The sequence below is a fragment of the Streptomyces sp. NPDC058758 genome (assembly GCF_042746075.1).
Taxonomy (GTDB): domain Bacteria; phylum Actinomycetota; class Actinomycetes; order Streptomycetales; family Streptomycetaceae; genus Streptomyces.
In genome coordinates, this window is record NZ_JBHYPS010000034.1 from 1 (window position 1) to 56212 (window position 56212).

General features: G+C 73.5%; 53 protein-coding genes (1 of these 53 cut by a window edge). 34 read left to right on the forward strand and 19 right to left on the reverse strand.

Features of this window, described 5'->3' with window-relative positions; all coding sequences use genetic code 11:
• Positions 1 to 136: 136 nt before the first annotated feature.
• Positions 137 to 634 (reverse strand): ATP-binding protein, encoded by a 498-nt coding sequence (locus tag ACFW6A_RS30085; protein ID WP_351851484.1) that lies wholly within the window; start codon positions 632 to 634, stop codon positions 137 to 139.
• Positions 635 to 973: 339 nt separating this feature from the next.
• Here ACFW6A_RS30085 and ACFW6A_RS30090 point away from each other — a divergent pair, with 339 nt between their 5' ends.
• From ACFW6A_RS30090 to ACFW6A_RS30110, 5 genes are all read left to right on the forward strand, one after another.
• The gene (locus tag ACFW6A_RS30090) at positions 974 to 1846 is read left to right on the forward strand and encodes a helix-turn-helix transcriptional regulator (protein ID WP_351851487.1); all 873 of its coding nucleotides are present in this window, start codon (positions 974 to 976) and stop codon (positions 1844 to 1846) included.
• A gap of 93 nt (positions 1847 to 1939) precedes the next feature.
• Positions 1940 to 3397, forward strand: coding sequence for an aldehyde dehydrogenase family protein (locus ACFW6A_RS30095; RefSeq protein WP_386477353.1), 1458 nt, complete (start codon positions 1940 to 1942; stop codon positions 3395 to 3397).
• A 71-nt stretch (positions 3398 to 3468) separates the two neighbouring features.
• Positions 3469 to 4020 carry a DinB family protein gene (locus ACFW6A_RS30100; RefSeq protein ID WP_351851492.1) on the forward strand — a complete coding sequence of 184 codons (552 nt, stop codon included), beginning with the start codon at positions 3469 to 3471 and terminating at the stop codon, positions 4018 to 4020.
• 42 nt (positions 4021 to 4062) lie between these two features.
• A complete protein-coding gene (locus tag ACFW6A_RS30105; RefSeq protein WP_351851495.1) occupies positions 4063 to 4686 on the forward strand; it encodes a PadR family transcriptional regulator in 624 nt (207 codons plus the stop codon).
• Positions 4687 to 4956: 270 nt separating this feature from the next.
• Complete coding sequence (locus tag ACFW6A_RS30110) at positions 4957 to 6195, forward strand: WD40/YVTN/BNR-like repeat-containing protein (RefSeq protein WP_386644344.1); 1239 nt, start codon at positions 4957 to 4959, stop codon at positions 6193 to 6195.
• 23 nt (positions 6196 to 6218) lie between these two features.
• Here the strand turns inward: ACFW6A_RS30110 and ACFW6A_RS30115 are convergent, their stop codons facing one another.
• The 3 genes from ACFW6A_RS30115 to ACFW6A_RS30125 form a co-directional block, all read right to left on the reverse strand.
• Positions 6219 to 7640: a glutamate decarboxylase gene (locus tag ACFW6A_RS30115; RefSeq protein ID WP_351851500.1), complete on the reverse strand. Its 1422-nt coding sequence runs from the start codon at positions 7638 to 7640 to the stop codon at positions 6219 to 6221.
• Positions 7641 to 7681: 41 nt separating this feature from the next.
• On the reverse strand, positions 7682 to 8959 hold the full coding sequence (locus ACFW6A_RS30120; protein ID WP_351851502.1) for an ion channel protein: 1278 nt from the start codon (positions 8957 to 8959) through the stop codon (positions 7682 to 7684).
• A 206-nt stretch (positions 8960 to 9165) separates the two neighbouring features.
• On the reverse strand, positions 9166 to 9534 hold the full coding sequence (locus ACFW6A_RS30125; protein ID WP_351851505.1) for a YbjQ family protein: 369 nt from the start codon (positions 9532 to 9534) through the stop codon (positions 9166 to 9168).
• Positions 9535 to 9699: 165 nt separating this feature from the next.
• Between ACFW6A_RS30125 and ACFW6A_RS30130 the strand changes: the two genes are divergently transcribed.
• Positions 9700 to 11013, forward strand: coding sequence for a DedA family protein (locus tag ACFW6A_RS30130; protein WP_386644348.1), 1314 nt, complete (start codon positions 9700 to 9702; stop codon positions 11011 to 11013).
• Positions 11014 to 11112: 99 nt separating this feature from the next.
• Here ACFW6A_RS30130 and ACFW6A_RS30135 read toward each other — a convergent pair whose 3' ends face one another.
• Together ACFW6A_RS30135 and ACFW6A_RS30140 are read right to left on the reverse strand one after the other, a co-directional pair.
• Entirely contained in the window at positions 11113 to 12765 is a 1653-nt protein-coding gene (locus ACFW6A_RS30135) for a threonine/serine exporter ThrE family protein (protein WP_386477335.1), read from the reverse strand.
• Positions 12766 to 12933: 168 nt separating this feature from the next.
• A complete protein-coding gene (locus ACFW6A_RS30140; protein ID WP_043226556.1) occupies positions 12934 to 13425 on the reverse strand; it encodes an inorganic diphosphatase in 492 nt (163 codons plus the stop codon).
• A 102-nt stretch (positions 13426 to 13527) separates the two neighbouring features.
• Here ACFW6A_RS30140 and dacB point away from each other — a divergent pair, with 102 nt between their 5' ends.
• The 7 genes from dacB to ACFW6A_RS30175 all read left to right on the forward strand — a co-directional run bounded on the left by dacB (position 13528) and on the right by ACFW6A_RS30175 (position 21923).
• Positions 13528 to 14940 carry a D-alanyl-D-alanine carboxypeptidase/D-alanyl-D-alanine-endopeptidase gene (gene dacB / locus ACFW6A_RS30145; protein WP_386644351.1) on the forward strand — a complete coding sequence of 471 codons (1413 nt, stop codon included), beginning with the start codon at positions 13528 to 13530 and terminating at the stop codon, positions 14938 to 14940.
• Between the two features lie 58 nt (positions 14941 to 14998).
• Positions 14999 to 16138, forward strand: coding sequence for a zinc-dependent metalloprotease (locus ACFW6A_RS30150; protein WP_351855791.1), 1140 nt, complete (start codon positions 14999 to 15001; stop codon positions 16136 to 16138).
• 264 nt (positions 16139 to 16402) lie between these two features.
• Positions 16403 to 17419: a tRNA lysidine(34) synthetase TilS gene (gene tilS / locus ACFW6A_RS30155; protein ID WP_351855788.1), complete on the forward strand. Its 1017-nt coding sequence runs from the start codon at positions 16403 to 16405 to the stop codon at positions 17417 to 17419.
• A 41-nt stretch (positions 17420 to 17460) separates the two neighbouring features.
• Positions 17461 to 18000: a hypoxanthine phosphoribosyltransferase gene (gene hpt, locus ACFW6A_RS30160; protein WP_043226634.1), complete on the forward strand. Its 540-nt coding sequence runs from the start codon at positions 17461 to 17463 to the stop codon at positions 17998 to 18000.
• Positions 18001 to 18164: 164 nt separating this feature from the next.
• Positions 18165 to 20183, forward strand: a complete 2019-nt coding sequence (gene ftsH / locus ACFW6A_RS30165) for an ATP-dependent zinc metalloprotease FtsH (RefSeq protein WP_351855786.1) — start codon at positions 18165 to 18167, stop codon at positions 20181 to 20183.
• Between the two features lie 101 nt (positions 20184 to 20284).
• Complete coding sequence (gene folE, locus ACFW6A_RS30170) at positions 20285 to 20890, forward strand: GTP cyclohydrolase I FolE (RefSeq protein ID WP_386477325.1); 606 nt, start codon at positions 20285 to 20287, stop codon at positions 20888 to 20890.
• 37 nt (positions 20891 to 20927) lie between these two features.
• Positions 20928 to 21923, forward strand: coding sequence for a hypothetical protein (locus ACFW6A_RS30175; RefSeq protein ID WP_351855781.1), 996 nt, complete (start codon positions 20928 to 20930; stop codon positions 21921 to 21923).
• Between the two features lie 3 nt (positions 21924 to 21926).
• On the opposite strand, the gene ACFW6A_RS30180 is transcribed toward ACFW6A_RS30175, so the two are convergent.
• The 6 genes from ACFW6A_RS30180 to ACFW6A_RS30205 form a co-directional block, all read right to left on the reverse strand.
• Entirely contained in the window at positions 21927 to 22406 is a 480-nt protein-coding gene (locus tag ACFW6A_RS30180; RefSeq protein ID WP_351855778.1) for a DUF3180 domain-containing protein, read from the reverse strand.
• Positions 22407 to 22454: 48 nt separating this feature from the next.
• Entirely contained in the window at positions 22455 to 23054 is a 600-nt protein-coding gene (gene folK, locus ACFW6A_RS30185; RefSeq protein WP_351855776.1) for a 2-amino-4-hydroxy-6-hydroxymethyldihydropteridine diphosphokinase, read from the reverse strand.
• Positions 23051 to 23410: a dihydroneopterin aldolase gene (gene folB / locus ACFW6A_RS30190; RefSeq protein WP_030495863.1), complete on the reverse strand. Its 360-nt coding sequence runs from the start codon at positions 23408 to 23410 to the stop codon at positions 23051 to 23053. The genes folK and folB overlap by 4 nt, the downstream gene beginning before the upstream one ends.
• A gap of 111 nt (positions 23411 to 23521) precedes the next feature.
• Complete coding sequence (locus ACFW6A_RS30195; protein WP_351855772.1) at positions 23522 to 24046, reverse strand: nuclear transport factor 2 family protein; 525 nt, start codon at positions 24044 to 24046, stop codon at positions 23522 to 23524.
• Complete coding sequence (folP, locus tag ACFW6A_RS30200; RefSeq protein ID WP_351855769.1) at positions 24043 to 24906, reverse strand: dihydropteroate synthase; 864 nt, start codon at positions 24904 to 24906, stop codon at positions 24043 to 24045. The genes ACFW6A_RS30195 and folP overlap by 4 nt, the downstream gene beginning before the upstream one ends.
• Positions 24907 to 24943: 37 nt before the next feature.
• Entirely contained in the window at positions 24944 to 26791 is a 1848-nt protein-coding gene (locus ACFW6A_RS30205; protein WP_351855767.1) for a phosphatidylglycerol lysyltransferase domain-containing protein, read from the reverse strand.
• A 161-nt stretch (positions 26792 to 26952) separates the two neighbouring features.
• Between ACFW6A_RS30205 and ACFW6A_RS30210 the strand changes: the two genes are divergently transcribed.
• Positions 26953 to 28065: an alpha/beta hydrolase-fold protein gene (locus tag ACFW6A_RS30210; RefSeq protein WP_351855764.1), complete on the forward strand. Its 1113-nt coding sequence runs from the start codon at positions 26953 to 26955 to the stop codon at positions 28063 to 28065.
• A gap of 1 nt (position 28066) precedes the next feature.
• Here the strand turns inward: ACFW6A_RS30210 and ACFW6A_RS30215 are convergent, their stop codons facing one another.
• Positions 28067 to 29026 carry an ATP-binding cassette domain-containing protein gene (locus ACFW6A_RS30215; RefSeq protein ID WP_351855762.1) on the reverse strand — a complete coding sequence of 320 codons (960 nt, stop codon included), beginning with the start codon at positions 29024 to 29026 and terminating at the stop codon, positions 28067 to 28069.
• A gap of 160 nt (positions 29027 to 29186) precedes the next feature.
• Here ACFW6A_RS30215 and ACFW6A_RS30220 point away from each other — a divergent pair, with 160 nt between their 5' ends.
• The 5 genes from ACFW6A_RS30220 (at position 29187) to ACFW6A_RS30240 (ending at position 33322) form a co-directional block, all read left to right on the forward strand.
• Positions 29187 to 29873 carry an ABC transporter permease gene (locus tag ACFW6A_RS30220; protein WP_351855760.1) on the forward strand — a complete coding sequence of 229 codons (687 nt, stop codon included), beginning with the start codon at positions 29187 to 29189 and terminating at the stop codon, positions 29871 to 29873.
• A gap of 1 nt (position 29874) precedes the next feature.
• Entirely contained in the window at positions 29875 to 30543 is a 669-nt protein-coding gene (locus ACFW6A_RS30225) for an ABC transporter permease (protein WP_351855757.1), read from the forward strand.
• Positions 30544 to 30577: 34 nt separating this feature from the next.
• Positions 30578 to 31552, forward strand: a complete 975-nt coding sequence (locus tag ACFW6A_RS30230) for an ABC transporter substrate-binding protein (protein WP_351855756.1) — start codon at positions 30578 to 30580, stop codon at positions 31550 to 31552.
• A 130-nt stretch (positions 31553 to 31682) separates the two neighbouring features.
• Positions 31683 to 32840 carry a hypothetical protein gene (locus ACFW6A_RS30235; protein WP_386644357.1) on the forward strand — a complete coding sequence of 386 codons (1158 nt, stop codon included), beginning with the start codon at positions 31683 to 31685 and terminating at the stop codon, positions 32838 to 32840.
• A complete protein-coding gene (locus ACFW6A_RS30240; RefSeq protein WP_351851688.1) occupies positions 32837 to 33322 on the forward strand; it encodes a GNAT family N-acetyltransferase in 486 nt (161 codons plus the stop codon). Before ACFW6A_RS30235 ends, ACFW6A_RS30240 begins: the two co-directional genes overlap by 4 nt.
• Before the next feature lie 30 nt (positions 33323 to 33352).
• Here ACFW6A_RS30240 and ACFW6A_RS30245 read toward each other — a convergent pair whose 3' ends face one another.
• Together ACFW6A_RS30245 and ACFW6A_RS30250 are read right to left on the reverse strand one after the other, a co-directional pair.
• Positions 33353 to 34495, reverse strand: coding sequence for an NADH-quinone oxidoreductase subunit D (locus ACFW6A_RS30245; protein WP_351851685.1), 1143 nt, complete (start codon positions 34493 to 34495; stop codon positions 33353 to 33355).
• A gap of 73 nt (positions 34496 to 34568) precedes the next feature.
• Positions 34569 to 35570 carry an SAM-dependent methyltransferase gene (locus ACFW6A_RS30250; RefSeq protein WP_386477298.1) on the reverse strand — a complete coding sequence of 334 codons (1002 nt, stop codon included), beginning with the start codon at positions 35568 to 35570 and terminating at the stop codon, positions 34569 to 34571.
• Between the two features lie 96 nt (positions 35571 to 35666).
• Here ACFW6A_RS30250 and ACFW6A_RS30255 point away from each other — a divergent pair, with 96 nt between their 5' ends.
• Together ACFW6A_RS30255 and ACFW6A_RS30260 are read left to right on the forward strand one after the other, a co-directional pair.
• The gene (locus ACFW6A_RS30255) at positions 35667 to 36866 is read left to right on the forward strand and encodes a sensor histidine kinase (protein ID WP_351851683.1); all 1200 of its coding nucleotides are present in this window, start codon (positions 35667 to 35669) and stop codon (positions 36864 to 36866) included.
• A 37-nt stretch (positions 36867 to 36903) separates the two neighbouring features.
• Positions 36904 to 37578: a response regulator gene (locus ACFW6A_RS30260; protein ID WP_386644361.1), complete on the forward strand. Its 675-nt coding sequence runs from the start codon at positions 36904 to 36906 to the stop codon at positions 37576 to 37578.
• Between the two features lie 17 nt (positions 37579 to 37595).
• Here ACFW6A_RS30260 and ACFW6A_RS30265 read toward each other — a convergent pair whose 3' ends face one another.
• Positions 37596 to 38696, reverse strand: a complete 1101-nt coding sequence (locus tag ACFW6A_RS30265; protein WP_351851678.1) for a DUF5937 family protein — start codon at positions 38694 to 38696, stop codon at positions 37596 to 37598.
• A gap of 92 nt (positions 38697 to 38788) precedes the next feature.
• Between ACFW6A_RS30265 and ACFW6A_RS30270 the strand changes: the two genes are divergently transcribed.
• Complete coding sequence (locus ACFW6A_RS30270) at positions 38789 to 39028, forward strand: hypothetical protein (protein ID WP_351851676.1); 240 nt, start codon at positions 38789 to 38791, stop codon at positions 39026 to 39028.
• A gap of 325 nt (positions 39029 to 39353) precedes the next feature.
• On the opposite strand, the gene ACFW6A_RS30275 is transcribed toward ACFW6A_RS30270, so the two are convergent.
• On the reverse strand, positions 39354 to 40577 hold the full coding sequence (locus ACFW6A_RS30275; RefSeq protein ID WP_386644365.1) for a threonine aldolase family protein: 1224 nt from the start codon (positions 40575 to 40577) through the stop codon (positions 39354 to 39356).
• 137 nt (positions 40578 to 40714) lie between these two features.
• Between ACFW6A_RS30275 and ACFW6A_RS30280 the strand changes: the two genes are divergently transcribed.
• From ACFW6A_RS30280 to ACFW6A_RS30325, 10 genes are all read left to right on the forward strand, one after another.
• On the forward strand, positions 40715 to 41692 hold the full coding sequence (locus tag ACFW6A_RS30280) for a DUF2520 domain-containing protein (protein WP_351851671.1): 978 nt from the start codon (positions 40715 to 40717) through the stop codon (positions 41690 to 41692).
• Positions 41689 to 42759, forward strand: coding sequence for a pantoate--beta-alanine ligase (panC, locus tag ACFW6A_RS30285; RefSeq protein WP_351851669.1), 1071 nt, complete (start codon positions 41689 to 41691; stop codon positions 42757 to 42759). The genes ACFW6A_RS30280 and panC overlap by 4 nt, the downstream gene beginning before the upstream one ends.
• Positions 42756 to 44447, forward strand: a complete 1692-nt coding sequence (locus ACFW6A_RS30290; RefSeq protein ID WP_351851667.1) for an L-aspartate oxidase — start codon at positions 42756 to 42758, stop codon at positions 44445 to 44447. Before panC ends, ACFW6A_RS30290 begins: the two co-directional genes overlap by 4 nt.
• The gene (gene nadC / locus ACFW6A_RS30295; RefSeq protein WP_351851664.1) at positions 44444 to 45457 is read left to right on the forward strand and encodes a carboxylating nicotinate-nucleotide diphosphorylase; all 1014 of its coding nucleotides are present in this window, start codon (positions 44444 to 44446) and stop codon (positions 45455 to 45457) included. Before ACFW6A_RS30290 ends, nadC begins: the two co-directional genes overlap by 4 nt.
• On the forward strand, positions 45457 to 46263 hold the full coding sequence (locus ACFW6A_RS30300; RefSeq protein WP_351851661.1) for a type III pantothenate kinase: 807 nt from the start codon (positions 45457 to 45459) through the stop codon (positions 46261 to 46263). The genes nadC and ACFW6A_RS30300 overlap by 1 nt, the downstream gene beginning before the upstream one ends.
• A 296-nt stretch (positions 46264 to 46559) precedes the next feature.
• Entirely contained in the window at positions 46560 to 47135 is a 576-nt protein-coding gene (locus tag ACFW6A_RS30305; RefSeq protein WP_351851692.1) for a hypothetical protein, read from the forward strand.
• A gap of 14 nt (positions 47136 to 47149) precedes the next feature.
• Positions 47150 to 47332 (forward strand): hypothetical protein, encoded by a 183-nt coding sequence (locus ACFW6A_RS30310; protein WP_351851658.1) that lies wholly within the window; start codon positions 47150 to 47152, stop codon positions 47330 to 47332.
• 119 nt (positions 47333 to 47451) lie between these two features.
• Positions 47452 to 47865, forward strand: coding sequence for a BlaI/MecI/CopY family transcriptional regulator (locus tag ACFW6A_RS30315; RefSeq protein WP_351851655.1), 414 nt, complete (start codon positions 47452 to 47454; stop codon positions 47863 to 47865).
• A gap of 15 nt (positions 47866 to 47880) precedes the next feature.
• On the forward strand, positions 47881 to 48390 hold the full coding sequence (locus ACFW6A_RS30320; protein WP_150229043.1) for an amino-acid N-acetyltransferase: 510 nt from the start codon (positions 47881 to 47883) through the stop codon (positions 48388 to 48390).
• 153 nt (positions 48391 to 48543) lie between these two features.
• On the forward strand, positions 48544 to 48879 hold the full coding sequence (locus ACFW6A_RS30325; protein ID WP_200429334.1) for an Lsr2 family protein: 336 nt from the start codon (positions 48544 to 48546) through the stop codon (positions 48877 to 48879).
• On the opposite strand, the gene ACFW6A_RS30330 is transcribed toward ACFW6A_RS30325, so the two are convergent.
• Positions 48858 to 49454, reverse strand: coding sequence for an SCO3374 family protein (locus ACFW6A_RS30330; RefSeq protein WP_351851652.1), 597 nt, complete (start codon positions 49452 to 49454; stop codon positions 48858 to 48860). The genes ACFW6A_RS30325 and ACFW6A_RS30330 overlap by 22 nt on opposite strands.
• A gap of 472 nt (positions 49455 to 49926) precedes the next feature.
• Here ACFW6A_RS30330 and ACFW6A_RS30335 point away from each other — a divergent pair, with 472 nt between their 5' ends.
• Positions 49927 to 52446, forward strand: coding sequence for an ATP-dependent Clp protease ATP-binding subunit (locus ACFW6A_RS30335; protein ID WP_351851650.1), 2520 nt, complete (start codon positions 49927 to 49929; stop codon positions 52444 to 52446).
• Positions 52447 to 52516: 70 nt separating this feature from the next.
• Here ACFW6A_RS30335 and ACFW6A_RS30340 read toward each other — a convergent pair whose 3' ends face one another.
• Positions 52517 to 55447: an NACHT domain-containing protein gene (locus tag ACFW6A_RS30340; RefSeq protein WP_386644370.1), complete on the reverse strand. Its 2931-nt coding sequence runs from the start codon at positions 55445 to 55447 to the stop codon at positions 52517 to 52519.
• A gap of 476 nt (positions 55448 to 55923) precedes the next feature.
• Between ACFW6A_RS30340 and ACFW6A_RS30345 the strand changes: the two genes are divergently transcribed.
• Positions 55924 to 56212, forward strand: partial view of a M23 family metallopeptidase gene (locus ACFW6A_RS30345; RefSeq protein ID WP_351851644.1) — the 5' portion only. 428 nt of this gene lie beyond the right edge of the window; the window shows 289 of its 717 coding nt (coding positions 1-289); it begins with the start codon at positions 55924 to 55926; the stop codon falls past the right edge of the window.

Sequence of the window (56212 nt, forward strand, 5' to 3'; positions counted from 1 at the left end):
TGCAGCTTTTTTTGTTTAAACTCGACTGCCCCGGCCCCGCCCCCCCAACCCCGCCGGCGCAACGCGCGACGGGGGGGGGCCCCGGGGGGTCGCCGGCGGGGGCCCCACCCCGTTCGCCTCCGTGCTCAGGAGTCGGCTACTCCTCCGGGCCCACCCGGAACAGCGCCCACACCACCTTGCCCTGGAGGGTCCCGGCGAGCGGGTGCCAGCCCCAGCTGTCGCTGAACGACTCCACCAGGAACAGGCCCCGGCCCGACTCGGCCGAGAAGTCCTCCTCGCCGCCGCGCGCCTCCGGGCTCTGCCGGCTGGGGTCGCGCACCGCGCACACCAGGCGGGAGGCCCAGCGCATCAGGTGCAGCCGCACCGGCGGGCCCTGGGGCTCGTCCGGCGAGCCCTCCGGGGCGGCGTGCCGCAGTGCGTTGGTGACGAGTTCGGAGACCACGAGGGCCACGTCGTCGAAGCGGTCGCCGAGGTCCCAGCTGTCCAGCGTCGCACTGGTGAACTTCCGGGCCCCGCGCACGGCTTCGTACCGGGCGGGCAGGGCGCAGGAGGCGGAGGAGGAGACGGCGCCGGGATCGATCGGCGGGAGACCCTGCCGTAAAGGCTCGAGCACGGTCGATCCATTCGTCCCCATGCGAGGCACTCCCGGGAATCGCGGCGGTGGTGCGACAACGGTGCGAAACGGTGCAACAACACGACAACGCGACACGAGACGCGGCTGCGCGGGGTCCATGGTTCCGAATGCGCCCACGGGATGCAAGGGCAGATGCACGTGCACGCGGCGGCAGGTGCCGGACCTGTCCGACCCTGTGGCGATTCTGTGGAAATCTTCTTGACGCCGACGTGTCCGGCCCCGTCCGGATCTCACCCCTGTGCATCCCCTTCCGTAACCAGATGTGTACGGGCTGAAGCGTTTGGTGGCAGAATCCGGGGCTCGACGGGGGCTCGTCACCGTGAAGGGAAGGCTGGAGCCGTGACCGCAGGCGAAACGAACGGAGCGGGCGGGAGCGTCGTCCGGCGCATCCTCCTGGGCTCCCAGCTGAGGCGCCTGCGCGAATCGAGGGGCATCACGCGCGAGGCCGCCGGCTACTCGATCCGCGCCTCCGAATCCAAGATCAGCCGCATGGAGTTGGGAAGGGTGAGCTTCAAGGCCAGGGACATAGAGGATCTGCTCACTCTCTACGGAGTCACCGAGGAGACCGAGCGCGGTGCGCTCCTGGGTCTCGCCCGTGAGGCCAACCTCGCCGGCTGGTGGCACAGCTTCGGCGACGTCCTGCCGGGCTGGTTCCAGACGTACATCGGCCTCGAAGCCGCCGCCTCCCTCATCCGCGTCTACGAAGTGCAGTTCGTGCACGGCCTGCTGCAGACCGAGGAGTACGCCCACGCCGTCGTCTCCCGGGGCATGCCCGGCGCCTCCCGCGCCGAGATCGACCGCCGCGTCGCGCTGCGCCTCGAACGGCAGAAGGTCCTCGTCTCCGAGCGCGCCCCGCACTTCCACGTCATCCTCGACGAGGCCGCCCTCCGCCGTCCGTACGGCGACCGGGCCGTCATGCGGGGGCAGTTGAAGCACCTCATCGAGGTCTCCGAGCACCCCGGCGTCACCCTCCAGGTCATGCCCTTCAGCTTCGGCGGCCACGCCGGCGAGAGCGGCTCCTTCACCATGCTCGGCTTCCCCGAGTCCGACCTCTCCGACGTCGTCTACCTGGAACAGCTCACCGGCGCCCTCTACCTCGACAAGCGCGAGGAGGTCGGCCAGTACGCCGCCGTGATGGAGAAGCTGGCGAAGGACAGTCCGGATCCGGCCGAAAGCCGTGATCTTCTCCGGGGCCTCCTCCAACTCTCCTGAGACATCAGTACGATGACGGCGCATCAGTAGCCCCGGCGACCGGCGCCCGCACGCGCCCGGGCGACCGGCAGCCGGCAGAGGGGTTCTTCGTCCATGTCGCACTTCACCGACCTGGCCCACCAGTTCATCGACGGCGAGTGGAAGCCGGGCAGCGGCTCCTGGGACATCATCGACTTCAACCCGTACACCGGGGAGAAGCTCGCCTCGATCACCGTGGCGACCGTCGAGGAGGTGGACCGCGCCTACCGGGCCGCCGAGCGCGCGCAGACCGCCTGGGCCGAGACCAACCCCTACACCCGGCGGCTGGTCTTCGAGCGCGCGCTGCGCATCGTCGAGGACCGCGAGGCCGAGATAGCCGAGACGATCGTCGCCGAGCTCGGCGGCACCCGCCTCAAGGCCGCCTTCGAGCTGCACCTCGCCAAGGAGTTCCTGCGCGAGGCGGTCCAGCTGGCGCTGCGCCCCGAGGGCCGCATCCTGCCGTCCCCGGTCGACGGCAAGGAGAACCGCGTCTACCGCCTCCCGGTCGGCGTCGTCGGCGTCATCTCCCCCTTCAACTTCCCCTTCCTCCTCTCCCTCAAGTCGGTCGCCCCCGCCCTCGCGCTCGGCAACGCGGTCGTCCTCAAGCCGCACCAGAACACCCCGGTCTGCGGCGGCACCCTGGTCGCGAGCATCCTGGAGGAGGCGGGCCTGCCCGCCGGACTGCTCAACGTCGTCGTCACCGACATCGCCGAGATCGGCGACGCGCTGCTGACCCACCCGGTCCCGAAGGTCATCTCCTTCACCGGCTCCGACAAGGTCGGCCGCCACGTCGCCACCGTCTGCGCCCAGAACTTCAAGCACGCCGTCCTCGAACTCGGCGGCAACAGCGCCCTGATCGTCCTCGACGACGCCGACCTCGACTACGCGGTCGACGCGGCCGTCTTCAGCCGCTTCGTCCACCAGGGCCAGGTCTGCATGGCCGCCAACCGCATCCTGGTCGACCGCCGCCTGGAGGCGGAGTTCACCGAGAAGTTCGTGGCCAAGGTGAAGACCCTGCGGGTCGGCGACCCGGCCGACCCCGCCACCCACATCGGCCCGCTCATCAACACCCAGCAGGCCGAGTCGGTCTCCGGGGCCGTCGAGCAGGCCGTGGCGGCCGGCGCCACCGCGCTGCTGCGCGGCACGGTCGAGGGCAGCCTCGTCTCCCCGTCGGTGCTGACCGGCGTGCCCGCCGACGCCCCCGTCCTCTCCCAGGAGATCTTCGGCCCGGTGGCCCTGATCCTCCCCTTCGACGGCGAGGACGAGGCCGTGCGGATCGCCAACGACACCCCGTACGGGCTCAGCGGCGCCGTCCACACCGCCGACGTCGAGCGCGGCGTCCGGGTGGCGAAGCGGATCCACACCGGCATGATCCACATCAACGACGGCACCGTGCACGACGAGCCGATCGTCCCCTTCGGCGGCGAGAAGCACTCGGGCATCGGGCGGCTCAACGGCGAGGCCATGGTGGAGGCCTTCACCACCCAGAAGTGGATCTCGATCCAGCACGGCCGCAGCCGCTTCCCCTTCTAGGACGGGAACTGTCCTCTTTCTTCCGTACCGTGGGCACCGCCCGAGAAACGCACGGACGGAAGGCGGACATCATGGTGGCTCTTGTTCCCGCGGAGGCCCACGGCGACGAGCGCGGAGCGTTCCTCAACTTCGTGGAGGCCCAGCGCGCCGCGCTCCGCCGCACGCTCCTCGGCCTCACCGAGGAGCAGGCGGCGAGCCGGCCCAGCGCGAGCGAGCTCAGCCTCTCCGGCCTGGTCAAGCACGTGGCCGAGGTCGAGCTGAACTGGCTCCGCCTCGCGCAGGAGCGCGAGAACGAGCGGCAGCGGACCCAGGAGACCTGGGCCGAGGCCTTCCGCCTCGTCGACGGCGAGACGATCCCGGAGGTCCTCGCCTTCTGGAACGGGGTGGCGAAGGAGACCGAGGAGTTCGTCCGGGCGGTGCCGAGCCTGGACGACACCTTCCCGCTGCCGCCCGCGCCCTGGTTCCCGGCCGACGGGCGGGTGTCGGTCCGCTGGATGCTGCTGCACCTGGTGCAGGAGATGGGCCGGCACGCCGGGCACGCGGACGTGATCCGCGAGTCCCTGGACGGCAAGGGCTCCTTCGACCTGATCGCCGAGGAGAGCGGCCGCACCGCCGGGGCCTGACCCGCCTACCCTGGTCGGAATCGACCAGAGAGGTACGTGGGGATGTCGGCGATCCGCCTTCTCGTCCTGGGCGCGGTGAAGCAGCACGGCCGCGCCCACGGCTACCAGGTGCGCAACGACCTGGAGTACTGGGGCGCGCACGAGTGGTCCCACGCCAAACCCGGCTCGATCTACCACGCGCTCAAGCAGATGGCGAAGCAGGGACTCCTGCGCGCCGACGAGAGCGCGCCCAGCACGGCCGGCGGCCCGCCCCGGGTCGAGTACGAGATCACCGAGGCGGGCCGGGCGGAGTACCTCCGGCTGCTGCGGGAGGCGCTGTCCACCTACGACCAGCAGATGGACGTCCTGTCGGCGGCGGTCGGCTTCGTCGTCGACCTGCCGCGGGCGGAGGCGGTGGAGCTCCTGCGGGAGCGGCTGCGCGGGCTGGACGCCTGGCGGACCTCGGTGACCGACTACTACACGCCGGAGGACGGCCCGGGGCAGCTCGGGCACATCGGCGAGATCATGCACCTGTGGACGCACTCGGCGGACGCCGGCCGAGAGTGGACGCTCGGGCTGATCGAGCGGATCGAGAGCGGGGCGTACACCTTCGCGGGCGAGGGCGAGCCGTTCGTCGGCGTCCTCACGGAGGGGCGGGAGAACCCGTACGCCCCCGGCGACGCGTAGGCGCCCGCAGGACGCGGCGCCGACCGGCGGGGCGCGGGGGCCGACCGAGTCCGCCGGCGGCCGGGCCGAAGGCGGGACCGAGGCCGGAGCCGAGGACAGCGCCGAAGCCTAGGGCCGGCGCCGAAATCGAGGAGGCGGGGCCGGCGCCGGGCGTTTCCGGGCCCGCCGGCCGGAGAAGACTCTCCGACGGTCGGGAACCCGGAGGCGGCTAACGGCGTGACGGGGGCAGAGGGTTCACCGCGAACCTCCCCGGCGACAGGGGGAAGACCGATGCGCGTATCCGCTCCACGGACGCCGGCTCCGCTCCGCGCGCTCGTGGCCCTGCTGCTCGCCTGGCCGCTCGCCGCCTGCACGGAAGGACCCGACCCCGCACCCGACCCCCGGCCGAGCGGCGCAAGCGAACGGCCCCACGGCGACGGCGCGTTCGGCGATCCGCCGCCGGTCGCCGACGGCGCGGCACTGCCCGGCCGGGTGGCGGACCTCGGCCTCGCCGCCGACGGCAGCGGCTTCGCGCTGCTCGCCGACTGCGTCGGCGACCCGGCCCGACCGGAGAACGGCTTCTGCCGGCAGCGGGTGGCGGTGCTTGACCGGGGCGCCGGCCGCTGGGAGCTGCGCGCCTCCCCGCTCCCCGAACTGCGCGGTACGGAAGGGGTGTCGGCGCTCCTGTCGGTGCTCGGCCCGGGCCGGGCGCTGATCGAGGAAGGGCGCGCCGAGCGGCCGGGGCGCGGCTGGTTCACCGCCGACGGCGGACGGAGCTGGCGGCAGACCGACCCGCGCCCGGCGGGCCGGACCCCCGAGGTGCCGGAGGGTGCGCTGCTCACCACCGAGTGCGCCGGGGACCCGGGGGCACCGGCCGAACGGTGCGCCCGGGAGGTCCTGGTGGCCCTCTCGCCGCACGACGGGCGGCGCCGGACGCTGGTGCGCCGGCCGTCCCTCGGGGCGCACCCGCGGCCGGAGGCGGTGGCGGAGCCCGACGGGTCCTGGTGGGTGACCGGCGAGGACCCGGCGACCGGCGGGCCCGCGGTCGCGGTCTCCCGGGACGCGGGCCGCGGCTGGACCGTGAGCCGGCTGCCGAGCCCGGCCGGCGGCCCCGTCCGGGCCGTCCGGGTCGTGGTGGGGCCGGACGCGGTGTACGCGGCGGAGCTGGGCGACCCGGCGGACGGCGAGGCCGTGCTGAACCCGCTGCGGGCGCTCCACCGCTCCCGGGACGGCGGCCGGACCTGGCAGCGCACGTGGACCGCGGGCGGGGAGCGGGAACCGCGTTCGCTGGAGGGGCTGCCGGTGCCGGGCCCCGGCGGCCGGGTGGAGATCGCCGCCCAGCTGTCCGGCCACCGCAGCCTGGACGGCGGCCGGACCTTCCGCGAGACGGACGACGGCAGCGCGTACGTCCGCCGGACCCCGGCCGGACTCCTCCGGGAGCGCTCGCGGTGCCGGTACGAGCTGACGCGGGACGGCGTCCGCTGGACGGAGTTCCGCCTGGCCTGCGGGGACGACGCCGCCGCGTCCTAGTGGGGGAAGGAGATCGCGGCGTCCTAGTGGTGGAAGGAGGTGGCCGCGTCCTTGTCGCGCGTCAGGGGCCGGGGCTGGGCGCGGAGTTCGGGCAGCAGGCGGTGCAGGTCCTCGACGAACAGGCCCGCGAGGTCGGCGGAGAAGCCGTTGCGGCAGACGACCCGCAGCACGGACAGGTCCTCGCGGTGCGCGGGGAAGGTGTAGGCGGGGACCAGCCAGCCCTGCTCGCGGAGCCGGCGGGAGACGTCGAAGACGTCGAAGGAGGTGACGTCGGGGGCGGTGGTGAAGGCGAAGACGGGCAGCTGGTCGCCGCGGGTGAGGAGACGGAAGTCGCCCATGGCCTCGATGCGTTCGGCCAGGCCCCGGGCGACGTCCCGGCTGGTCTGCTGGACGGCCCGGTAGCCCTCCCGGCCCAGCCGCAGGAAGGTGTAGTACTGGGCGACGACCTGGGCGCCGGGGCGGGAGAAGTTGAGGGCGAAGGTCGGCATGTCGCCGCCGAGGTAGTTGACCCGGAAGACCAGCTCCTCGGGGAGCTCCTCGGCGCTCCGCCACAGCGCCCACCCGACGCCCGGGTAGACGAGCCCGTACTTGTGGCCGGAGGTGTTGATCGAGGAGACGCGGGGGAGGCGGAAGTCCCACACCAGGTCCTCGTCGAGGAAGGGGGCGACCATGGCGCCCGAGGCGCCGTCGACGTGGACGGGGACGTCGAGGCCGGTGCGGCTCTGGAGCTCGTCGAGGGCGGCGCAGATCTCGGCGACGGGCTCGTAGGAGCCGTCGAAGGTGGAGCCGAGGACGGCGACGACCCCGATGGTGTTCTCGTCGCACAGGGCGGCGGCGGAGGCGGCGTCGAGGTGGAAGCGGTCGCCCTCCATGGGGACGAGGCGGGCCTCGACCTCCCAGAAGTCGCAGAACTTCTCCCAGCAGACCTGCACGTTGACGCCCATCACCAGGTTGGGGCGGGCGGTGGCGGGATAGCGGTCGGCGTTCCGCTTGGCCCAGCGGCGCTTGAGCGCCATGCCGGCGAGCATGCAGGCCTCGCTGGAGCCGGTGGTGGAGCAGCCGACGGCCGCGCCCGGGTCGGGGGCGTGCCAGAGGTCGGCGAGCATGGCGACGCAGCGGCGTTCGAGTTCCGCGGTGCGCGGGTACTCGTCCTTGTCGATCATGTTCTTGTCGCGGCACTCCGCCATGAGGACGCCGGCCTGGGGCTCCATCCAGGTGGTGACGAAGGTGGCGAGGTTGAGCCGGGAGTTCCCGTCCAGCATCAGCTCGTCGTGGACGAGCTGGTAGGCGCTGGACGGCGGCAGCGGCCCGTCGGGCATCCGGTGGCGGGGCGGGGCCTGGGTCATCCCGCCGACGGGGTCGGCCTCGCCGTAGAAGGGGTTGAGGGCGAGCCGGCGGAAGCGCTCGTTGTCGGTGTCGTCGGTTCCCTTGTGGAGGGGGGCCATCGGAGGCTCCTTCTGCGGCGGGTGGTGGGGGGCCGGGCGGTTCAGCGCAGGGCGCGGCCCTGGTGGTCGAGTTCGAGCTGCGGGCGGCCGGTGACGACCAGCCAGGCGGGCAGGGTGGCCAGGCAGAGCAGGGAGAGCATGGCGGGGGAGGCGGCGATGACGGCGGCGACGAAGAGGCTCACCCAGCCCTGCCGGGTGGTGGCGAGGAGGACGCCGAGGACCGCGGCGGAGACGGCGACCGCCGGGTGGACCTCCGGGACGAGGGCCTGGGCGACGAGGCCGAAGGCGGCGCCGATGAAGACCGCGGGGAAGACCCGTCCGCCCCGGAAGCCGCAGGCGGCGGCGACCAGCAGCGCGACGAGCTTCACCACCGCCAGCTTGGCCAGCTCGCCGGAGGAGTACACCCCGATGGAGTCGACGAGCTCCTCGGTCTCGTGCAGGCCCTTGAAGAGGGTCAGGTGCCCGCCGAGGGCACCCAGCAGGCCCAGGAGCAGGCCGCCGGCGGGCAGCATCGCCATCGGGTGCCGCAGCCGGCCGAAGGCCCGGTGGAGCAGGGGGAAGGCCCAGCAGCCGAGCAGGCCGAAGAGGGCGCCGAGGGGGGCGATCACGAGGGCGGCGAGGAGGTCCCCCCAGCCGGGGTCGGTCAGCGTGGGCAGGCCCATGGCGAAGCTGGGGGAGGAGAAGAGCTGGGTGGTCACCGCGCCGGCCCCGGCGGCGACGAGCGGCGCGAAGAGCCGGTCCCAGAGCGAGCCCTGCCCGGGGCGGCCGGCGAGCGCCTCGGAGAGGACGAGGGCGGCGGCGACGGGCGTGCCGAAGAGGGCGCCGAAGGTGCCGGCGGTGGCGAGGGAGACCCAGAAGGCGCCGGGCACGTTCGGCAGGGCCCGCAGCCCCAGCCAGGCCGCCAGGGCGATCGCGGAGGCGATCGTCGGCTGCTCGGGGCCGAGGCTGACGCCGCCCGCGAGGGCGAGGGTGCTGGCGAGGAGCAGCCCCGGCACCACGCCGGGCGCCAGCGGCGGTCCGCCGAGCCCCTCGGACGCCGGGTCGGGCCCGGCGTGGCCGGGCACCTTCCAGACCACCAGTCCGACGGCGATCCCGGTGGCCGTCAGGACGGTGATCATCCACAGGGAGGAGTAGCGGCCGATGTCGAGGGCGTCGGGCACGGTCTCCCAGAGCACCGACTGGAGCTGCTCGGCGAGTTCGCTGATGCCGAGGAAGAGCAGGGCCGATCCGACGCCCACCACGAGGGCGGGCAGCACCTGCGGCAGCAGGATGCGTACCGGGGCTTCGGCGGGGGCGGTCGCGTCATGATCGGTGGCCACCGCCCCACCATAAGTGAGCAAATGCCGCACAACACCTCGAAAACCCCGGTGGTCGGAACCCCGGGAGTCCGGAAGCCGGAACCCCGAAGGCCCGAAGGCCGGAACGCCGGCAGCCCGAAGGGCCGGGAGCCCGGAAGCCCGGAAGCCCCAGGCCCCGGGAGCCCGGCCCCGCGCCTCACGTGTCGTCAGGCCGTCCCCGGCGGGGCTCAGGCGCGCGGCGCGATGATCACCGCCGTCCCGTAGGCGCACACCTCCGTGCCCACGTCCGCTGCTTCCGTCACGTCGAAGCGGAACATCAGCACGGCGTTCGCGCCGCGCGCCCTGGCCTGCTCCACCAGGCGCTCCATCGCCTGGTTCCGGGTCTGCACCAGCGTCTTCGTCAGACCCTTCAGCTCGCCGCCGATCATCGACTTCAGACCGGCGCCGATCTGGCTGCCCAGGTGGCGCGAGCGGACCGTCAGCCCGAAGACCTCGCCGATCACCTGCCGTACCTCGTAGCCGGGGACGTCGTTCGTCGTCACCACCAGCACCTCGGGGTGCGGTCCCTGACCGCCTCCGTACTCCTCGATGCCCATCGGCACTCACCTCCTGGTCACCCAGGGTCGCCGGAAGGGAGCCGCTCTGCATCCCGTGCCGTCCGGGTGGAACCGGGACCCGCCCCCTCACGTTGATAGCTTGGGGCGCGCCGCCGGCATGTCCCGCCCCCCATGCCCCCCACCGATCGCCAGGAGCCCGGAACCGTGAACACGCTTGCCCTCGGACCGAGCTGGCTGGATCCGGACTACCTGATCCAGACCTTCGGCCTGATCGGTGTCCTCACCATCGTCTTCGCCGAGTCCGGCCTGCTCATCGGGTTCTTCCTGCCCGGCGACTCGCTGCTCTTCACGACCGGCCTCCTCGTCACCACCGGCAAGCTCGACTCCCCGCTGTGGCTGGTCTGCACGCTGGTCGTCGCCGCCGCGATCATCGGCGACCAGGTGGGCTACCTCTTCGGCCGGAAGGTCGGACCCGCGCTCTTCCGGCGCCCCGACTCCAAGCTGTTCAAGCAGGAGAACGTCGAGAAGGCCCACGAGTTCTTCGAGAAGCACGGCCCGAAGTCCCTCATCCTGGCCCGCTTCGTGCCGATCATCCGCACCTTCACGCCGATCATCGCCGGCGTCAGCAAGATGAACTACCGCTCGTTCATCACCTTCAACATCATCGGCGGCGTCCTCTGGGGCGCCGGCGTGACCCTGCTCGGCGCCTCCCTCGGCAAGATCGACTTCGTGCACAAGCACATCGAGGCGATCCTCGTCGGCATCGTCCTCGTCTCGGTCGTCCCGATCGTGATCGAGTACCTCCGGGCCCGCTCCCAGTCGAAGAAGGCCGCCGCCGAGCGCACGGCCTCCGCCGACCCGGCGGCCCCCGCTGCCCCCGGCGACCAGGACGCCCCCGACGAGTGGCCCGGCCAGGGCGGCGAGCCCGGCCACGACACCCGCCGTGACCAGGGCGGCTACGGCCACCAGGGCGGTTACGCCGGCCAGGGCGGTTACGGCCACCAGGGCGGTTACGCCGGCCAGGGCGGCTACGGCGACCAGGGCGGTTACGCGGGCCAGGGCGGCTACGGCGGCCAGGCCGGTTACGCCGAGCAGGCCGGCTACGGCGGCCAGGCGGGGCAGACCGGCCAGGCCGGGTACGGCCACCAGGGCGGCTACGCGGAGCAGGGCGGCTACGCGGAGCAGGGCGGCTACGCGGAGCAGGGCGGCTACGCAGGCCAGGGCGGCCAGGGCGCGTACGGCAATCAGGGCGCGTACGGCGGCCAGGGCGGTTACGCGGGCCAGGGCGGCTACGGCGGCCAGGGCGGCTACGGCGACCAGGGCGGGTACGGCGGCCAGCCCGGCTACAACGGCCGACCGGGCTACAGCGAGCAGCCCGGCCAGGGCGGCTACAACGGTCAGGACAGCTACAACGGCCAGGGCGGCTACGACAGCCAGTCCCGCTACGACGGTCAGCCCGGCTACGACGGCCAGAACCCCCCGCCGCACGGCGGGGACGGCCGGCCCGCCCAGCGCTGACCCCGCGCCGGCGACCGCGCCACCCGGCACCACAGAGCCCCGCCCCCGGCCCTCCCGGCCGGGGGCGGGGCTTCTTCGCGGCGCCGTCCGGGCGGCCGCTCAGAAGCCGCGGGTCCGCTTCGCCGCGCTGCGGGCGGAGCCGGCCCCCGGCGCCCGCATGAAGAGCCGGGCCAGCTCGCCTCCCAGGTTCACCCCGATCGCGATCGCCAGGGCCAGGGCCGCAGCCTTCGCCAGCGAGGCGAAGCCCTGGTCCAGGTTGTTCTGGGCGATCGCCAGCACCCCGAAGTACGTCGCCGAACCGGGCAGCAGCGGCCCGATCGCCGCCGTCACGTACGGCAGCGACGACGTGTGGTGGTACCGGGCCATCAGCTGCCCGAAGAGACCCACCAGACCGGCCGCCACCGCCGTCGCCATCACCGCCGACCCCTCCGCGGTCACCGCGATCGACGCGTACACCACCCAGGCCACCCCGCCGTTCAGCGTCGCGAAGAGCACCGTCCCCCGCGACTGCTGCAACAGGATGGCGAAGGTCGCGCACAGCACCATCGACGACACGATCTGCGTCACCGGCCGCTCGGCCGGACTCAGCACCCCCTCCGGATTGAGCTGCGCGTCGAACTGCACCGCCACGTACAGCACCGACAGCACGCCCACCACGATCGCCACGAAGAAGTAGGCGACCTCCAGGAGCCGCGCCGAGGCCGTGATGTAGAAACCGGTCAGGCCGTCCTGCACCGCCGCCACCAGCGCCCGCCCCGGGATCAGCGCGAACAGGCCACCCGTGATCACCGCCGAGGGCCGCAGGTCCGCGTGGAGCAGCGTCAGCAGCACCCCCATCGCGGCCGGCGGCATCGCCGCCACCAGGAACTGGTAGAACTCCGGCAGCCCCCGCCCCGCGCACAGCCACGCCAGCCGGTCGCCCAGCACCGCGCCCAGCGCCGCCACGAAGAACACCCACGCCCCGCCGCCCAGCAGCGTCGAGGCCGCGCCCGCGAGCACGCCCGCCGCCGCCGTCAGCACCCAGCCCGGGTACGGGTGCCGGTTGCGCCGGATCTCCGCCAGCCGCCGGTACGCCTCCTCCGGCGACACCTCGTGCGCCGGCGCGTTGATGTCCGCGAGCAGCTGGTAGACCGCCGCCAGCCGGGTGTAGTCGGTGCCCCGGCGCCGCACCGTCCGGTTCGCCGTCACCGGATCGTCCACCAGCGACGGCTGGTACGTGATCGACAGCAGCGTGAAGGTCACCGTCGGCTCGCACCGGTCGAGGCCGTACGACCGGCAGATCGCGAACATCGCCGCCTCGACGTCCTCCGCGCCCTCCCCGCCCGCCAGCAGCAGCTCTCCGATGCGGAGCGTCAGGTCGAGCACGCGCGGCACCGACGGCCCCGTCTCGTCCTTCGGCGTCCGCTCCGGCACAGGCCGGTCGCCCACCGGCAGCCGCAGCATCGTCCGCATCCGGTCCTGCCACGGCGCGTTGTGCGGCAGCCGCGCCAGGGGGACCCCGTACGCCGGGGTGAAGGCGGGCGGCGAGTCCTTCGCCGAGTACGTCGACGGGGTGGCGAACGCCGAGCCCTCCGGCTCCGGCGGCGGCTCCGGCGCCAGCCCCTCCGGCACCACGAACGCCGAACCCTCCGGTTCCGCCGGCGGCGGCTCCGGCACCAGCCCCTCCGGCAGGGCGAACTCCGAGGTCGCCTCGTCCGACAGGGGCTTCCGGTCCTCCGGAGCCTCCTCGGGACCCGCCGGCTCCGCCACCACTCTCTCTCCGCCTCACACCCAGGGAATCGTGGATTCCAGTATGGGACTCCGACGCCCGTGCGAAAGGCGAAGCACGGAACGCCGAGGCCCCGCGGCCCCCGGACACGCGAGAGGCGGCCCACCCCGAAGGGTGTGCCGCCTCCCGCGAAGCCCATCGGACCAGGGGCGTCAGTGAGCGCCCTGCTCCTTGGCGCGCGCGATCGACTTCTCGATCTCCGCCTCGGCCTCCTCGCGGCCGACCCAGTCCGCACCCTCGACCGACTTGCCCGGCTCCAGGTCCTTGTAGACCTCGAAGAAGTGCTGGATCTCCAGGCGGTCGAACTCCGGCACGTGGTGGATGTCGCGCAGGTGCTCCATGCGCGGGTCCGTCGCCGGCACGCACAGCAGCTTGTCGTCGCCGCCGGCCTCGTCCGTCATGCGGAACATGCCGATGGCGCGGCACTTGATGAGGCAGCCCGGGAAGGTGGGCTCGTCGAGGATGACCAGCGCGTCCAGCGGGTCGCCGTCCTCGCCCAGCGTGTTCTCCACGTAGCCGTAGTCGGTCGGGTAGGCCGTCGACGTGAAGAGGCGACGGTCCAGACGGATGCGACCGGTCTCGTGGTCGACCTCGTACTTGTTACGCGACCCCTTGGGGATCTCGATGAGAACGTCGAACTCCACGGGTGGCTCCTCCTGAATCAACACAAGTGAATGCTCGCGACGACGCGCGGTGATTAAGTGTCCCTCACGCACGTACGTGATCGCGAAAGGGGCTGGTCAGCAATGCCGGAACCGAGGGTGTGGCAGCTCACGGCGGGCTCCGCCATGCTCGGTCTGGCTCTCGCCGCCGCGGCGGCGACCGCGGCCGGCCCATGGGACGGGGGCCAGCGTACGGCCGAGCGGGCCCGCGCCGCCGCCCCCGCGAAGGGTGGCGAGCGTCACCCCGCCCCGGCCCCCGCCCCCGCCGCCCCCCGGGAACCCGCCGGACCCGCCCCCGCGCCCAGCGCCCCCGGCGTCCTCACCGCCCTGACCGGACCGGCCACCCCCAGCGCCCGCCCCGCCGACCTCGCCCGCGTCCTCGTCCCCCTCCTCGCCGACCCCGGCCTCGGCACCCTCCGCACCGCCTCCGTCGTCGACACCGCCACCGGCCGCCAGCTGTACGGCGAAGGCGCCCGCACCCCGATGACGCCCGCCTCCACCGTCAAGATCGCCACCGCCGCCGCGGCCCTCTCCGCCCTCGGCCCCGACCACCGCATCGCCACCACCGTCACCGCCGCCCCCGACGGCAAGGCCGTCACCCTCACCGGCGGCGGCGACCCCACCCTCGACCCCGCCCGGCTGAAGCGGCTCGCGGCCGACACCGCCCGCGCCCTCCGGAAGCGCGGACACACCTCCGTACGCCTCGCCTACGACACGCGCCTCTACCCCGGCCCCGCCGTCCACCCCATCGGGCCCAACGAGAACCTCGCCCCCGTCACCGCCCTCATGACCCGCGGCGGCCGCCTCGACGACAGCACGAGCGGACCCGCCCCCCGCTCCGGCGACCCCGCCCGCGACACCGCCACCGCCTTCGCCGGCCACCTCGCCGACGCCGGCGTGAAGGTCACCGGCGACCCCGCCCCCGGCCGCACCCCCCAGGGCGCCCCCGTCGCCCGCACCCACTCCGCCCCCCTCGCCGACCTCGTCGAACGCACCCTCACGAACAGCGACAACGACCTCGCCGAGGCCCTCGCCCGGCAGACCGCCCTCGCCCACCGGCAGCCCGCCTCCTTCCGCGGCGCCGAGAAGGCCGTACGCGACGAACTCGGCAGACTCCGCCTCCCCCTCAACGGCGCCCGCTTCGCCGACGGCAGCGGCCTCGACCGCCACGACCGCGTCTCCGCCGCCCTCCTCACCGCCCTCCTCACCCGCGCCGCCGACCCCGCCCACCCCGAACTCCGCCCCCTCCTCACCGGCCTCCCCGTCGGCGCCTTCACCGGCACCCTCGCCGGCCGCTACGGACAGGCCCCCGCCGGCGCCGGACTCGTCCGCGCCAAGACCGGCACCCTCACCGGCGTCAACACCCTCGCCGGCACCGTCGTCACCACCGACGGCCGCCTCCTCGCCTTCGCCTTCCTGGCCGGCCGCACCCCCTCCCCCGACCTCGCCCAGCCCGCCCTCGACCGCCTCTCCGCCGCACTCACCGGCCAGAACTGATCCCCCCGCGCCCCGCCGGAGAGGACCCGAAAGGGGCCCGAACCCGTACGGTTGACGCATGACGAGCATCGGTGGTGCAGGCACGTCCGGAATGGTCGACTGGAACCTCGCGGTCGCGACCGCGACCAGGCTGGTCCGCCCCGGCCCCGACGTCGGACGCGACGAGGCCCGCGCCGTCGTCGCCGAACTCCGCCGCCACGCCAAGGCCGCCGAGGAACACGTCCGCGCCTACACCCGGATGCTCCCCGAGGGCGCCGAACCCCACGACACGCCCGTCCTCGTCGTCGACCGCACCGGCTGGATCAAGGCCAACGTCGCCGGCTTCCGCGAACTCCTCACCCCGCTCCTCGGCAAGATGCAGGAGCGCCGCACCGCCACCCCCGGAAGCGCCGTCCTCGGCGCCGTCGGCGGCAAGGTCACCGGCGTCGAGCTCGGCATGCTGCTCTCCTTCCTGGCCTCCCGCATCCTCGGCCAGTACGAGACCTTCGCCCCCGCCACCCGCGACCTCCCCGGCGCCCCCGGAGGCGGCGGCCGCCTCCTCCTCGTCGCCCCCAACATCGTCCACGTCGAACGAGAACTCGCCGTCTCCCCCCACGACTTCCGCCTCTGGGTCTGCCTCCACGAGGAGACCCACCGCACCCAGTTCACCGCCGTACCCTGGCTCCGAGACCACCTCCAGGGCGAGATCCAGTCATTCCTCGCCGCCACCGAGGTCGACCCCGGCACCTTCGTCGAACGCCTCCGCGAAGCCGCCCAGACCCTCGCCGGCGGCCGCCCCGAAGCCGAGGAGGGCGACCCCTCCCCGTCCCTCGTCGAACTCGTCCAGACCCCCGAACAACGCGAGATCCTCGGCCGCCTCACCGCCGTCATGTCCCTCCTCGAAGGCCACGCCGACTACGTCATGGACGGCGTCGGACCCCAGGTCGTCCCCTCCGTCGCCGAGATCCGCGAGAAGTTCCAGGCCCGCCGCGCCCGCGGCGCCTCCCGCCTCGACCTCGCCCTGCGCAAGCTCCTCGGCCTCGACGCCAAGCTCCGCCAGTACCGCGACGGCGAGCGCTTCGTCCGCGCCGTCGTCGACCAGGTCGGCATGGACGGCTTCAACCGCGTCTGGACCTCCCCCAACACCCTCCCCACCAAGAGCGAGATCGCCGCCCCCGCCGACTGGATCACCCGCGTCCACCGCACCCCCGACTCCTGACGGCGAACCCCGCCGGGCACCACCGGCGGGGGCGCACCGTACGGCAGACTCCCGGGACGGAAGCGGCGCACGACGCGACGACACCGCGGAACACACCACCAATCACCCATCCGAGGGACCCTGGCCGTGGGGTGAGGCATGCAATGCTCGGGTAAGGGCCACGTTTCTGTCACCATCGACGCACTCTGAGTGACCGAACACCCCATTCCGACCGTTAAGACTCCGACCGAGGCACCTCACCCCATTCACGAAGGGCACCGAACCATGGGTCCCCATCCTGCGGTCGCGGCGATACGCCTGGCGGTCCGCCGCGTACTCCACGACGTCCTCACCGAGCACCCCACCGACCCCGCCGCCCCCCGCGACACGCACCCCCTCGTGCTCGTCGCCTGCTCCGGCGGAGCCGACTCCATGGCGCTCGCCTCCGCCCTCGCCTTCGAGGCACGCAAACTCCCCGTCCGCGCCGGCGGCATCACCGTCGACCACGGCCTCCAGGACGGCTCCTCCGGCCGCGCCCGCGAGGTCGCCGACCGCATGACCGCCCTCGGCCTCGGCCCCGTCGAAGCCGTCGCCGTCACCGTCGGCCGCGAGGGCGGCCCCGAAGCCGCCGCCCGCGACGCCCGGTACGCGGCCCTCGACGCCGCCGCCGAACGCCACGGCGCCACCGCGATCCTCCTCGGCCACACCCGCGACGACCAGGCCGAGACCGTCCTCCTCGGCCTCGCCCGGGGCTCCGGCATCCGCTCCCTCTCCGGCATGGCCGCCGTCTCCGGCAACCACGGCCGCTACCGCCGCCCCTTCCTCCAGCTCGACCGCCAGACCGTCCGCAAGGCCTGCATCGCCCAGGAACTCGCCGTCTGGGACGACCCCCACAACAGCGACCCGGCCTACACCCGCTCCCGCCTCCGCCACGAAGGCCTCCCCGCCCTGGAGAAGGCCCTCGGCAAGGGCGTCGTCGAAGCCCTCGCCCGAACGGCCCAGCTCTCCCGCGACGACGCCGACGCCCTCGACACCTGGGCCGCCGACGCCGAGACCTCGGCGCGCGACGAGGCCGGCGCCCTGGAGTGCGCCAAGCTCCACAGCCTGCCCCCCGCCGTACGCCGCCGCGTCCTGCGCCGCGCCGCCATCGCCGAGGGCGCCCCCGCCGGCTCCCTCTTCGCCCGCCACATCGAAGAACTCGACCGGCTCATCACCGGCTGGCGCGGCCAGGGCGCCATCAACCTGCCCGGCCGCGTCGAAGCCCGCCGCCAGGGTGGCAGACTGGTCATCCGGCAAGGCTGACGCACGCTGCAACGAAAGTGACCCGGGTGAACGAGAAGGACATGGGCACCGACCTCCAGTCGGTGCTCATCACCAAGCAAGAGATCGACGCCAAGCTCGCCGAGCTGGCCGCGAAGATCGACGCGGAATACGCGGGCAAGGACCTGCTCATCGTCGGAGTCCTCAAGGGCGCCGTGATGGTGATGGCGGACCTGGCACGCGCCCTGTCCACCCCCGTCACCATGGACTGGATGGCCGTCTCCTCCTACGGCGCCGGCACCCAGTCCTCGGGCGTCGTCCGCATCCTCAAGGACCTCGACACCGACATCAAGGGCAAGCACGTCCTGATCGTCGAGGACATCATCGACTCCGGCCTGACGCTGTCCTGGCTCCTGTCGAACCTCGGCTCGCGCGAGCCCGCCTCCCTGGAGGTCTGCACCCTGCTGCGCAAGCCCGAGGCCGCCAAGGTCGCCATCGACGTCAAGTGGATCGGCTTCGACATCCCCAACGAGTTCGTCGTCGGCTACGGCCTCGACTACGCCGAGAAGTACCGGAACCTTCCGTTCGTCGGCACGCTCGCCCCGCACGTCTACGGCGGCTGATCCGCCCCCCCTCGCGGGGAACCCGCACCGCCTTCCCTCCGTTGAACCACGGGAAGGCGGTCGCGGGCGACGATGCTGAGGTACCGTCCGAAGAACAGCTTTTTCTCATACAGCGGCATTTACCTACGGGCAGGAGGGACGGGGCGATTTCTCGCCCCGTATGGATGGACGTGAAGCGATACTTCCGTGGGCCGGTCATGTGGATCGTGCTGGCCGTCCTCGCCGTGGTCGTGCTGATGCAGGTCGTCGGCTCGTCCGAGGGCTACAAGACGGTGGACACCGGCAAGGTCGTCCAGGCGATCGACAAGAACCAGGTCAAGCAGGCAAAGATCACCACCGGTGACGAGCAGATCGTCAAGATCGAGCTCACCGGCGACACGAAGATCGACGGCAGCGGCAAGGTCCAGGCCAGCTACATCGGCACCCAGGGCGCCGACCTCGCCGACAAGCTCCAGGAGAAGTTCGAGGCCGGGCAGATCGAGAAGGGCTACACCGTCTCCCCGACGAAGCAGTCGCCCTTCGTCTCGATCCTGCTCTCGCTCCTCCCCTTCGTCCTCATCGTGGTCGTCTTCCTCTTCCTGATGAACCAGATGCAGGGCGGCGGCAGCCGCGTCATGAACTTCGGCAAGTCCAAGGCCAAGCTCATCACCAAGGACACGCCCAAGACCACCTTCGCCGACGTCGCCGGCTCGGACGAGGCCGTCGAGGAACTCCACGAGATCAAGGAGTTCCTCCAGGAGCCCGCGAAGTTCCAGGCCGTCGGCGCCAAGATCCCCAAGGGCGTCCTCCTCTACGGCCCGCCCGGAACCGGCAAGACGCTCCTCGCGCGCGCCGTCGCCGGCGAGGCCGGAGTGCCCTTCTACTCGATCTCCGGCTCCGACTTCGTCGAGATGTTCGTCGGCGTCGGCGCCAGCCGCGTCCGCGACCTCTTCGAGCAGGCCAAGGCCAACGCCCCGGCCATCGTCTTCGTCGACGAGATCGACGCGGTCGGCCGCCACCGCGGCGCCGGCCTCGGCGGCGGACACGACGAGCGCGAGCAGACCCTCAACCAGCTGCTCGTCGAGATGGACGGCTTCGACGTGAAGGGCGGCGTCATCCTGATCGCCGCCACGAACCGCCCCGACATCCTCGACCCCGCCCTCCTGCGCCCGGGCCGCTTCGACCGGCAGATCGCCGTCGACCGCCCCGACATGCAGGGCCGCCTGGAGATCCTCAAGGTCCACCAGAAGGGCAAGCCGGTCGCCCCGGACGTCGACCTCGGCGCCGTCGCCCGCCGCACCCCCGGCTTCACCGGTGCCGATCTCTCCAACGTCCTCAACGAAGCGGCGCTCCTCACCGCCCGTTCGGACCAGAAGCTGATCGACAACAAGGCGCTCGACGAGGCGATCGACCGCGTGGTCGCGGGCCCGCAGAAGCGGACCCGGATCATGTCGGACAAGGAGAAGAAGATCACCGCCTACCACGAGGGCGGCCACGCCCTGGTCGCGGCGGCCTCTCCCAACGCCGACCCCGTCCACAAGATCACCATCCTGTCCCGCGGCCGCGCCCTGGGCTACACGATGGTCCTCCCGGACGAGGACAAGTACTCCACCACGCGCAACGAGATGCTCGACCAGCTCGCGTACATGCTGGGCGGCCGCGCCGCGGAGGAGCTCGTCTTCCACGACCCGACCACCGGCGCCGCGAACGACATCGAGAAGGCCACCGCCACCGCCCGCGCGATGGTCACGCAGTACGGCATGACCGAGCGGCTCGGCGCCATCAAGTTCGGCGGCGACAACACCGAGCCCTTCCTCGGCCGCGAGATGTCCCACCAGCGCGACTACTCGGAAGAGGTCGCCGCGCTGGTCGACGAAGAGGTCAAGAAGCTCATCGAGACCGCGCACAACGAGGCGTGGGAGATCCTGGTCGAGAACCGCGACGTCCTCGACAACCTGGTCCTGGCCCTCCTGGAGAAGGAGACCCTGGGCAAGGAGGAGATCGCCGAGATCTTCGCCCCGATCGTCAAGCGCCCGGCCCGTCCGGCCTGGACCGGCTCGTCCCGCCGCACCCCGTCCACGCGTCCGCCGGTCCTCTCCCCCAAGGAGCTGGCCCTGACGAACAGCGCGAACGGCACGGCGGCCCCGGTGGTCGACACCACCAAGGGCCTCGACATCGCCCCCGAGGACACCCCGGAGCCCTGAGCCCCGGCCCCCGGAATGGAAGCCGCGCCCCCACAGGTTCTAGCCTGTGGGGGCGCGGCCTTTTTTCGCGCCATGTCAGGACCAGACGGAACGAGGCACAGATGACCGACCCGGTGACGCTGGACGGCGAGGGCAGGATCGGCGAGTTCGACGAGAAGCGCGCCGAGAACGCCGTGCGAGAGCTCCTCATCGCGGTCGGCGAGGACCCGGACCGCGAGGGTTTGCAGCAGACCCCTGCGCGCGTTGCACGGGCGTACAGGGAACTCCTGTCAGGGATGCGACAGGAGCCTGAGGATGTCCTGACCACGACTTTTGACCTCGGTCACGACGAGATGGTCCTCGTGAAGGACATCGAACTCGTAAGCTTCTGTGAACATCACCTTCTCCCGTTCCACGGCGTGGCCCATGTGGGCTACATCCCGGCGGAGAGCGGAAAGATCACGGGCCTGTCGAAGCTGGCCCGTCTGGTCGACGTCTACGCACGTCGGCCGCAGGTGCAGGAACGTCTCACCACTCAGGTGGCGGACTCGCTGATGCGCATTCTCGAAGCGCGCGGAGCGATCGTCGTCATTGAGGCCGAGCACATGTGCATGTCGGTGCGGGGCATTCGCAAGCCGGGTGCGAAGACGACGACCTCGGCGGTGCGCGGGCAACTGCGCGACGCTACCACCAGGGCCGAGGCCATGTCCCTGATTCTGGCACGTTAGGGGCGAACCGCCCGCCGGGCTCCCTACCGTCCCCGGTATGGGATACGGCCTTGCGAGCAAGATGCTCGTCAATCTGGTCGGAGGCTGCGTTCAGGCGAAGAACGTGGCCTCCGGCGACATCATGTGGACGCTGGACGGCGATCGGACGGTGCAGACCACCGTCACCGACGTGACCGCCGCCAAGGCACGGCACGCCGTCGAGGTGGTCACCGACCAGATGACCTTCCTTGCCAGCCCGGACCTGTTGCTGCTCACCCCGGATGGGTGGACGCATGCGGCGGACGCGGTGGGAACGACGGTCGCGTGGACGCCTGCGCGGAAGCTGCGCCGGCAACGGCTGACGATCTGGCCGGGGTACGAGTTTGGCTACTTCCTGGGCGCCACGTGCGCCGATGGGACAGTCGGCAAGAACTATGTGTCGCTGGTCGTGAACGAGGAGGCATTCGCGACGCGCTACGCGGCCGCGCTGACGGCCTGTACGGGGCTTCCTGCGCGGCTGGAGCCGGTGACCCGCCCGTCTGGCTACCTCAAGCGCGGCCTGCCCGGCTTCCGGGTGCGGGTGGTGTCTTCGTACCTCTCGGACGCGCTGCGGCACTACGTGGGCGGAGACGCCCATCATATGCGGCAGCGGTTCCCTCGGGTCGTCCTGCGCGACATCGATACCTTCGAGGGGTTCCTGGACGGATACGTCGAAGGAGACGGCTTCCGCCGCAAGGACTGGGACGCACGCGTGATCGCGAGCGCCAACACGCCCTTCCTGGCCGAGATCGCTCCGATCATCGGAGCACGGTTCACTCCGAGCTCCAAGGCGAAGCAAGCATCGGCCCTTTGCATCTCCGACCGCTGGCAGTCCCGCGGCACCTTCACCCCCGAGCACCACCCCCTTGACCCGCCCGAGTCCTCCTGGGTCCAGGTCCACGAGGTCCGCCCCCGGCCCGCACTCGGCGCGAAACCCTTCACCTTCTACGGCTTCCGGCTCGCCCCTTACCCCACCTTCCTGGTCAACGGACACCTCGCCCGGGAGGCCTGGTAGGGGTCAGGCGGCGGGGGCGGGGCCCTTGTCGTCGTCCTCGGGGAGCTTGCAGACGCGTTCCAGGAAGAGGGCGGCGGCGATGACGGCGAGGCCGGCCACCACCGCGGCGGCGGCGTAGAGGGCCTGGTCGCGGCGGGCGGGGACGTCGAGGGAGCCGAGGAGGAAGACGCCCACGCCGCCGTAGAGGCCGGCGACGAGGGCGGCGACCAGGGCGCTGGCCTGGCCGAAGACGACCGCGCGGGCGGCCATCAGGGGTTCGACGCCCTTGGCACCGGGGCGGCGCTCGCGCTGGGCCTTGAGGCGGGCCCGGATCGAGAGGGCGGTGGCGGTGAGGACCACCGCGATCACGGCGAGGACGATGGGCGCGGCGAGCGGCACGCTGGGGAGCGTGCCGACCGAGTCCCAGAGGCGGGCGCCGCCCCAGGAGAGGATGCCGGCGACCAGGAAGAGTCCGGCGAGCACCTTGAGCCGCAGTTGTTTCACCGGGTGTCCTTCACGTGGTCGCGGGTGGTCTGCCACGTAGCGTAACGATTACTCGGGGAGACGGAGTTCCAGGTCGGTCCGGGGCGTCACGCCGGCGCGGTCGGCGGCGGCCAGGAGGGCCGCCACCGGGCCGTGGCCGGGGAGCTGGGCGTCGGGGTCCACGTCGTGCCAGGGGGCCAGCACGAAGGCGCGCTGGTGGGCGCGGGGGTGGGGGAGGGTGAGGACGGGGTCGTCGGAGACCGTGTCCGCGTACGTGATGATGTCGACGTCCAGCGTGCGGGCGCCCCAGCGCTCGTCCCGGACCCGCAGGAAGGCCTCCTCGACGGCCTGGGCGCGCTCCAGGAGGGAGGAGGGCGGGAGGGTCGTCTTCACGAGGGCGACGGCGTTGAGGTACGAGGGCTGGCTGTCCGGCTCGACGCCCCAGGGCTCGGTCTCGTAGACGGGGGAGACCGCCTTGACGCGGAGGCCGGGGGTGTCGGCGAGGGCGTCGACGGCTCCCTGGAGGTTCTCCAGGCGGTTGCCGAGGTTGGCGCCGAGGGCGAGGACGGCCCAGCGGGGGTTGGAGAGGGTGGTGTCGGCGGCGTCGACGGCGGCGACGACTGCGGCGGGTACGGGCTGGACGGTGGGGTCGCTCTGGGTCGGCTTCATCGTCGGCTCCGGGTGATCGTGACGGTGACGTCGTCGAAGGGGACGGTGATGGGTGCGTCCGGCTTGTGGACGACCACCTCGACCTCCTGGACGCCCGCGTGGCTGAGGCACTGCTGGGCGATGCGCTCGGCGAGCGTTTCGATCAGGTCCACGGGCTCGCCCTGGACGACGTCGACGACCTCCTCGGCGACGACGCCGTAGTGGACGGTCTTGGTGAGGTCGTCGTCGGCGGCCGCCGGGCGGGTGTCGAGGCCGAGGACCAGGTCCACGATGAAGGTCTGCCCCTCCTCGCGCTCCTTGGGGAAGACGCCGTGGTGACCTCGGGCCTTGAGGCCGCGCAGCGCGACACGATCCACGCGAATCACTCCTGCTGTCGTAGTTGCGGGGGCACGCAGCCGGGTGCGGACGGCCGGGTGTCCTCCGTCGAATCTACCTGCGGGGCCCGACAGCGCTTGCTGTCGGGGCCGTCAGGCGGGGGTTCCGGGCTGGTCGTCGGGGGTCGCGGGGGGCGTGTCGTCGTCGGGTCCGGCGAGGACGGGGGAGGCGTGGTGGGACCAGATCCGCCAGCCCTCGGGGGTGCGGCGGAAGGTGTTGGTGGCGACGACGAGCTGTCCGACGAGGGGGCCCAGTTCGGCGCCGTCCTCGGCGGGGCCGCCGCTGAGGATGTTCTCGGTGCAGGTGACGAGGGCGGTGTCGCCGGTGAGGGAGATCCGTACGTCGGTGAGGAAGAACTGGATGTAGTCGGTGTGCGCCATGATCAGCGCGTACGAGCGGAGCACTTCGCGGCGGCCGGTGAGGACGGGCCAGCCGGGGTGGACGCAGGAGATGTCGGCGGAGCCGTCGTCGAGCCAGAGGTCTTCGAGGCGGTCGAAGTCGCCTTCTTCCATGGCGGTGTAGAAGGCGGTGTTGGCGGCTTCGACGGCGGCCCGGTCGGCGTTCCGGTCGGCGGTCGGGCCGGTGTCGTGGCCGCCGGGCTCGTCGTCGGTGGTCACCGGGCTCCTTCGACGGCGCGGGCGACCCGGACGGCGTCGGCGGTGGCCCGGACCTCGTGGACGCGGACGGCCCAGGCGCCCTCGTGGGCGGCGAGGGCGGAGACGGCGGCGGTGGCGGCGTCGCGTTCGCGGGCGGGCGGCGGGGTGGCGCCGGGCTCGCGGGTGAGGACGTGGCCGAGGAAGCGCTTGCGGGAGGCGGCGACCAGGAGGGGGCGGCCGAGGGCGCGCAGCTCGGGGAGGTGGGCGACGAGGGCGAGGTCGTGGGGGGCGAGCTTGGCGAAGCCGAGGCCGGGGTCGATGACGATCCGCTCGGGGGCGATGCCGCCGTCGACGACGGCCTCCATCCGGGTGCGGAGTTCGGTGACGACCTCGGTGACGACGTCGTCGTAGACGGCGAGGCTGTTCATGTCCTGGCTGAAGCCGCGCCAGTGCATGACCACGAAGGGGACCTCGGCGGCGGCGACGGCGGGGACCATGCCGGGGTCGGCGAGGCCGCCGCTGACGTCGTTGACGAGGGTGGCGCCGGCGGTGACGGCGGCGGTGGCGACGGAGGCCCGCATGGTGTCGACGGAGACGGTGACGCCTTCGGCGGCGAGGCCGCGGACGACGGGGACGACGCGGCGGAGTTCCTCCTCCTCGTCGACGCGGGTGGCGCCGGGTCGGGTGGACTCGCCGCCGACGTCGACGAGGTCGGCGCCCTGGGCGACGAGGTCGAGGCCGTGCTTGACGGCGGCCGTGGTGTCGAACCAGCGGCCGCCGTCGGAGAAGGAGTCCGGGGTCACGTTGACCACGCCCATGACCGCGCAGCGGTCCCACTCGGGGAGGCCGAGGGGGGCGCCCCGGTCGATCGTCGTACTCATACGACCAGCGTAGGGCCCGCCGGGGCCGGGGGCGGTTTCAGGCCGGGCTGGCCTCGTGCTCGCGGCTGCTCCGGGGCGGTACGACGTGGGCGCAGGGGCGGGGGGTCCTGGCGGGTCCGCGGCGGGCGAAGGGGCGGGGCAGGGCGAGGGTGAGGAAGCCTTCGGCCTGCATGGCGGCGAGGCCGATGCGGGGGAGGTCGCGGCCGGTGCGGTAGACGACGAAGCGGGGTTCCCAGCGTGGCTGGAACTTGGCGTTGAACTTGTAGAGGGACTCGATCTGGAACCAGCGGGAGAGGAAGAGGAGGAGGCCGCGCCAGAGGCGGAGGACGGGGCCCGCGCCGATGCGTTCGCCGCGGGCGAGGGTGGAGCGGAACATGGCGAAGTTGAGGGAGACGCGCCGGATGCCGAGGGTGGGGGCGGCCTGGAGGGCGGCGACGATGAGGAGCTCGTTCATGCCGGGGTCGGCGCTCCGGTCGCGGCGCATGAGTTCCAGGGACATGCCGTCGGGGCCCCAGGGGACGAAGTGGATCATGGCTTTGAGGTCGCCGTGGGGGCCGTGGGGGCCGTCGGGGTCGGTCAGGTGGGCGGTCGCTATGACGGCGTCGCCGTCGCCGGGTGCGCCGATGCGGCCGAGGGCCATGGAGAAGCCGCGTTCGGTGTCGGTGCCGCGCCAGTCGGCGGCGGCCCGGCGGACGAGGTCGAGTTCGGTGTCGGAGAGGTCGCGGACGCGGCGTACGCGGGTGGTGTAGCCGCCCCGTTCGATGCGCTTGACCATCTGGCGGACGTTGCGCATGGCGCGGCCGGAGAGGGAGAAGGCGTCGACGTCGATGACGGCCTCGTCGCCGAGTTCGAGGGCGTCGAGGCCGGTCTCGCGGGTCCAGACCTGGCCGCCGGTCTCGGAGCAGCCCATGACGGCGGGGGTCCAGGAGTGGGCGCGGGCCTCGTCCATGAAGCGTTCGATGGCGCCGGGCCAGGCCTCGACGTCGCCGATGGGGTCGCCGCTGGCGAGCATGACGCCGGAGACGACGCGGTAGCAGACGGCGGCCTTGCCGCTGGGGGAGAAGACGACGCCCTTGTCGTGGCGGAGGGCGAAGTGGCCGAGGGAGTCGCGGCCGCCGTGGCGGTCGAGGAGGGCGCGGAGCCGGGCCTCGTCCTCGTCGGTGAGGCGGGCGGCGGGGTGCTCGGGGCGCAGTGCGAGGTAGAGGGTGGTGAGGGCGGTGAGGGTGCCGAGGGCGCCCAGGGAGTAGCCGACGGTCCAGTCGACGCCGTGGGTGTAGGCGACGGGGCCTTCGACGCCGACGAGTCCGAGGAGGACGTGTTCGAGGCGGTCGGTGAGGCTGGGGTCGCCGACGACGCGGCGGGGGTGGGCGCTGACGACGACGAGGCCGAGGGCGAGGGAGCCGGCGCCCATGACGACGAAGTTGGCGAGGGCGCGCCAGCGGCTGCGGGGGTCGGGGAGGGCGGCGAACTGGTCGCGGTGGCGCAGCAGCAGGGCGAGCAGGGCGAGGGAGAGCAGGGAGCCGAGGACGGAGTGGCGCCAGACGAACTGGGCGGCGGCGCCGAGCGGGAGGAGGAGGACGACGGCCCGCCAGGCGCGGCGCTTGTGGCGCTTGAGGCCGTGGGCGACGAGGAGCAGGAGGACGCCGGCGCAGAGGGAGACGGCGGCGGAGAGGGGGCCGAGGGTGCCGGGGAGGACTTCGGCCAGGGCGTGGACGCGGCTGGCGCGGAAGCGGGGGAAGACTCCGGCGGCGATGTCGACGAGTCCGACGAGGGTGCAGGCCGTGCCGATGAGGGCGGGGACGCGTTCCGGTGGGGGGCCGCTGAGAATTCGGCGGATCCGGACCGGAACCGATGATGTTTTGTCCCCATCTACCGTGACAGACATCGCTTCCCGCGCTTCCCGTGCTTCCGTGGTCTTTTTCGGCCCTGTTCGGGGCGTCCCTTAGGACGGGGCTGCGCGGGGGCGGGTTCATTCGGGCACGGGAAATTCTCAGGAAGTCGTCGGGGCGTCCGGGAAGTCGTCACGAGGGAAGGTTCGGACGTCTCATGGGTCTCACCAGTGGTGCGGCGCTCGTCACGGCGGTGGCGGCGGCCGTCGCGCTGTTCTCGGTCACGGTGCTGTTGTGGTCGCGGCTGGCCCGCCGGGGGTGGCGGCCGGTCCTCGGCAGGGTGGGGCTGTTGTTCGCGACGCAGCTGGCGCTGTTCGCGGCGGTGGGCCTCGCGGCGAACCGTTCCTTCCTCTTCTACGGTTCCTGGGCGGATCTGTTCGGCCGGGAGCAGGAGATGGGGGTGGTCGTGGACCACGGCGCCGCCTCGGAGGACGTGCGGGTGGTGGGTACGCGCGCGGTGGACGTGCCGGGGGGTGCGCGGCCGTCGGTGGGCGGGCAGATCCAGCAGGTGGTGGTGCGGGGTGCCCGGTCGGGGATCACTTCGCCGGCCTTCGTCTACCTGCCGCCGGAGTACTTCCAGGAGCGGTACGCGAAGCGGTCGTTCCCGGCGGCGGTGGTGCTGACGGGGTATCCGGGCACGGCGGAGAACCTGATCAAGGGGCTGAAGTACCCGAGGACGGCGGCGCTCCAGGCCAGGGAGGGGCGGATGCAGCCGATGGTGCTGGTGATGCTGCGGCCGACGGTGGCGCCGCCGAGGGACACCGAGTGCGTGGACGTGCCGGGCGGTCCGCGGACGGAGACCTTCTTCGCCGAGGACCTGCCGCGGGCGGTGTCGGAGACGTACCGGGTGGGGACGGAGCCGCGGAACTGGGGGGTCATGGGGAACTCGACGGGTGGCTACTGCGCCCTGAAGATCGCGCTGCACCACCCGGACCGGTTCGTGGCGGGGGCGGGCTTCTCGGCGTACTACCGGGCGGCGGAGGACGTGACGACCGGTGACCTCTTCCACGGGGACCGGGAGCTGCGGCGCCGGGCCGACCTGCTGTGGAGCCTGGACCACCGTCCGCAGCCGGCCTCCTCGTTCCTGGTGACGACGTCGAGGTCCGGGGAGGGGAACCTGAAGGGGACGCGGGAGTTCATCGCCAAGGTGAAGAGGCCGGCGCGGGTCTCCTCGATCACGCTGGAGAGCGGCGGCCACAACTTCACCACGTGGAACCGCGAGATCCCGCCCGGCCTGGTGTGGATGAGCGGGAAGCTGCGGGCGGACTGAGTTACGTGGCGCTGCGGCGCAGGGCGCGGTGGACCCCGGCGGGGGTGAGGGTGCCGAGCGGGCGGCCGTCGGCGCCGGTGACGGTCAGCCGGCCGGAGTCGTCCTGGAGGAGCAGGGCGAGCGCGTCCTTGAGGCTGCCGCCGAGGGGGACGGAGCCGGACGCGGCGGCGGGGGCGCCGTCCGGCAGCGGGTCGAGGTCCTCGGCCGTGACGGGGGTGACGGCCAGGCGTTTGAGGGCGCGGTCGCCGCCGACGAAGTCGGCGACGTAGGGGGTGGCGGGGGAGGCGAGGACGGTGGCGGGGGCGTCGAACTGCTCGATGCGGCCCTGTCCGTAGACGGCCATGCGGTCGCCCATCCGGACGGCCTCCTCGATGTCGTGGGTGACGAGGAGGACGGTCTTGCGGACGGTGGCCTGGAGGGCGAGGAACTCGTTCTGGAGCCGCTCGCGGACGACCGGGTCGACGGCGCCGAAGGGCTCGTCCATGAGGAGGACCGGCGGGTCGGCGGCGAGTGCGCGGGCCACGCCGACGCGCTGGCGCTGTCCGCCGGAGAGCTGGGCGGGGTAGCGGGGGCCGTGGACGGCGGGGTCGAGGCCGACGAGTTCGAGGAGTTCGGCGGCGCGCGCGCGTGCGGCGGCCTTCTTCCAGCCGAGCAGGGCGGGGACGGTCGCGGTGTTGTCGAGGACCGTGCGGTGGGGGAAGAGCCCGACCTGCTGGATGACGTAGCCGATCTTGCGGCGCAGGGCGACCGGGTCCACTCCGGCGACGTCGCGGCCGTCGACGAGGACGCGGCCGGAGCTCGGCTCGACCAGCCGGTTCACCATCATCATCGTGGTCGTCTTGCCGCAGCCCGAGGGGCCGACGAGCGTGACGAGCTCGCCCTCGGCGACCTCGAAGGAGAGGTCGTCGACCGCGGTGGTGCCGTCCGGATAGCGCTTGGTCACCTGTTCGAACCGGATCATGGGCCCATTCTGGCCCCTCGTCACCGGGCATGTGTGAAGACGGTGTTGCGGCGAGGTGGCGGATCGGCGGCACGGGCCTCGGACCGGCCCCGTTGTCGGTGGCGGACGCTAGGGTCGCCATACACACGTTCTAACGGCGGCTGCCTGGGGGGAGGTCCGGATGAGCGCGCCGAACTGCCTGGTCGGCAACGACTGGATCTGCGGGGAGTACCTGCGCACCCGCCGCGAGGAGCTGACCGACGCCCTGGTCCAGCACATCGGCCTCACCGCCGCCTCGGTGGCGATCGCGCTGCTCGTCGCCGTGCCGCTGGCCCTCCTCGTGCGGGCCAGGCCGCGCCTGGCCGCCCCGGTCCTCGGGCTGACCACCCTGCTCTACACGGTGCCGTCGCTCGCCATGTTCTCGCTGCTGCTGCCCGTCTTCGGGCTCTCCTCCGCGCTCGTCGTCACCGGCCTGGTGCTCTACGCGCTGACGATCCTGGTGCGCAACGCCCTGGCCGGCCTCGAAGCCGTCCCGGCGGAGACCCGGGAGGCCGCGCGCGGCCTCGGCTTCGGCCCCTGGAGGCTGCTCTGGCAGGTCGAACTGCCGCTCGCGCTGCCGGTCCTGATGGCCGGCGTCCGGATGGCCACCGTCTCCACGATCGCGCTCACCACCATCGGCTCGGTCGTCGGCCGTGGCGGCCTCGGCAATCTCATCGAGGACGCCCTGCCCACCTTCTTCAAGGCGCAGGTGCTCGCCGCCTCGGTGCTCTGCGTGCTGCTCGCCGTCGTCGCCGACCTGCTGCTCCTGGGCGTCCAGCGGCTGCTCACGCCCTGGTCCCGGGTCCGGGGCGCGCCGGGGGGTGGGTGAGGTGGGGGTCGTGACGGACGCGTGGACCTGGCTCACCACCGGTGCGCACTGGACCGGCGAGGAGGGCATCGGCGCGCGCCTGGCCGAGCACGTGTACGTGAGCGCGCTGGCGCTGCTGATCGCCGGGGCCCTCGCCCTGCCGCTCGGGCTGTGGCTGGGGCACCTCGGGCGCGGCGGCGCGCTGGCGGTCAACGTGTCGAACGTGGGGCGGGCGGTCCCGGTCTTCGCCGTCCTCGCGCTCTTCATGGTCTCCCCCCTGCGGAACGCGGGATACGTGCCGACCGTGACCGCCCTGGTCCTCTTCGCGGTACCGCCGCTGCTGACCAACGCGTACGTGGGGGTCCGGGAGGTCGACCGGGCGGCCGTCCGGGCGGCCCGGGGCATGGGGATGACGGGCGGGCAGGTCTTCCGCCGGGTGGAACTGCCGCTGGCCGCGCCGGTGGTGACGACCGGGATCCGGTCCGCCGCCGTGCAGGTGGTCGCGACCGCGACCATCGCCGCCATGGTCGGCCAGGGCGGCCTCGGCCGGATCATCACCGCCGGCTTCGCGCTCTACGACACCGCGCAGGTGGTCGCGGGCGCCGCCCTGGTGGCCCTGCTCGCGCTGGTGGTGGAGGGCGTGCTGGTGGGCCTGGACCGGCTGTTCGTGCCCCGGCCGCCCCGGACGTGACGTATGTGGACACCGAGAGCGAAGGACTGAAGTCGTGAAGAGGATCTCGCGCGCCACGGGCGCGCTGTTGGGCGCCGCCGCGCTGGCCGTCTCGCTCACCGCGTGCGGCGGCGACAGCCTGGAGCAGGGCAAGGAGAAGACCGCGCCGGGCTCCGGCGGGGGCAAGGGCTCCCTGGTGGTGGGCGCGGCGGCGTTCACCGAGTCGAAGGTGCTCGCCGAGCTGTACGCGCAGCTGCTGCGCGACACGGGCTACTCGGTCTCGGTCACCACGGTGAAGAACCGTGAGCTGTACGAGCCGGCGCTGGAGAAGGGCGAGATCGACGTCGTGCCGGAATACGCGGCGACGCTCGCGGAATTCCTCAACGCGAAGGTGAACGGCCCGAAGGCGCCCGAGGAGAAGCCGGTCGCCTCCGGTGACGTGAAGGCCACCGTGGACGCGCTGCGGGCGCTCGCGGAACCGCGCGGACTGAAGGTCCTGGAAGCCGGCGGGGCGGTCGACCAGAACGCCTTCGCGGTGTCGAAGGAATTCGCCGCGAAGAACAAGCTGAAGACCCTTTCCGACCTCGGCGCGGCGAAGCTGAAGGTGAAGATCGCGGCGGGCGACGAATGCGCGGTCCGTCCCTTCTGCGCCCCCGGTCTGAAGAAGACGTACGGGATCGACGTGGCGGGCGTCGACCCCAAGGGCGTGGGCACCCCGCAGGCCAAGCAGGCGGTCAAGGACGGGGTGGACCAGCTGGTCCTGACGACCACCACGGACGCCACGGTGGACGGCTTCGGCCTGGTCTTCCTGGAGGACGACAAGCACCTGCAGAACGCCGACAACGTGCTGCCGGTGGTGAACGCGAAGGAGGCCGGGGCGCCCGAGGTCGCCGCCGCCCTCGACAAGATCACCAAGGTGCTGACCACCGCGGATCTCGCCGAACTCAACCGCAAGGTGGACGCCGAGCGGGCGAAGCCCGAGGACGTCGCCGCTGCCTATCTGAAGGAGAAGGGGCTGGTCGGCAAGTAGTCGCCGGAGAGGGGAAGTCGGCCCGAAGCGGAAGCGGAACGCGGTCTCTCCGATTCCGTTGTCGAGAAGTGGCCAAATGATTGCCGGGCCGACCTCCCACGCCTTGCGTACGCACGGTAAATTTCAGGCCATGCCACGTGGACGCCACCGTCATTCCCCGCCTCTGCACAAGCTGATGCCGCCCTCCGCGGTCGCCGGCGCCGCGGTCGTCTGCGCCGCGGCGGCCTGGATCCCCGGGGAACTCGTGGTCGTGCGGCTGCTCGCCGCCGCGGCGGCGGCCGCCGCCGTCACCGGTGCCGTCCTCATGCGCGGCTGGGACCGCAGCGCCGGCCGCCAGGTCGCCGAGCTGAACCGCGCCCGCACCGCCGACCAGTGGAAGGCCGAGGAGCGCCTCGCCGAGCTGGAGGCGGACCTGGAGGAGTCCCGCGCCCTGCGCATCCGCCTGGACGCCAAGCTCCGCGCCAAGCGCGTCGAACTGGCCGGCCTGCGCGGCGAGCACGCCGACCTGCTGCGCCGCTACGCCACCGCCGAGACCGAGCGCGCCAGCGCCCTGGAGGGCCGCCGCGTCCTGGCCCAGGCGACCGCGGGCGACGCCCCCAAGGAGCTGCCCGCCGCCGGGTCGACGCCCACCCCGGAGGCGTACCGCCGCGCCGCCGAGGCCCTGCGCGACCTGCCCCGCAACGCCGCCGCCCAGCGGGCCCGCCGCACCGCCGAGGCGGCCCGCGCGCGCGACCTCGCCGAGCGCGCCGCCGAGCCGGAGGAGCCGCGCGGCCGGCACGCCGCCGAGCAGCACGCCCGCCCGGCGGCCCAGGAGGCCCCGGCGGCCCTCGGCCCGGCCGGGGCCCCCGCGAAGGCGCTGCCCCCGGCCGCCCCGGCCCCGGCGGTCCCCGCGGCCAGCGCGATCGTCCCCTACGCGGCCCGCCGGCCCGTCCAGCGCACCGAGGGCGGCTTCGACTTCTTCGGCACCCAGAAGGCGGCGATCGAGGCCGTCCAGGACACCGACCTCGCCGACGTGGTGGGCGAGGAGGTCCTGGAGGAGGCCCGCGCGGCCGCCGCCCGCCCCGCCCTCGCGCCCGAGGCCCCGGCCCAGGCCGAGGCCCAGGCCCTGACCACGGTGCCGGCCTCGGCCGCCGTCCAGGCCCAGGCTCCGGCCGCCGCCCGGGAGGACGAGCCCGTCGTGGTCCGCCCCTCCGCCAGCGGCCCGATCGGCCAGGTCATCGACCTGACCGCGCACGACGAGACCGAGCAGCTCGACCTCGCCCAGCTGCGCGACGCCGTCAACCAGTGACCCGGGACGTCGGCCTCCTCCTCCCGGAGGAGGCACGGGCCCGCCGCGACGAGCTGATCGCCCTGTGCGCCCAGGCGTTCGGCGGCGCCCCCTGGCACGAGCCGCCGAGCGGCGCCGTACGGACCGTGGACCGGCTCCTCGACTCCGCCGCCCGGCGCCCCGACTTCCGCGCGGCGGCCGCCCTCGGCCCCGACGGCGAACTCCTCGGACTCGCCGCCGGCTGGACCGACACGGCCCTCTCCGGCGCCGCCCCCGCCTTCGAACTCGCCGAACTCGTCGTCGCCCCCGCCCACCAGGGCCGCGGCCTCGGCCGGGCCCTGCACGACGCCCTCCTGGCGTCCCGCCCGGCCGGGCCCGCGCTGCTGATGACCCTCGACGTGCCGGAGCTGACCGACCGGTACGCGCGCTGGGGCTGGACGGTCGTCGACCGCCGCCGCCCCGGCCGGGAGACCCGGGACCACGCCGTGCTGCGTCACCCCTGAGCGCGGCCCGCCCCCGCGCCCTGCCCGTCCCTACTTGTCGATGTCGCCGACGACGAAGAAGAACGACCCCAGGATCGCGACCATGTCCGCGACCAGCGTCCCCGGCAGCAGCTCCACCAGCGCCTGGATGTTGTTGTACGACGCCGAGCGCAGCTTCAGCCGGTACGGCGTCTTCTCGCCCTTCGACACCAGGTAGTAGCCGTTCAGCCCGAGCGGGTTCTCGGTCCAGGCGTACGTGTGGCCCTCCGGGGCCTTCAGCACCTTCGGGAGCCGCTGGTTGACCGGCCCCCGCGGCAGCTCGTCCAGCCGGTCGAGACAGGCGTCCGCCAGCTCCAGGGAGTTGTGCGTCTGCTCCAGCAGGCACTCGAAGCGGGCCAGGCAGTCGCCCTCCTCGCGGACCACCACCCGCAGGGTGTCCCCGAGCTCCCCGTACGCCAGGTACGGCTCGTCGCGCCGCAGGTCGAAGTCGACGCCGGAGGCGCGGGCGATCGGCCCCGACACCCCGAAGGCGTGCACGGTCTCCGGGGCCAGGACGCCGACCCCGCGCGTGCGGGCCCGGAAGATCTCGTTCCCGAGGACCAGCCGGTCGTACACGTCCATCCGCGACCGCACGTCCGCGACCGCCTGCCGGGCCCGGCCGAGCCAGCCCGCCGGCAGGTCCTCCTTGAGGCCGCCGACCCGGTTGAACATGTAGTGCATCCGGCCGCCCGAGACCTCCTCCATCACCGTCTGGAGCTCCTCGCGCTCCCGGAAGGCGTGGAAGACGGGCGTGATGCCGCCCAGCTCCAGCGGGTACGAGCCCAGGAACATCAGGTGGTTGAGGACCCGGTTCAGCTCCGCGAGCAGCGTCCGCAGCCAGACGGCCCGCTCCGGCACCTCCATGCCGAGCATCCGCTCGACGCCCATGACCACGCCCAGCTCGTTGGAGAAGGCGGAGAGCCAGTCGTGGCGGTTGGCCAGCATGACGATCTGGCGGTAGTCGCGCGCCTCGAAGAGCTTCTCGGCGCCGCGGTGCATGTAGCCCACGACCGGCTCGGCGTGCCGGATGACCTCGCCGTCGAGCACCAGCCGCAGCCGCAGCACGCCGTGCGTGGAGGGATGCTGCGGGCCGATGTTCAGCACCATGTCGGTGCTCTCCGCCGCGCCGCCGATGCCGACCGTGGTCTCCGTCATGCCGGACAGTATCCCCCGCCGGGCGCCCCGCCCACGGGCGAGCCCCCGGCCCGTGGAGAACCCGGCCCCGGGGTCACACCCGCTGGCTCAGCCACAGGAAGTCGCCCAGGCCGCCGCGCGCGGTCAGCTCGGCCGCCTCCCCCGCGGCGGCCAGCGCCCGTACGTACGCCGCCGGATCCGTCGAGGCGAGCGCCAGCGGCGGCCGGGCGCCCGACACCCCGAGCCGGCGCAGCGCCTCCCGCTGGGTCGTCAGCTCCGCGGGCCCGCCCGCGCGGACCGCCGCCGCACAGGAGTCCAGGGCCACGTGGGAGGTCAGGTCCCCGGAGCCGTCCGGCACCGGGGCTACCTCGCGGCCCGCCCGGAAGCCGGTCAGGGTGCCGAAGGGCGGCCGGGAGTCCCGCAGGTGCCCGTAGTCCACGGCCACCGCCCGCCCCGCCGCCAGCGAGCCGACCGCCGCCGCCCACGCCTCGTCCCGCGGCCGGCCGATCTCGGCCCGCTCGCCCGGCCCGGACAGCGGCCACCAGCGGGCCAGCCACTCCGCGTCCGGGCCCGTGACCGGGGCGCCCAGCCGCTCCGTGCCGTCGGCGCGGACCTCCACGTACCGGACCGTGCCGTCCTCGTCCGCCTCGGCGACGTCCACCGGCACGTTGTCCAGCCACTCGTTCGCGAAGAGCAGGCCCCGCACCCCCTCCGGCGGCCGGCCGGTCCACTCCACGCGCGCGTCCAGCCCGTCCGGCCGGGCGGCCCGCTCCACCGCGTACGCCCGCACCCGCAGCCCCGCAGGGACCGCCGCGAGCACCCCGGCCGTCAGCTCGCCCCGGCCCGCGCCCACGTCCACCAGCGCGACCTCGTCGACGTCCAGCTCACCGGCCGTCTCCACCAGCAGCCGGGCCACCGCCGCCGCGAAGAGCGGCGAGGCGTGCACCGAGGTCCGGAAGTGGCCGGCCGGGCCCTCGGGGCGCAGGAAGAAGCCCCCGGGGCCGTACAGCGCCCGCTCCGTGGCCTCCTTCCAGCCCCGCCACCGCGCCGCGCCCTCCGGCTCCCGTCCCGTCCCGTCCGTCACGTCATCCGTCACGCGCCCCAGTCTCCACCCCGGGGCGTACGGGTCCCGCCGCAAGGATCGACCGCTCGGTTGATCCCCGGCTCCCGCCCTTTCCCTACTCTGGGTTACGTGCAGCGCCTCTACGACTTCCTCCGCGGACACCCGACGGGCGTCGACGTCTTCTGGGCCGTCGTCCTCCTCGGGTTCTCCGCGCTGTGGATCGGGTCGATGCCGGCCCTCGACCCCGCCGTCGGCTACGGGGCGGTCGCCACGCTCTTCTCCGTGGTCGTCGCCCTGCGGCGGAAGGCCCCGGAGAAGATGCTGGTCCTGGCCGTCGCCCTCGGCGTCGTCCAGCTGGTCCTCGACATCGAGACCTTCATGGCGGACTTCGCCATGCTGGTCATCGTCTTCACCGTCGCCGCCCACGACGGCCCCCGCTGGGCCTCCCGGCTCGCCCTCGTCGGCGGGCTCTGCGCTGCCCCGCTCTCCCAGCTGAGATGGCCGCTGGAGGAGACCGTCTCGGTGCCCGCCCGGGTCTTCTTCACGGTGATCATGGCCGTGCCGTTCGCGCTGGCCTGGGTGCTCGGCGACTCGCTGCGCACCCGCCGCGCCTACTTCGCCCAGCTGGAGGAGAAGGCCGCCCGCCTGGAGCGGGAGCGGGAGGCGCAGGCCAAGGTCGCGGTGGCCGCCGAGCGGGCCCGGATCGCCCGCGAGCTCCACGACGTCGTCGCGCACAACGTCTCCGTGATGGTCGTGCAGGCCGACGGCGCCGCCTACGTCATGGACGCCTCCCCGGAGACCGCCAAGCAGGCCCTGGAGACCATCTCCACCACCGGCCGGCAGGCGCTCGCCGAGATGCGCCGGCTGCTCGGCATCCTGCGCACCGGCGAGCACCAGGAGGCGGGGGAGTACGTGCCGCAGCCCGACGTGGAGCAGATCGAGGAGCTCGTCGAACAGGTCAGGGGCGCCGGGCTCACCGTCGACCTCGCCGTCGAGGGCACCCCGCGCGCGCTGCCCACCGGCGTCGGCCTGACCGCCTACCGGATCGTCCAGGAAGCCCTCACGAACACCCGCAAGCACGGCGGCCCCGACGCCGGCGCCAGCGTCCGCCTCGTCTACTTCGACGACGGCCTCGGCCTGCTCGTCGAGGACGACGGCCGCGGCGCGCCCCAGGAGATGTACGAGGACGGCGGCGCCGACGGCCGCGGCCACGGCCTCATCGGCATGCGGGAGCGGGTCGGCATGGTCGGCGGCACCCTGGACGCGGGCCCGCGCCCCGGCGGGGGCTTCCGGATCAGCGCCCTGCTGCCGCTCAAGCCCGCACACTGAAAGCCCGAGCCCCGTCCCCACCCACCGAAGGAACCCCATGTCCATCCGCGTGATGCTCGTCGACGACCAGGTGCTCCTGCGCACCGGTTTCCGCATGGTGCTCGCCGCCCAGCCGGACATGGAGGTCGTGGCCGAGGCGGGCGACGGGGCGGAGGCCCTGGAGGTGCTGCGCGGCACCGCCGTCGACGTGGTCCTCATGGACGTCCGGATGCCGCGCCTCGACGGGGTGGAGGCCACCCGCCGGATCTGCGCGGCGCCCGACGCCCCGAAGGTGCTCATCCTGACCACCTTCGACCTCGACGAGTACGCCTTCTCCGGTCTGAAGGCGGGCGCGAGCGGCTTCATGCTGAAGGACGTGCCGCCGGCCGAGCTGCTGGGCGCGATCCGCTCGGTGCACAGCGGAGACGCCGTGGTCGCCCCCTCGACCACCCGCCGCCTCCTCGACCGCTTCTCCCCGATGCTCCCGTCCTCCGGGCGGGAGCCCGAGCACCGCGAGGTGGAGAAGCTGACCGAGCGCGAGCGCGAGGTGATGCTCCTGGTCGCCCAGGGCCTCTCCAACGGCGAGATCGCCGCCCGCCTCGTCCTGTCGGAGGCGACGGTCAAGACCCACGTGGGCCGCATCCTCACCAAGCTCGGCCTGCGCGACCGCGTCCAGGTCGTCGTCCTCGCGTACGAGACGGGCCTGGTCCGCGCGGGCGGCGCCAAGGGCTGAGCCCCCGCCCCGGCCGCTCAGCGCAGCACCGACTCCAGGAAGTCGCTGCCCAGGCGGGCGGCGACGGAGAAGTCGAGCTGGTGCAGGACGTAGCGGCCCCGGCGGCGGGTGGTGAGCAGACCGGCCCGGCGCAGCACGGCCAGGTGCCGGGAGACCTCGGGGGCGGTGATGCCGTGCGTGTCGGCCAGCTCGCTCGTCGAGTACGGGCCGCGCGCCAGGCTCCGGCACATCCGCATCCGCACCGGGTGGGCGAGCGCCTCCAGCCGGAGCCGCACGGTCTCGACGGACTCCAGGCCGCCGACCTCCCGGCTCGCCGCCGGGTACATGATGACCGGCTGCCAGCCGGGCGAGTACAGGGCCATCAGGTGCGGCCGGCCGAAGGCGCTCGGCAGCAGGGTCACCGCCCCGGCCCGGGCGTCCGTCCGGGCCTCCATCAGCTTGTCGACCACGATCCGGGAGCCCTCGCCGTCCTCCTCCAGCCGCATCGCCGGCGAGGCGTCCGCGAGCGCGTCGGCCAGCCCCTTGCGGCGCATCAGCTCCGTCTTGTGGCGGGCGTCGGCGGCGAGCTGCACCCGGACCCGCCGCCAGGTGTCGGCGAAGAAGGCCGCGTCGCAGTCCTCCAGGAGGCGCCGGAGCCACGCGCGCGTGGCGGTGGGCGCGCTGATCATCCGCTCCGCGAACGCCGCCTGGAGCGGGCCGCGCGCGGCGGCCAGGTCCAGGGCCCGCCGCGCGGACCGCTCGTCGACCAGCGGCGACGGGATGCCGCCCCGGGCGTAGGCGGGGCTGCAGGAGATCTCCAGGGCGGCGCCGACGAAGGTCTCGTCGTCGATGCGGTCGAGGTCGTCGAGCTCCTCGGCCAGGGTCTCGCGGGGCCGCGCGGGCAGCAGGAAGTCGGAGCGGGCCGACCGCCACATGAAGTCGGCTTCCAGGAGCCGGTCGGCGAGGCCGGGGTCGAGCGCGGTGGCCGTCGCCGTCGCCCACGCGTGCTGGCCGGGGTGGTGGCCCGGCTCGGCCAGGACGTGGAGGGCGTTGCCGAGTTCGGCCAGCGGCGAGGGGCTGAAGACGATCCGCTCGGGCGGCACTCCGGTGATGTCGATGGTCACGCTCACGCCCCCCATGGTGGGGGATGCCCCCGGGAGGCCGTCGCTCCGATTGACGAGGGCCGTCAATCGGAGGGCGGGGCGGACCGGGCCGGGCCCAGGGTGAGCCCATGGACGCGCTGCAGCAGCACCTCTTCGACAGCTACCGGGCGGCCCGGCGGGGCGAGCCCGCGCCGCCCGCCCCCGGCACCCACGACGCGGCCGTGCTGCGGGAGGTGCGCGACCGCCGCCGCTTCGAGCGGGTGGTGGCCGGCCGCCCCGCCACCGGCCGCCTCCGCGCGGCCCTGACCCGCCTGGCGGCGCGCCTCGGCGCCCGCCGGACGCCGGGGAGCCCGGCGCGGCCGTCCTGACGGGGGCGGGACCGCCCGAAGAGCGCGGGCCGGCCCCGCTCCTCCCGGCCCCCCGGCCTGCTTCTCCCGGCCCCCGGCCCCCGGCCCGCTCCCCCGGCCCCGGGGCCCCTCGGCCGCCGATGCGGGCCGGAAAGCCCTGCCCCGTGCCGCCGGGAAGGGCCCTCGGTGGTCGGGGCGCGTGGAGAAGGCACGCCCCCGGCCGCCTGGGAGGGGGGTGCTCCGGCCCCGGCCGCCTGGGGAGGCGGTCGTGCCCCGGCCCCGGGGCGCCTCTCCGGCCGTCGACGCGTGCCGGGGAGGCTCCCGTCCCGTGCCGCCGGGACGCGCCTCAGCCGTCGACGAGCGCCAGGAAGTCCCGTACGGCCGTCCGGACGTCCTCGGCGGTCCACTCCAGGCCCGCCGCCGTCACCGTCACCTCGGTGACGGCGACGCCCGGCGGGCCGCCGGCGCCCGGGGCGGACCAGCGGCGGAAGAGACAGGTCCCGGTCCGCTCCGTCAGGGCCAGGCTCGCCGCCGTGAGGACGTCCGGCTCGTACGGGAGCCACACCTGGAACTGGTGGGTGTGCGGCACCTCCGGGTTCACCCGGAACCAGCCCGGGCCGTCCTTCCCGGCGAGCGCCTCGCGCAGCGCCCCCGCGACCACGCGCGCGTGGGCCACGTACGACGGCAGCCGGGGCAGTTCGGCGTCCAGGCCGCGCAGGGCGGCGAGCGCGACCGGGTACTGCTGGAAGAGCAGGCCGCCGTAGCGGTGCAGCCAGATCCGCGCCTCCGCCACCAGCTCCTCCGGCCCGGCGAGCGCGGCCCCGGAGATCCCGTCGAGGGACTTGTAGAAGGAGACGTACACGCTGTCGGCGAGCCCGGCGATCTCGGCGAGCGGCCGGCCGAAGTGCGTCGGGCACTCCCACAGCCGGGCGCCGTCGAAGTGGACCGCCGCCTCCCGCTCCCGGGCGGCCCCGACGGTCGCCGTCAGCTCCTCCCAGGTCGGCAGCACGAAGCCCGCGTCCCGCAGCGGCAGCTCCAGCATCAGCGTCCCGAAGGGCTCCGGGTGGTCCCGGACCTCCTCCGCCGAGGGCAGCCGGGGCGCTCCCGTCGGGTGGACCGTCCGCAGCCCCGACACGGTCCCGAGGGCGCCGTCCTCGTGGACCTCGGGGTGGGCGAGCGGGTGGAGGGCGACGACCGGGCTGCCGGTGCGGCCCGCCCAGCACCGCAGCGCCACCTGCTGGGCCATGGTGCCGGTGGGGAAGAAGACGGCGGCCGGCATGCCCAGCTCCGCGGCGATCCGCTCCTCCAGGACCTCCACCAGGCCGTCGCCGTAGACGTCCGGGGAGGCGTCCGCGAAGCCCGCGCCCTCCGTCCAGTCGGCGAGCGCGCGCAGCCGGGCGCCGACCGTGCCCTCCACGGACGGGCGCCACAGCGACCGGGCGGCACCGCCCCAGACCTGGGCCCGGTGGCGCCGCGCCGCGCCCTCGTCGACCGCTTCGTCCGGCGTCTCGCCGGGCTCTTCGCCGGTCACCTCGCCGGGTGCCCCCGGTGGCAGTTCATCCGCATCCATGGGCTGATCATCACACCGTCCCCCGCGCCTCCGCCCGCGACTTTCGGGCGGCCGGGGGAGGGACGAAACGCTGGCGTAGCATGACGAGAAATCGTCCGGTACCCGCCGAGGACTGGAACGGAAGGCCCGTACCCACCGTGAACGCACCCGCAGCGCCAGAGCCCAGGGCCGAGGACCGGCCCGCCCGGCTCACCGTCGGAGTCGTCGGCGCAGGCCGCGTCGGCCCCGCCCTCGCCGCCTCCCTCCGGCTCGCCGGACACCGCCCCGTCGCCGTCTCCGCGGTCTCCGACGCCTCCCGGCGCCGGGCCGCCGCACTGCTGCCGGACGTCCCGGTGGTGGAGCCCGCCCGGGTGCTCGCCCTCGCCGACCTCGTCCTGCTCACCGTCCCGGACGACGCCCTGCCGGGCCTCGTCGAAGGACTCGCCGGCACCGGCGCCGTCCGGCCCGGCCAGCTGATCGTCCACACCTCGGGGCGGTACGGCGCCCGGGTCCTGGACCCGGCCCGCCGCGCGGGCGCGCTCCCGCTGGCCCTGCACCCGGCGATGACCTTCACCGGCACCGCCGTCGACGTGCAGCGGCTGGCCGGCTGCTCCTTCGGGGTGACCGCGCCCGAGGAGCTGCGGCTCGCCGCCGAGGCGCTGGTCATCGAGATGGGCGGGGAGCCCGAGTGGATCGCCGAGGAGGCCAGGCCGCTCTACCACGCGGCCCTCGCCCTCGGCGCGAACCACCTGGTCACCCTGGTGGCCCAGTCGATGGAGCTGCTCCGCACGGCCGGCGTCGCCGCCCCCGACCGGATGCTCGGCCCCCTCCTGGGCGCCGCGCTCGACAACGCGCTGCGCTCCGGCGACGCGGCCCTGACCGGCCCCGTCGCGCGCGGCGACGCGGGCACGGTCGCCGCCCACGTGGCCGAACTCCGCAAGCACGCGCCCGGCACCGTCGCCGGCTACCTGGCCATGGCCAGGACGACCGCCGACCGGGCGCTCGCCCACGGGCTGCTCAAGCCGGAGCTGGCCCAGGACCTGCTGGGCGTCCTCGCCGCCGACCCCGCGGCCGGCACGACCGGACCCGCCGACACGACCGGCCCCGCCGACGGGCCGCGAGGAGACGACCGATGAGCCCGACCCCCCGGAAGAGCCCGCGGCGCCACGCGCCGGCGGAGCTGGTGCCCACGGTCGAGGACCTGGCGTACGCGCGGGCCCACTTCGGCGGCGAGCCGGGGCACAACGCCGTCGTCATGACCATGGGCGCCCTCCACGAGGGCCACGCCACCCTGATCCGGGCCGCCCGCGAGCGGGTCGGCGCCGACGGCTTCGTCGTCGTGACCGTCTTCGTCAACCCGCTCCAGTTCGGCGCCGGCGAGGACCTGGACCGCTACCCGCGCACGCTGGACGCCGACCTGGAACTGGCCTTCGCGAACGGTGCGAGCGCCGTCTTCGCGCCCTCCGCCGACGAGGTCTACCCCGGCGGCCGGCCGGAGGTCCGGATCACAGCCGGGCCCATGGGCGACCGCCTGGAGGGCGCCTCCCGGCCCGGGCACTTCGACGGCGTCCTCACCGTCGTCGCCAAGCTGCTCCACCTCACCCAGCCCGACCTGGCCTTCTTCGGCGAGAAGGACGCCCAGCAGCTGGCCGTCATCCGCCGCATGGCGCGGGACCTGAACTTCCCGGTCGAGATCGTCGGCGTCCCCACGGTCCGCGAGGCCGACGGCCTCGCCCTGTCGAGCCGCAACCGCTACCTGTCCGCCGCCGAGCGGGACACCGCCCTCGCCCTGTCCCGGGCCCTGTTCGCCGCCCGCGAGCGGCTCGCCGCGCAGGAGGCGCTGCACGCCCGCGCCGTCTCCCTGCCCGGGGCCCAGGGGCGGTCCGGGAACCGGGCCGAGGCGCTCTCCCGGCTGGGCGAGGCCCGCGCCGCCGCCGACGCCCACGCGGTCGCGCAGGCCGCCGAGGGCGGCGGGGCCGAGGCCGTGCGGGCGGCCGCCCGTGCGGTCCTGGACGAGGCCGCGAAGGCCGAGCCGCCGCTGGTCCTGGACTACCTGGCCCTGGTCGACCCGGCCGACTTCACCGAGGTCGAGGACGCCCACCGCGGCGAGGCGATCCTCGCGCTCGCCGCGCGCGTGGGCACCACCCGGCTGATCGACAACATCCCGCTGACCTTCGGAGCGACCCAGGGAGCCGCCTCGTGACCGGAATACGGCTGCACGCCCCCGCGCCCGGCTGGGCCATCGACGCCGACGTGGTCGTGGTCGGCTCCGGCGTCGCCGGACTGACCGCCGCCCTGCGCTGCACCGCCGCCGGGCTCCGCACCGTCGTCGTCACCAAGGCCAGCCTGGACGAGGGCTCCACCCGCTGGGCCCAGGGCGGCATCGCCGCCGCGCTCGGCGAGGGCGACACCCCCGGCCAGCACCTCGACGACACCCTCGTCGCCGGCGCCGGCCTCTGCGACGAGCCGGCCGTCCGCCTCCTCGTCACCGAGGGCCCCGACGCCGTCCGCCGGCTCATGGCCACCGGCGCCGACTTCGACCGCACCGAGGACGGCGAGATCGCCCTCACCCGCGAGGGCGGCCACCACCGCCGCCGGATCGCCCACGCGGGCGGCGACGCCACCGGCGCGGAGATCTCCCGGGCCCTCGTCGAGGCGATCCGCGAGCGGGGGGTGCGCACCGTCGAGAACGCGCTCGTCCTCGACCTCCTCAAGGACGAGCGGGGCCGCACGGCCGGCGTCACCCTGCACGTCATGGGCGAGGGCCAGCACGACGGCGTCGGCGCCGTCCGCGCCCCCGCCGTGGTCCTCGCCACCGGCGGCATGGGCCAGGTCTTCTCGGCCACCACCAACCCGTCCGTCTCCACCGGAGACGGCGTCGCCCTCGCCCTGCGGGCCGGCGCCGAGGTCTCCGACCTGGAGTTCGTGCAGTTCCACCCCACCGTGCTCTTCCTCGGCGCCGGCGCCGAGGGCCAGCAGCCGCTGGTCTCCGAGGCGGTCCGCGGCGAGGGCGCCCACCTGGTGGACGCGGACGGCGTCCGCTTCATGCTCGGGCAGCACGAGCTGGCCGAGCTGGCGCCCCGGGACATCGTCGCCAAGGCGATCACCCGCCGCATGCAGGAGCAGGGCGCCGCGCACATGTACCTGGACGCCCGGCACTTCGGCGCCGAGATGTGGGAGCACCGCTTCCCGACGATCCTGGCCGCCTGCCGGGCGCACGGCATCGACCCGGTCACCGACCCCATCCCGGTCGCCCCGGCCGCGCACTACGCCTCCGGCGGCGTCCGCACCGACCTGCGCGGCCGCACCACCGTCCCCGGCCTGTACGCCTGCGGCGAGGTCGCCTGCACCGGCGTGCACGGCGCCAACCGGCTCGCCTCGAACTCGCTCCTGGAGGGCCTGGTCTTCGCGGAGCGGATCGCCGCCGACATCGTGGAGCACGGCCCGCACCGCGAGGGAGCCCGCCAGGAGGCCGCCGAGCCGAAGGTGCTGACCCTGCTCGCGCCCGAGGTCCGCCGGGAGATCCAGCGGATCATGACCCGGGACGCGGGCGTGCTGCGCTCGGCCGCGAGCCTGACGGCCGCCGCCGACGCCCTCGAAGCGCTCCGGCAGGACGCCGAGGAGGAGCACAAGGCGGCCGAGCCGGGCGTCGAGTCCTGGGAGACCACCAACCTGCTGTGCGTGGCCCGGGTCCTGGCCGCGGCCGCCCTGGCCCGCGAGGAGACCCGCGGCTGCCACTGGCGCGAGGACCGCCCGGACCGGGACGACGAGCGGTGGCGCCGCCACCTGGTCGTCCGCCTCACGCCCGACCGCCGCCCGGTGGTGCGCACCACCGAGACCGCGGACTTTCCGCCCGTAACCCCCGAAGCCCCCAGGGAGCCGCAGCCGTGAGCACGCCCGAGGAAGCCCGTCCCGAGCCCGTGGACGTCCCTCTCATCCAGATCAGCTCGTACGAGGAGTCCGGCGGCTGCGGCGACGGCTGCGGCTGCGGCGACGCCGAGGAGTACGAGTGCGGGCTCGACCCCGCGCTCGCCCAGCTGCTCGCCGACGCCGGGCTCGACCCCGTCCAGGTCGAGGACATCGCCCACCTGGCGATCGCCGAGGACCTCGACGGCGGCGTGGACGTGACGACCGTGGCGACCGTCCCCGAGGACGCCGTCGCGACCGCCGACTTCGTGGCCCGGGAGGCCGGTGTGGTCTCCGGTCTGCGGGTGGCGGAGGCGGTCCTGTCGATCGTCTGCACCGAGGAGTTCGAGGTCGAGCGGCACCGCGAGGACGGCGAGCGCGTCGAGCCCGGCGACCTGCTGCTCAGCGTCACCGCCCGCACCCGCGACCTGCTCACCGGCGAGCGCAGCGCGCTGAACATCCTGTGCCGCCTCTCCGGCATCGCCACCGCCACGCGCGCGTGGGCGGACGCCCTGGAGGGCACGAAGGCCAAGGTCCGCGACACCCGCAAGACGACGCCGGGCCTGCGCGCCCTGGAGAAGTACGCGGTCCGCTGCGGCGGCGGCGTCAACCACCGGATGTCGCTGGCGGACGCGGCCCTGGTGAAGGACAACCACGTGGTGGCCGCCGGTGGCGTCGCCGAGGCCTTCAAGGCCGTCCGGGAGGCCTTCCCCGAGGTGCCGATCGAGGTCGAGGTCGACACCATGCACCAGGTCCGCGAGGTCCTGGACGCGGGCGCCGACCTGATCCTGCTGGACAACTTCACCCCGGACGAGACCGAGGAGGCGGTGGCCCTGGTCGCCGGCCGCGCCGTCCTGGAGTCCTCCGGCCGGCTGACGCTGGAGAACGCGGCGGCGTACGCGGCGACCGGCGTGGACTACCTCGCGGTCGGCGGCCTCACGCACTCCTCCCCGATCCTCGACGTCGGCCTGGACCTGCGCGAGGTGCGCGGCTGATGCTGCTCACCATCGACGTCGGCAACACGCACACGGTCCTCGGGCTCTTCGACGGCGAGGAGATCGTCGAGCACTGGCGGATCTCCACGGATCCCAGCAGGACCGCCGACGAGATGGCGGTCCTGCTCCAGGGCCTGATGGGCATGCACCCGCTGCTCGGCGCCGAGCTGAGCGACGGCATCGAGGGGATCGCGATCTGCGCGACGGTCCCCTCGGTGCTGCACGAGCTGCGCGAGGTGACCCGCCGCTACTACGGGGACGTGCCGGCGGTCCTCGTGGAGCCCGGCGTGAAGACGGGCGTGCCGATCCTCACCGACAACCCGAAGGAGGTCGGCGCGGACCGCATCATCAACGCGGTCGCGGCGGTCGAGCTCTTCGGCGGCCCGGCGATCGTGGTCGACTTCGGCACGGCGACCACGTACGACGCGGTCACCGCGCGCGGGGAGTACGCGGGCGGGGCGATCGCCCCGGGCATCGAGATCTCGGTGGAGGCGCTCGGCGTGAAGGGCGCGATGCTCCGCAAGATCGAGCTGGTCCGGCCGCGCGGGGTGATCGGGAAGAACACGGTCGAGGCGATGCAGTCCGGCATCGTCTTCGGCTACGCGGGCCAGGTCGACGGGGTCGTCGCCCGGATGAAGCGCGAGCTGGTGGGCCCGAAGGGCGACCCCTCGGCCGTCACGGTGATCGCCACCGGAGGCCTGGCGCCGATGGTCCTGCGGGACTCCGCCGAGATCGACCGCCACGAGCCCTGGCTGACCCTGATCGGCCTCCGCCTGGTCTACGAACGGAACGTCTCCCGCATGTGACCGCGCGCCCGGGCCCCCGGCGGTCGCCCGGCCCCCCGGGCGCCCGCCCGCCCGGGCCCCGCAAGCGTCCTGCCCGCGTGCGGACCCTGCGGGTGGTCCGTCCGTGTGCGGGCCCCGCGCAGCCCCGGGGTGCCGGGCGGGTGGTGGTCGTCGCGGCGGGGGGTCGGGCGCGGGGGTGGGAACGTGCAGGTGGGAGGGGGTTCGAGGGGCGACGCGCCGGATGATCGCTAAGCGAAATTTGTCCGATTAGCGCGTATCGTCGGCCCATGCCCACGCCCTACGGATCCCGCGGCGGCATGGCGTTCAGCGCGGACGAGCTGCGTGTGCTCCGACGCGCCCTCGCCAACGCCCTCCATCCCGCCCCCCTCCCGGACACGTACGTCCGCGACGCCCTCCGCCTGGCCGAATCCGTGGACGAGGCCGTGCACGAGGCGGGCCGGCTGCGCGCCTTCCTCCTCGCCGACCTGGTCCGCTACCGCGAGACCCTGCCCGGCTCGCTCCCCGGCTACCTGGGCCTCCTGGAGGACGCCCTGGCCGACGGGTACGACCCCGGGGCCGACGACCTCGCCGCCCTGCGCGCCCTGCGCGGCAACCCCGCCGCCGCCCGGCTGCTCGACCGCTGCCAGGTCCTCGCCGAGCACTCGGTGCGGACCCGCCTCGCGCGGGTCTGCCAGGCCACCGGCGCCGCCCCGGCCGCCGCCTCCCGGGCCCGGCTGCTCGCCCTGCCCGGCGGCCGCGCGGCGGAGGAGCCCCGGCCCAGGCCGCCGGCCCCCGCCCCGTCCGAACGGCCGGTGCCCAAGCCCTCCGAGGTCTTCCCGCCACGCCGCCGCCCGGTTCCCCCGCCCCCGCCCGAGGAACGGGCCGCGGGCTAGCTACCCTGGTCGGCATGGACTACGTATCCGCGCTTTTGCCCCCCGTCGTGATGGCTGCGTTCTTCATCGCCCTCATCGTCGTGATCGTCAAGACCCAGGGCGGCCCGAACAAGGCCAAGGAGGACGCGGTGGTCGACGCCGCGCTCGCCCGCGCGGAGGCCACCCGTCAGGCGGACGGGCAGGGCTCCGGCTCGTAGGAACTCCGAGACCCCGAGGGGCGCGCGACCGTCCGAGGTCGGCGCCCCTTTTGTCGTGTTCTGGCGTGCTCATCCGGTCAATAGGCGTTATTGCCCGTATCTCCCACTAGGGTGAGCCTGTGCCCCGTCCCTTGGGAGAACTCGAAGACGCCGTCATGACGCGCATCTGGCAATGGAACCGCCCGGTGACCGTCCGGGAAGTCCTGGAAGACCTCCAGCAGGAACGCTCCATCGCCTACACCACCGTCATGACCGTCCTGGACAATCTCCATCAGAAGGGCTGGGTGCGCCGGGAAGTCGAGGGCCGCGCCTATCGATATACCGCGGTCTCCACCCGCGCCGCCTACTCGGCCGCACTGATGAACGACGCCTGGGCGCAGAGCGACAACCCCGCGGCGGCCCTGGTCGCCTTCTTCGGGATGATGTCCCCGGAACAGCGCGAGTCCCTGAACGACGCCATCCGGATCGTCCAGCGGGACAACCCGCTTCCCCCCGCGCCGGAGGAGGGCGGCGGGGAACCGGCGGCTTCCTAGCGGTACCGTCCCCCCATGTCGAAAGCCGTCACCGTACGCCGTGCCCGCACCTCCGACGTCGCCGCCGTGCGACGCCTGGTCGATCCCTACGCGCGCCGCGGCATCCTCCTCGACAAGGCGACGGTGACGTTTTACGAGGCCATCCAGGAGTTCTGGGTCGCGGAACGCGACGAGGACGCCGAGGTCGTCGGAGTCGGCGCCCTGCACGTCATGTGGGAAGACCTCGCGGAAGTCCGCACGCTCGCCGTCGATCCCGAGTTCAAGGGCGCCGGCGTGGGGCATCAGCTGCTCACCAAGTTGTTGCAGACCGCGCGCTGGCTCGGTGTGCGCCGGGTTTTCTGCCTCACCTTCGAAGTCGAGTTCTTCGCGAAGCACGGCTTCGTCGAGATCGGCGAGACCCCGGTCGACGGAGATGTCTACGCCGAGCTCCTGCGTTCCTATGACGAGGGCGTCGCCGAGTTCCTCGGTCTCGAACGAGTGAAGCCGAACACCTTGGGCAACAGCCGGATGCTTCTGCACCTCTGACCGTAACCCCGGAGGAACCCCGGCGGAACCCTATGTCCGAATCGCGCACGTTTCCCGCGTTCCCGGGGATCTGAACCTCTCCCAGGGGTTTGTGTTTTTCCGGGAAAAGCGGTTTCCTTTCCGCGTACTGCATTTTCGATGAAAGGAAATCCGGTGGCACAGAAGGTTCAGGTCCTTCTTGTCGACGACCTCGACGGCGTCGAGGCGGACGAGACCGTGACGTTCGCGCTGGACGGCAAGACCTACGAGATCGACCTCACCACCGCCAACGCGGAGAAGCTCCGTGGCCTGCTCGAGCCGTACACCACGAGCGGGCGCCGCACCGGCGGCCGCACCACCGCGGGCCGCGGAAAGGGCCGCGTGGCCGCCTCCGGCAGCCCCGACACGGCGAAGATCCGCGCCTGGGCCAAGGAGAACGGCATGGAGGTCAACGACCGCGGCCGCGTCCCCGCCCACGTCAAGGCGGCCTACGAGGACGCGAACCGCTGAGGCGCCCCCCGCTGGGCCGCGGGCCGGCCGGCCCGGGCGTCCAGCAGCCGCAGCCGGTGGCACTCCACCGCGGCCGCGGCGACCAGGCGCGTCAGACACGGGGCCTCCGCACGGCCCCACGGCCCGGACCGCGGAGCCGGCAGCGAGGACTCCACCTCGCGCCCCGGCTCGGGGGCCCGCAGCCACACGTCGGCGCCCGGCGCGCCGGATCCGCCCCGCCCCGGAGGCGGGGGAGCGGTCATCCGGCCGTCGGCGCCCAGCGCCACGAGATCCAGTGAGATCCCGCCCCACTCCAGCCACTCCAGCAGGCCGGGAAGCTCCTCCGCGCTCCCCGCGGCCACCAGGAGCCGCATCCGGCGCCCCCTCAGGGCCACCGGCCCGGTCGCCGCACCGACCCGGCGCAGCACCCCCCGGCCGGCCGCCGCGGGAAGCTCCAGCACGTCGAAGCGGAGCCCCGTCACCAGCTGCACCGGCGGGCCCGGCACCGTCGCCCAGCCGAGCTCCCGCTCGTACCAGAGCGAGAGCGCCCGGTCGCCGTCGAGCGGCGAGCGGGGAAGCGGGACGGTGAGGGCCATGCCCGGGGAACTTCCCGGGGGCCGGGTTGGTTACGGCCCCGGCGCGACCGGTGACGTAACGTTCCGGTCCGGGGACCCGAGGTGTCCGGTAATGGGGCGTACGAGCGCATTCGACGGTGCAACTCTGTTCGCTGGTAGCGGAGGGAACCCGGGTGCGCCGCATGGAGTGTCGGACCCTACGGGTAAGACATTCCTAGTGGAGAGGGGTGACCCGCCCGGCCGGTCCGTCTCACGTTCGCCATCGGCGTACTCAAGGCGGGGGTAACTACTTGGCCTGCGGGAACATCGTCTCGCACCATCGAGTTGGAGCATTTGTCGGCTGTTCGGCAGCGGAGCACCCCACGGACATGGGGGTGATCCGGACGGATGTCGGCAGTTGGAATGAGCGGTCCCCGCTTGCGGGACTAAGCTGCGGAAGGACAGGGAGGGGATCGACCCCTAACTGACTGACCGCTCTGAGGAGCGATTAACGATGTTCGAGAGGTTCACCGACCGCGCGCGGCGGGTTGTCGTCCTGGCTCAGGAAGAAGCCCGGATGCTCAACCACAACTACATCGGCACCGAGCACATCCTTCTGGGCCTTATCCACGAGGGTGAGGGTGTCGCCGCTAAGGCCCTGGAGAGCCTCGGGATTTCGCTCGAGGCGGTCCGCCAGCAGGTGGAGGAGATCATCGGCCAGGGCCAGCAGGCCCCGTCCGGTCACATCCCCTTCACCCCTCGTGCCAAGAAGGTCCTGGAGCTGTCGCTCCGCGAGGCCCTCCAGCTCGGCCACAACTACATCGGCACCGAGCACATCCTGCTCGGCCTGATCCGCGAGGGCGAGGGCGTCGCCGCCCAGGTCCTCGTGAAGCTGGGCGCCGATCTCAACCGGGTGCGGCAGCAGGTCATCCAGCTGCTCTCCGGTTACCAGGGCAAGGAAGCCGCCACCGCCGGCGGCCCTGCCGAGGGCACCCCCTCGACGTCCCTGGTCCTCGACCAGTTCGGCCGCAACCTCACCCAGGCGGCCCGCGAGTCCAAGCTCGACCCGGTCATCGGGCGCGAGAAGGAGATCGAGCGGGTCATGCAGGTGCTGTCCCGCCGCACCAAGAACAACCCGGTCCTCATCGGCGAGCCCGGCGTCGGCAAGACCGCCGTCGTCGAGGGCCTGGCGCAGGCCATCGTCAAGGGCGAGGTGCCCGAGACCCTCAAGGACAAGCACCTCTACACCCTGGACCTCGGCGCGCTGGTCGCCGGCTCCCGCTACCGCGGTGACTTCGAGGAGCGCCTGAAGAAGGTCCTCAAGGAGATCCGCACCCGCGGCGACATCATCCTGTTCATCGACGAGCTCCACACCCTCGTGGGTGCGGGCGCCGCCGAGGGCGCGATCGACGCCGCCAGCATCCTCAAGCCGATGCTGGCCCGCGGTGAGCTCCAGACCATCGGTGCCACCACCCTCGACGAGTACCGCAAGTACCTGGAGAAGGACGCCGCGCTGGAGCGCCGCTTCCAGCCCATCCAGGTCGCCGAGCCGTCGCTGCCGCACACCATCGAGATCCTCAAGGGCCTGCGCGACCGGTACGAGGCGCACCACCGCGTCTCCATCACCGACGAGGCCCTCGTCCAGGCCGCGACGCTGGCCGACCGGTACATCTCGGACCGCTTCCTCCCGGACAAGGCAATCGACCTGATCGACGAGGCCGGCTCCCGGATGCGCATCCGCCGGATGACCGCGCCGCCGGACCTCCGCGAGTTCGACGAGAAGATCGCCGGCGTCCGCCGCGACAAGGAGTCCGCGATCGACTCGCAGGACTTCGAGAAGGCCGCGTCCCTGCGCGACAAGGAGAAGCAGCTCCTCGCCGCCAAGGCCAAGCGGGAGAAGGAGTGGAAGGCCGGCGACATGGACGTCGTCGCCGAGGTCGACGGCGAGCTGATCGCCGAGGTCCTCGCGACCGCCACCGGCATCCCGGTCTTCAAGCTGACCGAGGAGGAGTCCTCGCGTCTGCTCCGCATGGAGGACGAGCTCCACAAGCGCGTCATCGGCCAGAAGGACGCCGTCATCGGCCTCTCGCGGGCGATCCGCCGCACGCGTGCCGGTCTGAAGGACCCCAAGCGGCCCGGTGGCTCGTTCATCTTCGCCGGTCCGTCCGGTGTCGGTAAGACCGAGCTCTCGAAGGCCCTCGCCGAATTCCTCTTCGGCGACGAGGACGCGATGATCTCCCTCGACATGTCGGAGTTCAGCGAGAAGCACACGGTTTCCCGCCTCTTCGGTTCGCCGCCCGGATACGTCGGCTACGAAGAGGGCGGCCAGCTCACCGAGAAGGTGCGCCGCAAGCCGTTCTCCGTCGTCCTCTTCGACGAGGTCGAGAAGGCCCACCCCGATATCTTCAATTCCCTGCTCCAGATCCTGGAGGACGGTCGCCTGACCGACTCCCAGGGCCGGGTCGTGGACTTCAAGAACACGGTCATCATCATGACGACCAACCTCGGGACCAGGGACATCTCGAAGGGCTTCAACCTGGGCTTCGCGGCCCAGGGCGACACGAAGTCCAACTACGAGCGGATGAAGTCGAAGGTCAGCGAGGAGCTGAAGCAGCACTTCCGCCCCGAGTTCCTCAACCGCGTCGACGACATCATCGTCTTCCCGCAGCTGACCCAGGACGACATCCTCCAGATCGTCGACCTGATGATCGGCCGCGTGGACGAGCGCCTCAAGGACCGGGACATGGGCATCGAGCTCTCCCAGTCCGCGAAGGAGCTGCTCGCCAAGAAGGGCTACGACCCGGTCATGGGCGCCCGGCCGCTGCGCCGGACGATCCAGCGCGAGGTCGAGGACTCGCTCTCCGAGAAGATCCTCTTCGGCGAGCTGCGCCCCGGCCACATCGTGGTCGTGGACACCGAGGGCGAGGGTGACGAGCAGAAGTTCACCTTCCGCGGCGAGGAGAAGGCGGCCCTCCCGGACGCCCCGCCGGTCACGGCGGGCGACACGGGCCCGAACCTCTCCAAGGACGCGTGACGCACGCGCCGAGCGTGTAGCGGTACGAAGGGGCGGCCCCGGAACCTGACGGTTCCGGGGCCGCCCCTTCTCAGCGTTCCGCGACCTCGACGCCCCGCGGAAGGTGCTCGGCACCCGACAGCGGCACGTGGAGGGCGACGACCTTCCGCAGACCGGGGAAGATCCGGCCCAGGGGGGACCCGGCGGGGACCGCGCTGAGGTGGAGGGTCGTCACCGAGGGCAGGACGAGCCCGTCCGGGCAGGTGGCGAGGGTGTCCGGCTCCACCACCAGCGACTCCAGGCGGGGCAGGGCCGTCAGCGCCTGCCAGTACTCCTCGCACCGGGGGGCCGGCCGCCACACCGACAGGTGGCGCAGGTCCGGATAGCGGCCGAGGCCGTCGAGGCCGTCGGCGGGCAGGGAGCTGAAGTACAGCTCGCGCAGCGGCGCCGGGGGCAGGTCGGACAGCTTCCACGGCAGGCCGTCGGGCAGGAGCAGGGAGAGCGCTGCGAGGCTCCCCTGCCGGCTCAGGGCGGCGGGGAAGGAGTGCCCGGCGCCCCGGGTGACGACCAGCGTCGTGAGGTCGCCGCCGTCCAGCAGTTCCGCCAGGCGGTCGTCCCCCACGTCCTCGCCGATCTCCAGGCGACGCGGAGCGATCCCGAGCCGGAGCAGCTCGTCCGCCTGCTCGTCGTCGAAGACGAGGTACCTCAGGTCCGCCGGATCCAGCCGGGCGATGACCTCCTCCGCGTACGGGCGGGTCTCGAAGCGCTTCCAGCCCCAGACGAGCTGGGCCCGGACGTCCAGGGACGGGTGGCCGGCGAAGCGCGCCAGGAAGGAGATCGCCGCGTCGCCCGGGACGTGGGTTCCGGCGATCACCACCATCTCCGCCGTCACGTCGTCCACTTCCTCCGGGCCGGGCAGCAGGTCGAGGACCATGCGGCCGACCGCTGCCAGCTCCCGGGCCTCGTCCGGTGTGCGGGGCGGGACGATCTTCTCCGTGCGCCGCAGGATCTCCTCCCGCACCTCGGGGGATACCTCCGTCGCGTGCCCGAGAGCCGTGGCCGCCAGCAGGACCAGACGCAGGCGCGTGCGGCGGGAGGCGGCCGCGTCCGCCGCGCCCAGCAGCTCGCGCAGGATCTCCGCCGCCTCGCGGGGTCTCGCGTGGCCCACCGCCATGCGGATGACGTCCTCCCAGCTGTCGTCCGTCGCGTGCCGGACGAGGACGCCGATGTCCCAGTGGTCGACCAGGGCCTTCGCGGCCAGGTGGTCCTGGAAGGTGCGGTGGACGAAGTCGACGGTGTCGGCGCTGGGCTCGCGCAGCAGGCCGCTGCGGTGGAGGAGGTGGGTGAAGACCCGGTCCGGGGCGTGGTCCGTGAGGCCCATCGCCGGGAGGGCCTCCGTGACCAGGGCCTGCGCGTGGGCGCGGTCCATGACGAGGCGGTCGTTGAGCGTCAGCCAGTACGCGAGGCGCTGGACCAGCTGGATCTGGGGGGCCTCGTCCAGGTCGACGCCGTAGGGCGCGCCCATGCCGCGTTCGCGGTCGCGGCGGGCGAGGAGCAGGGCGAGGGCCGCGTCGTAGAGGGGCTTGCGGCCCCGGGGGAGGTAGCCGCGGCGGTCGTGGTGGAGGGCGCAGATCAGGCCGCACATGAGGGGGTTCGTCGCGAGCCGGGCCACGTGTTCCGTGGTGCGCAGGGAGTCGAGGAGCTGCTGTGCGTACGGGGCGGCGGCCGGGCCGGCCGCGCGGTGCCAGCGGCGGACGAAGGTGGCGACCTCGGCGGGGGACATGGGGGAGAGGGTCAGTTCGGTGAAGCCGTCGGGGGCCAGCCAGTCGTCGCGTACGGCGGTGGGGCGGGAGGTGACGAGCCAGCGGTTGCCGGTCCCGTACGCGGCGAGCAGCCCGCGCAGCCAGTCGCGGGCCCGGCCGCGCTCGGCCTGGGGGATCTCGTCGATGCCGTCGACGAGGACGAGGCCCCGGCCGGCGGCGAGGACCCGGTCGGCCCAGCCGTCGGGCGGGGTCAGCGGACAGTCGGCGGCGGAGAGGAACCGTTCCGCGTAGGGGAGCCGCTCGCCGTGGCGGGTGAGGGTGCGCAGCGGGAGGACGAAGGGGACGCGGCCGTGGAGGTGGTCCATGCCGTCTGCCGGGGGCGTGCCGCACGCGGAGACCGTCAGCCACTGGACGAGGGTCGTCTTGCCGGAGCCGGCGAGGCCCCTGAGGAGGACCCGGTCGTGGGCCGCGAGGGCGAGGTCGGCGCGGAGGGAGGCGTACTCCTGGCGGCTGTGGACGGCGGGGTCGGGCCCGCGGTCGGGGGCCCCGCCGGTCGCCTCCAGGGAGAGGTAGGCCACGTCGAGCGGCCACTCCTCCGCCGCGTCCCGCAGGTCGATGCCGTGGATCGTGAGGTGGCCGTGCTTCTTGGCGAGGTGCGCCAGGTAGCGCCGCTCGAAGGCCGCGTCCTCGGCGAGGGGGCCGGGGTTCGCGGTGGCCACCGCGTCGAGCTTCGCGGCGAGCGCCGCCTGGCCGCGGGTCTGTTCGACCAGGGTGCGGGCGACGAAGGAGGGGCGGCGGGTGAAGAACTCCAGGATGTGGCGGCAGGCCCAGGCGGTGGCCGTCTCCAGGTAGAGGACGGCGTCCGCGGTGAGGCCGTCGGGGGCGGGCGCGGCGGCGCGCAGCCGCCGGGCGAGGGCCTCGTGGCCGAGGTGGACGGCCTGGACGTCGTCCATGTCGAGGTCGCCGAGGGCCAGCAGGTTCGCGGCGAGCGCGTCGGTGACGGCCTCGGTCTCGTCGGCGGGGAACGGCGCCTCGCCGGGGCCCTCGCAGGTGCGGGCCACCAGGGTCGCGGCCAGTTTCCTGACGTCCTTCTCGGTGAGGGTGCGCTTCTCGCCGCGGAAGGAGAGGAGGGAGGCGAGCCGGACGGGGCGGTCCGCGCCGGTGAGTCCCGCCCCTGAGCCGTCGCCGGCCAGCAGTTTCCTCAGCAGCGGGCCGATCGCGGCCGACGCGAGCCGGGTGCCGATGAGTGCCGGTTCCATGTGTGTCCCCCCGTAGGTCCCCGGATGCCGTCAGCGTAGTGCGGGAGGGTCTCCGGGAGGCTCCGGTTGCGTGACCCAGGTCCCAATGGCAGGGCCCGCGCGGTGACAAGCGGCACAGGGGTTTCGAGGGGTACTAGGCGGGATCGTAGGGCGGACGAGGGGCAAACCGGGACGTTCAGGTGTCAACTACCAGGACCTGGGTCCCGAGGCGCTCGAATCGGGCGTCGCGCCGCCTTTCGGGCCTTTCCCGGCACCGGCGACATGCGGCTAAACCTGGAATCTTGGGTTGTTATGTCCGATTTCGCGAAGGTGCCCCAGGGGTGTCAAGGGTCGTATTCCTGGGGAGATCGCTACGACCTCGTGTCGTAGATGGGGTGTTTTGGGATGACCTGGGTGGCGGGTTACCAAGGAACGGCCAGCCCGGCGCAACGCACCGATCGCGTCGGGTCCCGTTCTGTCCGGAGGTCTTCCCCCGTATGTCGAAGCGCGTCATGAACCCCGCCGTCCGCACCGCCGCCGCCGTCCTCGCCACCGCGGGTCTGGGAGCGACGCTGGTGGCCGGAGCCGGGTCCGCCTTCGCCGCCGAGAGCAAGGCCGCACCGGTCGCCGGCACCGCGGCCGCCGCCGTCGCGGCGCAGGCCGAGGCCCAGGCCAAGGTCGCTCAGGCGAAGGTCGCCCAGGTCAAGGCCGCGAAGGCCAAGGCCGCCAAGGCCGCCCAGGTGAAGGCCGCGGCCAAGAAGGCCGCCGCCAAGCCCGTCGCCGCCA

Bases quoted from the DNA above. Each gene is read 5' to 3' on its own strand.
- ACFW6A_RS30085 (WP_351851484.1), bottom strand. From the start codon at position 634: ATGGGGACGAATGGATCGACCGTGCTCGAGCCTTTACGGCAGGGTCTC.
- ACFW6A_RS30095 (WP_386477353.1), top strand. From the start codon at position 1,940: ATGTCGCACTTCACCGACCTGGCCCACCAGTTCATCGACGGCGAGTGG.
- ACFW6A_RS30100 (WP_351851492.1), top strand. From the start codon at position 3,469: ATGGTGGCTCTTGTTCCCGCGGAGGCCCACGGCGACGAGCGCGGAGCG.
- ACFW6A_RS30105 (WP_351851495.1), top strand. From the start codon at position 4,063: ATGTCGGCGATCCGCCTTCTCGTCCTGGGCGCGGTGAAGCAGCACGGC.
- ACFW6A_RS30110 (WP_386644344.1), top strand. From the start codon at position 4,957: ATGCGCGTATCCGCTCCACGGACGCCGGCTCCGCTCCGCGCGCTCGTG.
- ACFW6A_RS30115 (WP_351851500.1), bottom strand. From the start codon at position 7,640: ATGGCCCCCCTCCACAAGGGAACCGACGACACCGACAACGAGCGCTTC.
- ACFW6A_RS30125 (WP_351851505.1), bottom strand. From the start codon at position 9,534: ATGGGCATCGAGGAGTACGGAGGCGGTCAGGGACCGCACCCCGAGGTG.
- dacB (WP_386644351.1), top strand. From the start codon at position 13,528: ATGCCGGAACCGAGGGTGTGGCAGCTCACGGCGGGCTCCGCCATGCTC.
- ACFW6A_RS30150 (WP_351855791.1), top strand. From the start codon at position 14,999: ATGACGAGCATCGGTGGTGCAGGCACGTCCGGAATGGTCGACTGGAAC.
- tilS (WP_351855788.1), top strand. From the start codon at position 16,403: ATGGGTCCCCATCCTGCGGTCGCGGCGATACGCCTGGCGGTCCGCCGC.
- hpt (WP_043226634.1), top strand. From the start codon at position 17,461: ATGGGCACCGACCTCCAGTCGGTGCTCATCACCAAGCAAGAGATCGAC.
- ftsH (WP_351855786.1), top strand. From the start codon at position 18,165: ATGGACGTGAAGCGATACTTCCGTGGGCCGGTCATGTGGATCGTGCTG.
- folE (WP_386477325.1), top strand. From the start codon at position 20,285: ATGACCGACCCGGTGACGCTGGACGGCGAGGGCAGGATCGGCGAGTTC.
- ACFW6A_RS30175 (WP_351855781.1), top strand. From the start codon at position 20,928: ATGGGATACGGCCTTGCGAGCAAGATGCTCGTCAATCTGGTCGGAGGC.
- folK (WP_351855776.1), bottom strand. From the start codon at position 23,054: ATGAAGCCGACCCAGAGCGACCCCACCGTCCAGCCCGTACCCGCCGCA.
- folP (WP_351855769.1), bottom strand. From the start codon at position 24,906: ATGAGTACGACGATCGACCGGGGCGCCCCCCTCGGCCTCCCCGAGTGG.
- ACFW6A_RS30205 (WP_351855767.1), bottom strand. From the start codon at position 26,791: ATGTCTGTCACGGTAGATGGGGACAAAACATCATCGGTTCCGGTCCGG.
- ACFW6A_RS30210 (WP_351855764.1), top strand. From the start codon at position 26,953: ATGGGTCTCACCAGTGGTGCGGCGCTCGTCACGGCGGTGGCGGCGGCC.
- ACFW6A_RS30215 (WP_351855762.1), bottom strand. From the start codon at position 29,026: ATGATCCGGTTCGAACAGGTGACCAAGCGCTATCCGGACGGCACCACC.
- ACFW6A_RS30220 (WP_351855760.1), top strand. From the start codon at position 29,187: ATGAGCGCGCCGAACTGCCTGGTCGGCAACGACTGGATCTGCGGGGAG.
- ACFW6A_RS30235 (WP_386644357.1), top strand. From the start codon at position 31,683: ATGCCACGTGGACGCCACCGTCATTCCCCGCCTCTGCACAAGCTGATG.
- ACFW6A_RS30245 (WP_351851685.1), bottom strand. From the start codon at position 34,495: ATGACGGAGACCACGGTCGGCATCGGCGGCGCGGCGGAGAGCACCGAC.
- ACFW6A_RS30260 (WP_386644361.1), top strand. From the start codon at position 36,904: ATGTCCATCCGCGTGATGCTCGTCGACGACCAGGTGCTCCTGCGCACC.
- ACFW6A_RS30265 (WP_351851678.1), bottom strand. From the start codon at position 38,696: ATGGGGGGCGTGAGCGTGACCATCGACATCACCGGAGTGCCGCCCGAG.
- ACFW6A_RS30270 (WP_351851676.1), top strand. From the start codon at position 38,789: ATGGACGCGCTGCAGCAGCACCTCTTCGACAGCTACCGGGCGGCCCGG.
- ACFW6A_RS30275 (WP_386644365.1), bottom strand. From the start codon at position 40,577: ATGGATGCGGATGAACTGCCACCGGGGGCACCCGGCGAGGTGACCGGC.
- panC (WP_351851669.1), top strand. From the start codon at position 41,689: ATGAGCCCGACCCCCCGGAAGAGCCCGCGGCGCCACGCGCCGGCGGAG.
- ACFW6A_RS30300 (WP_351851661.1), top strand. From the start codon at position 45,457: ATGCTGCTCACCATCGACGTCGGCAACACGCACACGGTCCTCGGGCTC.
- ACFW6A_RS30305 (WP_351851692.1), top strand. From the start codon at position 46,560: ATGGCGTTCAGCGCGGACGAGCTGCGTGTGCTCCGACGCGCCCTCGCC.
- ACFW6A_RS30310 (WP_351851658.1), top strand. From the start codon at position 47,150: ATGGACTACGTATCCGCGCTTTTGCCCCCCGTCGTGATGGCTGCGTTC.
- ACFW6A_RS30320 (WP_150229043.1), top strand. From the start codon at position 47,881: ATGTCGAAAGCCGTCACCGTACGCCGTGCCCGCACCTCCGACGTCGCC.
- ACFW6A_RS30330 (WP_351851652.1), bottom strand. From the start codon at position 49,454: ATGGCCCTCACCGTCCCGCTTCCCCGCTCGCCGCTCGACGGCGACCGG.
- ACFW6A_RS30335 (WP_351851650.1), top strand. From the start codon at position 49,927: ATGTTCGAGAGGTTCACCGACCGCGCGCGGCGGGTTGTCGTCCTGGCT.
- ACFW6A_RS30340 (WP_386644370.1), bottom strand. From the start codon at position 55,447: ATGGAACCGGCACTCATCGGCACCCGGCTCGCGTCGGCCGCGATCGGC.